At 46.0% G+C, this 57,671-nt stretch carries 55 protein-coding genes and 1 riboswitch (1 of these 56 running past the window's edge); of the genes, 41 read left to right on the top strand and 14 right to left on the bottom strand.

Going from position 1 to position 57,671, the window contains the following annotated elements; translation table 11 throughout:
* The 10 genes from G3R49_RS18475 to G3R49_RS18430 form a co-directional block, all read left to right on the top strand.
* Positions 1-2,273, top strand: partial view of a formate dehydrogenase subunit alpha gene (locus G3R49_RS18475; protein ID WP_130603393.1) — the 3' portion only. The gene continues 577 nt to the left of window position 1, outside the view; the window shows 2,273 of its 2,850 coding nt (coding positions 578-2,850); the start codon falls outside the window, past its left edge; it ends in the stop codon at positions 2,271-2,273.
* A gap of 27 nt (positions 2,274-2,300) precedes the next feature.
* Positions 2,301-2,897, top strand: coding sequence for a formate dehydrogenase FDH3 subunit beta (gene fdh3B, locus G3R49_RS18470; protein WP_167870640.1), 597 nt, complete (start codon positions 2,301-2,303; stop codon positions 2,895-2,897).
* A gap of 48 nt (positions 2,898-2,945) precedes the next feature.
* Positions 2,946-3,962 carry a formate dehydrogenase subunit gamma gene (locus tag G3R49_RS18465; protein ID WP_167870639.1) on the top strand — a complete coding sequence of 339 codons (1,017 nt, stop codon included), beginning with the start codon at positions 2,946-2,948 and terminating at the stop codon, positions 3,960-3,962.
* Positions 3,963-4,452: 490 nt separating this feature from the next.
* The gene (locus tag G3R49_RS18460) at positions 4,453-4,650 is read left to right on the top strand and encodes a twin-arginine translocation signal domain-containing protein (protein WP_130599576.1); all 198 of its coding nucleotides are present in this window, start codon (positions 4,453-4,455) and stop codon (positions 4,648-4,650) included.
* 16 nt (positions 4,651-4,666) lie between these two features.
* Positions 4,667-7,522 carry a molybdopterin-dependent oxidoreductase gene (locus G3R49_RS18455; protein WP_130599574.1) on the top strand — a complete coding sequence of 952 codons (2,856 nt, stop codon included), beginning with the start codon at positions 4,667-4,669 and terminating at the stop codon, positions 7,520-7,522.
* A 29-nt stretch (positions 7,523-7,551) separates the two neighbouring features.
* Entirely contained in the window at positions 7,552-8,121 is a 570-nt protein-coding gene (gene fdh3B, locus G3R49_RS18450) for a formate dehydrogenase FDH3 subunit beta (protein ID WP_130599572.1), read from the top strand.
* 72 nt (positions 8,122-8,193) lie between these two features.
* Positions 8,194-9,162, top strand: coding sequence for a formate dehydrogenase subunit gamma (locus G3R49_RS18445; RefSeq protein ID WP_167870638.1), 969 nt, complete (start codon positions 8,194-8,196; stop codon positions 9,160-9,162).
* A 282-nt stretch (positions 9,163-9,444) separates the two neighbouring features.
* Complete coding sequence (locus tag G3R49_RS18440; RefSeq protein ID WP_130599568.1) at positions 9,445-10,782, top strand: coproporphyrinogen III oxidase family protein; 1,338 nt, start codon at positions 9,445-9,447, stop codon at positions 10,780-10,782.
* A gap of 149 nt (positions 10,783-10,931) precedes the next feature.
* Positions 10,932-11,792, top strand: coding sequence for a PfkB family carbohydrate kinase (locus G3R49_RS18435; RefSeq protein ID WP_167870637.1), 861 nt, complete (start codon positions 10,932-10,934; stop codon positions 11,790-11,792).
* A gap of 408 nt (positions 11,793-12,200) precedes the next feature.
* Entirely contained in the window at positions 12,201-12,959 is a 759-nt protein-coding gene (locus tag G3R49_RS18430) for an MOSC domain-containing protein (protein ID WP_167870636.1), read from the top strand.
* 101 nt (positions 12,960-13,060) lie between these two features.
* On the opposite strand, the gene G3R49_RS18425 is transcribed toward G3R49_RS18430, so the two are convergent.
* Together G3R49_RS18425 and G3R49_RS18420 are read right to left on the bottom strand one after the other, a co-directional pair.
* The gene (locus G3R49_RS18425) at positions 13,061-14,974 is read right to left on the bottom strand and encodes a methyl-accepting chemotaxis protein (RefSeq protein ID WP_167870635.1); all 1,914 of its coding nucleotides are present in this window, start codon (positions 14,972-14,974) and stop codon (positions 13,061-13,063) included.
* A 237-nt stretch (positions 14,975-15,211) separates the two neighbouring features.
* Positions 15,212-16,861 carry an electron transfer flavoprotein-ubiquinone oxidoreductase gene (locus G3R49_RS18420; RefSeq protein ID WP_167870634.1) on the bottom strand — a complete coding sequence of 550 codons (1,650 nt, stop codon included), beginning with the start codon at positions 16,859-16,861 and terminating at the stop codon, positions 15,212-15,214.
* Between the two features lie 265 nt (positions 16,862-17,126).
* Positions 17,127-17,260: riboswitch (molybdenum cofactor riboswitch) on the top strand.
* Here G3R49_RS18420 and moaA point away from each other — a divergent pair.
* The 11 genes from moaA (at position 17,248) to G3R49_RS18365 (ending at position 25,723) form a co-directional block, all read left to right on the top strand.
* Positions 17,248-18,228, top strand: a complete 981-nt coding sequence (gene moaA, locus G3R49_RS18415) for a GTP 3',8-cyclase MoaA (protein WP_130599559.1) — start codon at positions 17,248-17,250, stop codon at positions 18,226-18,228. (Overlaps the previous riboswitch by 13 nt.)
* A gap of 32 nt (positions 18,229-18,260) precedes the next feature.
* Positions 18,261-18,737: a cyclic pyranopterin monophosphate synthase MoaC gene (gene moaC / locus G3R49_RS18410; RefSeq protein WP_130599557.1), complete on the top strand. Its 477-nt coding sequence runs from the start codon at positions 18,261-18,263 to the stop codon at positions 18,735-18,737.
* A gap of 84 nt (positions 18,738-18,821) precedes the next feature.
* Complete coding sequence (gene moaD / locus G3R49_RS18405) at positions 18,822-19,070, top strand: molybdopterin synthase sulfur carrier subunit (RefSeq protein WP_130599555.1); 249 nt, start codon at positions 18,822-18,824, stop codon at positions 19,068-19,070.
* Between the two features lies 1 nt (position 19,071).
* A complete protein-coding gene (gene moaE, locus G3R49_RS18400) occupies positions 19,072-19,533 on the top strand; it encodes a molybdopterin synthase catalytic subunit MoaE (RefSeq protein WP_167870633.1) in 462 nt (153 codons plus the stop codon).
* 93 nt (positions 19,534-19,626) lie between these two features.
* Entirely contained in the window at positions 19,627-20,346 is a 720-nt protein-coding gene (gene modA, locus G3R49_RS18395) for a molybdate ABC transporter substrate-binding protein (protein ID WP_167870656.1), read from the top strand.
* A complete protein-coding gene (gene modB / locus G3R49_RS18390) occupies positions 20,346-21,026 on the top strand; it encodes a molybdate ABC transporter permease subunit (protein WP_130599551.1) in 681 nt (226 codons plus the stop codon). The genes modA and modB overlap by 1 nt, the downstream gene beginning before the upstream one ends.
* On the top strand, positions 21,007-22,110 hold the full coding sequence (locus tag G3R49_RS18385; protein WP_130599549.1) for an ABC transporter ATP-binding protein: 1,104 nt from the start codon (positions 21,007-21,009) through the stop codon (positions 22,108-22,110). Before modB ends, G3R49_RS18385 begins: the two co-directional genes overlap by 20 nt.
* A 202-nt stretch (positions 22,111-22,312) precedes the next feature.
* Complete coding sequence (locus tag G3R49_RS18380; RefSeq protein ID WP_167870632.1) at positions 22,313-22,837, top strand: hypothetical protein; 525 nt, start codon at positions 22,313-22,315, stop codon at positions 22,835-22,837.
* A gap of 8 nt (positions 22,838-22,845) precedes the next feature.
* Positions 22,846-23,523, top strand: a complete 678-nt coding sequence (locus G3R49_RS18375) for a response regulator transcription factor (protein WP_167870631.1) — start codon at positions 22,846-22,848, stop codon at positions 23,521-23,523.
* A 34-nt stretch (positions 23,524-23,557) separates the two neighbouring features.
* Positions 23,558-24,829: a HAMP domain-containing sensor histidine kinase gene (locus tag G3R49_RS18370; protein ID WP_348633945.1), complete on the top strand. Its 1,272-nt coding sequence runs from the start codon at positions 23,558-23,560 to the stop codon at positions 24,827-24,829.
* Between the two features lie 150 nt (positions 24,830-24,979).
* Positions 24,980-25,723 (top strand): TIGR01621 family pseudouridine synthase, encoded by a 744-nt coding sequence (locus G3R49_RS18365; protein WP_167870630.1) that lies wholly within the window; start codon positions 24,980-24,982, stop codon positions 25,721-25,723.
* A 244-nt stretch (positions 25,724-25,967) separates the two neighbouring features.
* Here G3R49_RS18365 and G3R49_RS18360 read toward each other — a convergent pair whose 3' ends face one another.
* Both G3R49_RS18360 and G3R49_RS18355 read right to left on the bottom strand, forming a co-directional pair.
* Complete coding sequence (locus tag G3R49_RS18360; RefSeq protein WP_167870629.1) at positions 25,968-27,140, bottom strand: GGDEF domain-containing protein; 1,173 nt, start codon at positions 27,138-27,140, stop codon at positions 25,968-25,970.
* Positions 27,141-27,291: 151 nt separating this feature from the next.
* Positions 27,292-28,368, bottom strand: coding sequence for a GGDEF domain-containing protein (locus G3R49_RS18355; protein ID WP_167870628.1), 1,077 nt, complete (start codon positions 28,366-28,368; stop codon positions 27,292-27,294).
* 244 nt (positions 28,369-28,612) lie between these two features.
* On the opposite strand from G3R49_RS18355, the gene G3R49_RS18350 reads away from it, so the two are divergent.
* Complete coding sequence (locus G3R49_RS18350; RefSeq protein ID WP_130599537.1) at positions 28,613-28,780, top strand: YqaE/Pmp3 family membrane protein; 168 nt, start codon at positions 28,613-28,615, stop codon at positions 28,778-28,780.
* A gap of 222 nt (positions 28,781-29,002) precedes the next feature.
* Complete coding sequence (locus G3R49_RS18345) at positions 29,003-29,272, top strand: DUF2986 domain-containing protein (protein WP_245335408.1); 270 nt, start codon at positions 29,003-29,005, stop codon at positions 29,270-29,272.
* A 100-nt stretch (positions 29,273-29,372) separates the two neighbouring features.
* On the opposite strand, the gene moeB is transcribed toward G3R49_RS18345, so the two are convergent.
* The gene (gene moeB / locus G3R49_RS18340) at positions 29,373-30,131 is read right to left on the bottom strand and encodes a molybdopterin-synthase adenylyltransferase MoeB (RefSeq protein WP_167870627.1); all 759 of its coding nucleotides are present in this window, start codon (positions 30,129-30,131) and stop codon (positions 29,373-29,375) included.
* Between the two features lie 38 nt (positions 30,132-30,169).
* Positions 30,170-31,423 (bottom strand): molybdopterin molybdotransferase MoeA, encoded by a 1,254-nt coding sequence (gene moeA, locus G3R49_RS18335; protein WP_167870653.1) that lies wholly within the window; start codon positions 31,421-31,423, stop codon positions 30,170-30,172.
* A 166-nt stretch (positions 31,424-31,589) separates the two neighbouring features.
* Here moeA and G3R49_RS18330 point away from each other — a divergent pair, with 166 nt between their 5' ends.
* Both G3R49_RS18330 and G3R49_RS18325 read left to right on the top strand, forming a co-directional pair.
* Positions 31,590-31,883 (top strand): GIY-YIG nuclease family protein, encoded by a 294-nt coding sequence (locus G3R49_RS18330; RefSeq protein WP_130599533.1) that lies wholly within the window; start codon positions 31,590-31,592, stop codon positions 31,881-31,883.
* A 159-nt stretch (positions 31,884-32,042) separates the two neighbouring features.
* Positions 32,043-32,879 carry a hypothetical protein gene (locus G3R49_RS18325; RefSeq protein WP_242620376.1) on the top strand — a complete coding sequence of 279 codons (837 nt, stop codon included), beginning with the start codon at positions 32,043-32,045 and terminating at the stop codon, positions 32,877-32,879.
* A 107-nt stretch (positions 32,880-32,986) separates the two neighbouring features.
* Here G3R49_RS18325 and G3R49_RS18320 read toward each other — a convergent pair whose 3' ends face one another.
* The 4 genes from G3R49_RS18320 to hslR all read right to left on the bottom strand — a co-directional run bounded on the left by G3R49_RS18320 (position 32,987) and on the right by hslR (position 38,206).
* Entirely contained in the window at positions 32,987-34,858 is a 1,872-nt protein-coding gene (locus G3R49_RS18320) for a M14 family metallopeptidase (RefSeq protein ID WP_167870626.1), read from the bottom strand.
* A gap of 162 nt (positions 34,859-35,020) precedes the next feature.
* Positions 35,021-36,574, bottom strand: coding sequence for a phosphoenolpyruvate carboxykinase (locus G3R49_RS18315; protein WP_348633944.1), 1,554 nt, complete (start codon positions 36,572-36,574; stop codon positions 35,021-35,023).
* Between the two features lie 315 nt (positions 36,575-36,889).
* Complete coding sequence (hslO, locus tag G3R49_RS18310) at positions 36,890-37,753, bottom strand: Hsp33 family molecular chaperone HslO (RefSeq protein ID WP_167870652.1); 864 nt, start codon at positions 37,751-37,753, stop codon at positions 36,890-36,892.
* Between the two features lie 51 nt (positions 37,754-37,804).
* Entirely contained in the window at positions 37,805-38,206 is a 402-nt protein-coding gene (hslR, locus tag G3R49_RS18305; protein WP_130599525.1) for a ribosome-associated heat shock protein Hsp15, read from the bottom strand.
* A 266-nt stretch (positions 38,207-38,472) separates the two neighbouring features.
* Here hslR and gspC point away from each other — a divergent pair, with 266 nt between their 5' ends.
* The 12 genes from gspC (at position 38,473) to G3R49_RS18245 (ending at position 50,139) form a co-directional block, all read left to right on the top strand.
* Positions 38,473-39,390, top strand: coding sequence for a type II secretion system protein GspC (gene gspC / locus G3R49_RS18300; RefSeq protein WP_130599523.1), 918 nt, complete (start codon positions 38,473-38,475; stop codon positions 39,388-39,390).
* Positions 39,391-39,411: 21 nt separating this feature from the next.
* Positions 39,412-41,535, top strand: coding sequence for a type II secretion system secretin GspD (gene gspD / locus G3R49_RS18295; protein ID WP_130599521.1), 2,124 nt, complete (start codon positions 39,412-39,414; stop codon positions 41,533-41,535).
* Positions 41,536-41,537: 2 nt separating this feature from the next.
* Positions 41,538-43,094 (top strand): type II secretion system ATPase GspE, encoded by a 1,557-nt coding sequence (gspE, locus tag G3R49_RS18290; protein WP_130599519.1) that lies wholly within the window; start codon positions 41,538-41,540, stop codon positions 43,092-43,094.
* Positions 43,095-43,097: 3 nt separating this feature from the next.
* Entirely contained in the window at positions 43,098-44,327 is a 1,230-nt protein-coding gene (gene gspF / locus G3R49_RS18285) for a type II secretion system inner membrane protein GspF (RefSeq protein ID WP_167870624.1), read from the top strand.
* Between the two features lie 105 nt (positions 44,328-44,432).
* Positions 44,433-44,867 carry a type II secretion system major pseudopilin GspG gene (gene gspG / locus G3R49_RS18280; protein WP_130599515.1) on the top strand — a complete coding sequence of 145 codons (435 nt, stop codon included), beginning with the start codon at positions 44,433-44,435 and terminating at the stop codon, positions 44,865-44,867.
* Positions 44,868-45,449 carry a type II secretion system minor pseudopilin GspH gene (gspH, locus tag G3R49_RS18275; protein WP_130599513.1) on the top strand — a complete coding sequence of 194 codons (582 nt, stop codon included), beginning with the start codon at positions 44,868-44,870 and terminating at the stop codon, positions 45,447-45,449.
* Positions 45,439-45,834 carry a type II secretion system minor pseudopilin GspI gene (gene gspI / locus G3R49_RS18270; protein WP_167870623.1) on the top strand — a complete coding sequence of 132 codons (396 nt, stop codon included), beginning with the start codon at positions 45,439-45,441 and terminating at the stop codon, positions 45,832-45,834. Before gspH ends, gspI begins: the two co-directional genes overlap by 11 nt.
* Positions 45,818-46,576 carry a type II secretion system minor pseudopilin GspJ gene (gspJ, locus tag G3R49_RS18265; protein WP_130599509.1) on the top strand — a complete coding sequence of 253 codons (759 nt, stop codon included), beginning with the start codon at positions 45,818-45,820 and terminating at the stop codon, positions 46,574-46,576. Before gspI ends, gspJ begins: the two co-directional genes overlap by 17 nt.
* Positions 46,576-47,589, top strand: coding sequence for a type II secretion system minor pseudopilin GspK (gene gspK / locus G3R49_RS18260; protein ID WP_242620375.1), 1,014 nt, complete (start codon positions 46,576-46,578; stop codon positions 47,587-47,589). The genes gspJ and gspK overlap by 1 nt, the downstream gene beginning before the upstream one ends.
* A 52-nt stretch (positions 47,590-47,641) precedes the next feature.
* A complete protein-coding gene (gene gspL, locus G3R49_RS18255) occupies positions 47,642-48,844 on the top strand; it encodes a type II secretion system protein GspL (RefSeq protein ID WP_130599507.1) in 1,203 nt (400 codons plus the stop codon).
* Positions 48,845-49,321, top strand: coding sequence for a type II secretion system protein M (locus G3R49_RS18250; protein ID WP_130599505.1), 477 nt, complete (start codon positions 48,845-48,847; stop codon positions 49,319-49,321). It abuts the gene before it with no gap.
* 56 nt (positions 49,322-49,377) lie between these two features.
* The gene (locus G3R49_RS18245) at positions 49,378-50,139 is read left to right on the top strand and encodes a type II secretion system protein N (RefSeq protein ID WP_130599503.1); all 762 of its coding nucleotides are present in this window, start codon (positions 49,378-49,380) and stop codon (positions 50,137-50,139) included.
* A gap of 159 nt (positions 50,140-50,298) precedes the next feature.
* Here G3R49_RS18245 and yrfG read toward each other — a convergent pair whose 3' ends face one another.
* Positions 50,299-50,964, bottom strand: coding sequence for a GMP/IMP nucleotidase (gene yrfG / locus G3R49_RS18240; RefSeq protein WP_130599501.1), 666 nt, complete (start codon positions 50,962-50,964; stop codon positions 50,299-50,301).
* 79 nt (positions 50,965-51,043) lie between these two features.
* On the opposite strand from yrfG, the gene nudE reads away from it, so the two are divergent.
* Positions 51,044-51,598, top strand: a complete 555-nt coding sequence (gene nudE, locus G3R49_RS18235) for an ADP compounds hydrolase NudE (protein ID WP_130599499.1) — start codon at positions 51,044-51,046, stop codon at positions 51,596-51,598.
* 213 nt (positions 51,599-51,811) lie between these two features.
* Positions 51,812-52,621 (top strand): 3'(2'),5'-bisphosphate nucleotidase CysQ, encoded by an 810-nt coding sequence (gene cysQ, locus G3R49_RS18230; RefSeq protein ID WP_130599497.1) that lies wholly within the window; start codon positions 51,812-51,814, stop codon positions 52,619-52,621.
* Between the two features lie 74 nt (positions 52,622-52,695).
* Here cysQ and G3R49_RS18225 read toward each other — a convergent pair whose 3' ends face one another.
* The gene (locus tag G3R49_RS18225) at positions 52,696-53,802 is read right to left on the bottom strand and encodes a fatty acid desaturase (protein ID WP_130599495.1); all 1,107 of its coding nucleotides are present in this window, start codon (positions 53,800-53,802) and stop codon (positions 52,696-52,698) included.
* A 150-nt stretch (positions 53,803-53,952) separates the two neighbouring features.
* Here G3R49_RS18225 and fabR point away from each other — a divergent pair, with 150 nt between their 5' ends.
* Positions 53,953-54,576, top strand: coding sequence for an HTH-type transcriptional repressor FabR (gene fabR, locus G3R49_RS18220; protein ID WP_130599493.1), 624 nt, complete (start codon positions 53,953-53,955; stop codon positions 54,574-54,576).
* 182 nt (positions 54,577-54,758) lie between these two features.
* On the opposite strand, the gene trmA is transcribed toward fabR, so the two are convergent.
* Positions 54,759-55,856, bottom strand: coding sequence for a tRNA (uridine(54)-C5)-methyltransferase TrmA (gene trmA, locus G3R49_RS18215; RefSeq protein ID WP_130599491.1), 1,098 nt, complete (start codon positions 55,854-55,856; stop codon positions 54,759-54,761).
* Positions 55,857-55,987: 131 nt separating this feature from the next.
* Here trmA and murI point away from each other — a divergent pair, with 131 nt between their 5' ends.
* Positions 55,988-56,758, top strand: coding sequence for a glutamate racemase (gene murI / locus G3R49_RS18210; protein ID WP_130599489.1), 771 nt, complete (start codon positions 55,988-55,990; stop codon positions 56,756-56,758).
* A 141-nt stretch (positions 56,759-56,899) separates the two neighbouring features.
* Here the strand turns inward: murI and G3R49_RS18205 are convergent, their stop codons facing one another.
* Positions 56,900-57,355 (bottom strand): RNA-binding protein, encoded by a 456-nt coding sequence (locus tag G3R49_RS18205; RefSeq protein WP_167870622.1) that lies wholly within the window; start codon positions 57,353-57,355, stop codon positions 56,900-56,902.
* Positions 57,356-57,671: the final 316 nt, after the last annotated feature.

The raw sequence follows: 57,671 nt of genomic DNA, 5'->3' as shown, positions 1-57,671 counted from the left end.
GTCACTCTACCACGGTAGCCGGTGTTGCTAACACTTGGGGCTACGGTGCGCAAACTAACTCGTTTAACGATATCCGCCACTCTAAATGCATGCTGTTCATTGGTTCAAACCCATGTGAAGCTCACCCAGTTGCTATGCAGCACATTCTTGTGGGTAAAGAGCGCGGCGCGAAAATCATTGTAGTTGACCCTCGATTTACTCGCACAGCAGCAAAATCTGATGAGTTTGTGCATATTCGTCCAGGTACTGATATCCCATTCATCTACGGTCTGCTTTGGCATATCTTCGAGAATGGCTGGACTGATGAGTCGTTCATTTCTCAGCGCGTATACGGCATGGAACGTATCGAAGAAGAAGTGAAGAAGTATCACCCAGAAGAAGTTGAAAACATTGTCGGTGTGCCAAAAGCACAAATGTACCGCGTAGCGAAAATGTTAGCTGAAACTAAGCCAGGCACCATTGTTTGGTGTATGGGTGGTACTCAGCACCACGTGGGTAATGCTAACACTCGTGCCTACTGTATCTTGCAATTAGCGCTAGGTAACATGGGCGTTTCAGGTGGCGGCGCGAACATCTTCCGTGGTCACGATAACGTACAGGGCGCAACTGACTTCGGTCTATTGTTCGATACTCTGCCTGGTTACTACGGTCTTAAGACCGGCTCTTGGAAGCACTGGGCAAACGTTTGGGATCTTGATTATGAGTGGGTGAAAAGCCGCTTCGATCAAGGTAACTACCTTGGCCAAGACCCAATGACCTCGACAGGTATTCCGTGTTCTCGTTGGCACGATGGTGTACTAGAAGACAGCGCCAAAATCGCGCAGAAAGACAATATTCGTCTTGCCTTCTTCTGGGGGCAGTCGGTTAACACCGAAACCCGTGGTCGCGAGGTGCGTCAAGCACTGGATAAGATGGACACTGTTGTGGTTGTTGACCCATTCCCAACTATGGCGGGTGTTATGCACAACCGTAAAGACGGTGTGTATCTATTACCTGCAGCTACTCAGTTCGAAACTTACGGCTCTGTATCTGCATCAAACCGCTCACTGCAGTGGCGCGATCAGGTCATCACACCATTATTCGAGTCACTACCTGATCACGTGATCATGTACAAACTGGCTAAGAAGTGGGGCTTTGAGAAAGAGTTCTTCAAGAACATCGAAGTGAAAGGTGAAGAGCCTGTCATCGAAGACATTACTCGCGAATTTAACCGCGGTATGTGGACGGTTGGTTACACAGGTCAAAGCCCTGAGCGTCTGAAGATGCACCAGCAAAACTGGGGTACATTCGACGTAGATTCACTGGAAGCACCAGGTGGCCCAGCGAGAGGTGAAACTTACGGTTTACCTTGGCCTTGTTGGGGCACACCAGAAATGAAGCACCCAGGTACACAAATTCTGTACCGCACAGGCCGTGAAGTGAAAGACGGTGGTGGTAACTTCCGTGCGCGCTACGGTGTTGAGCATAACGGTAATAACATTCTTGCTGAAGGCAGCTACTCTAAAGGTGCTGAAATCCAAGACGGTTACCCAGAGTTTACTGCAGACATGCTGAAACAGCTTGGCTGGTGGGATGAACTTACCGCTGAAGAGAAGAAACACGCTGAAGGTAAAAACTGGAAGACAGATATTTCAGGTGGTATCCAGCGCGTGGCAATCAAGCATGGTTGTATCCCTTACGGTAACGCGAAAGCACGTGTGATTGTGTGGAACTTCCCAGATGATATCCCTGTGCACCGCGAGCCGCTATACACTCCTCGTCGTGATCTTGTGGCTAAGTACCCAACTTACGATGACCGTATGGTTGCACGTCTTCCAACCCTTTATAAGTCGATTCAAGACAAAGACTTTGCTAAGGACTTCCCATTAGCACTGACCTCTGGTCGTCTTGTTGAGTACGAGGGTGGTGGTGAAGAAACCCGTTCTAACCCATGGCTAGCAGAGTTACAGCAAGAAATGTTCATTGAGATGAACCCTGCTGATGCAGCCGATCGCGGCATTCGCGATGGTGATGACGTGTTTGTTCATAGTCCGGAAGGCAGCAAGATTAAAGTGAAAGCCATGGTAACCCCACGTGTTATCGCAGGTGAAAGCTTTATGCCGTACCACTTTGCTGGTGTATTTGAAGGTGAAAGCCTAGAGAAGAGCTATCCCGAAGGCACTGTGCCTTACGTGATTGGCGAATCTGCAAATACAGTACTGACTTATGGTTATGACGTTGTGACTCAGATGCAAGAAACTAAGTCCAGCTTGTGCCAAATCAGCAAAGCCTAACCGAACTTGATGAGGAGATAAGCCATTATGGCAGTCATGAAATTTCTATGTGACACCAAACGCTGCATCGAGTGTAACGGTTGCGTCACAGCATGTAAAAACGAAAACGACTCTGCTTTAGAGTGGGGTATTCAACGTCGCCGCGTGGTGACAATTAACGATGGTCAGCCAGGCGAAGCGTCTATTTCAGTGGCATGTATGCACTGTACTGACGCGCCTTGTATGGCAGTGTGTCCGGCAGATTGTTTCTACCGTACAGAAGACGGCATTGTACTGCACGACAAAGATACTTGTATCGGTTGTGGTTACTGTTTCTATGCTTGTCCGTTTGGTGCGCCGCAGTTCCCTAAAAAGACTGCATTTGGTAGCCGCGGCAAGATGGACAAATGTACCTTCTGTGCTGGTGGTCCGGAAGAAAATCACTCAAGTGCAGAACGTCACAAGTACGGTGCTAACCGTATTGCCGAGGGTAAGCTACCTATGTGTGCTGAGCTTTGTGCAACTAAAGCGCTACTTGCTGGTGATGCTGGTGTGGTTTCTGACATTTACCGTAACCGTATGGCGGCACGCGGTAATCCAAATGTCATTTGGGGCTACAACCCTAAAACCGGTGAAATGATCTAACCAAGAGCAATGGCTGCGGGTGCGCTCGCGGCCCAACAAGGAGTGACAATGTTAAACGCATCGTTAAACAAATCACTGTACAGCGTAATTGCTCTGTTAGTTCTAGTTATGGGACTTGGGTTAATCACGTCGACTGCTTTTGCTGCCGATGAACAATCAAGCCAGCAACAAGCAACAACACGAACGAGTGATGCCGATCTATGGCGCGCAGTGAAAGCTGGCGAGTCTGGATACAGTACAGACAAAGGCCTAGAGTCTAACGTGCTGATCAATGTGGTTGGTAACGAAGGCAAAATCGCCCGCGACACATACCTTAAGCCTGCAATTGCGCTAGCTGTGGTAGGTGTGTTCGCTGCATTCTTAGTGTTTTACCTGGTGAATGGCGCGTCAAAACTAGATAAAGGTTTCTCTGGCAAGATGGTTGCCCGCTGGAGTCAAGCTGATATTTGGTTACATTGGATAATGGCAGTAGCCTGCTTATTACTGATGGTGACGGGTATTCTGATTATGCTAGGGCGCCACTTCCTTGCACCGTATATTGGCGAAGGCTTATGGGCTGGCATCATCGCATTCAGTAAATTCTCACACGATTGGGCAGGTCCTGTGTTTATCGTGTCTTGGTTACTTTGTGTGATTAAGTGGATGCCATTGCAAACCTTTAAACTGTACGACCTAAAGTGGTTCTTAGTGGTTGGTGGCTACATTAACTTTGGCCCGTTCAAAGGCAAGCATCCAGATGCTGGTTTTGCGAACGCGGGTGAGAAAATGTGGTTCTGGACGCTGGTCTTCTTTGGTCTGTTTGTCAGTGTTTCGGGCTTAATGCTAGTACTGCCTAACCTAGATTTACCGCGTGAAGCTTCTATGCTAGCGCTGTTAGTTCATGGTGTAAGTGCGGCAATTTTGATTGCATTTACGATTGTACATATCTGGATGGCAACCGTACTGAGTGAAGGCGGTATGGAGTGTATGGTGTCTGGCTACTGTGATGAAAACTGGGCAATCCAGCATCACAACCTTTGGTATGACGAAATCAAAGATAACGGCACATTAAAGTACAAAGACTAAGCGTTACTCGTTAATTCGCACTAGTCGAAAATTGAAAAGCCCGTGATACATCTGGTCACGGGCTTTTTTATGGGTGTTTGCAAATTCTCAACATGGGTGCAAATTCACATGCATCATTTAGGTGCTGCTAATTTTTGTATACCTAAAGTGGTACAGCCCTTTGTTATCGCGAAAACTCGATAAATTTAACCTCAAATTAACATATTGTTTTTAATAAAAATCCTCTCTAAAACCCCACAAAAAATGCATGTTTATAAGTGTGATTTGGTAGACGTTTTTAAGTTAAAAAACCTTAAAAATTAACAAAAGCTGATGTCACGTCAAAAACTGCCCTTGTCTTTATCTTTATAGTGCGTTTGCACTTTAAATACGCAGCCTGATGAACCTGCGTAACTAGACGAATTGTAAACAAAAAACTAACAAGTCAGTCTGAAAAGTGCCTTTTATATATTTGTTTTCTATGAAAGGTCACTTTCATTTAGGAGTAAAGATGAGTAAGCAACAGCCCGATCTGAACCGCAGATCTTTGCTGAAAGCGATAACTGTTGGTGGCACTGCAAGTGCTGCATTAGCAGTTAGCGGAATCAGTATTGCACAGGCGCAAGCGCCAAGTGCAATCAATACAAAATCAAAAGGCTATCAAGAAACTGCTCACGTACGCAGTTACTACGATAGCTTACGCGGCTAGGATTAGGAGAATTTAGATGAAACTAACTCGTAAGTCTGCGACGGCCACAGAAGCTAAAACAGCAAGCTTAGGCATTAACCGTCGTCAATTTATGAAGCAAGTGGGTGTTACCACTGGTGGTATCGCTGCCGCTTCAATGTTAGGCACTGGCATGATGCGCCGTGCAGAAGCGAAAGATGTACCGCACGATGCGCCAATTGAAATCAAACGTACCGTTTGTTCTGCATGTGCTGTAGGTTGTGGTTTATACGCTGAAGTACAAAACGGTGTATGGACTGGTCAAGAGCCTGCATTCGATCACCCATTCAACGCTGGTGGTCACTGTGCAAAAGGTGCTGCGCTACGTGAGCACGGTCATGGTGAGAAACGTCTTAAATACCCAATGAAATTGGTAGACGGTAAGTGGAAGAAACTATCTTGGGAGCAAGCTTTCAACGAAGTTGGCGACAAGATGTTAGACATCCGCAAAGAATCAGGTCCAGACTCTTTATACTTCATGGGTAGTGCTAAGTTCTCGAACGAAGGCTGCTACATGTACCGTAAATTTGCGGCAATGTGGGGTACGAACAACGTCGACCACTCTGCACGTATTTGTCACTCTACCACTGTAGCCGGTGTTGCTAACACTTGGGGTTACGGTGCGCAAACTAACTCTTTCAACGACATTCAAAATGCCAATGCTATTTTCTTCATCGGTGCTAACCCGGCTGAAGCTCACCCAGTAGCAATGCAGCACATTCTGATCGCGAAAGAGAAGAACAACGCTAAGATTATCGTGGTAGATCCACGTTACTCTCGTACAGCAGCTCACGCAGACCTTCACTGTGGTCTACGTCCTGGTACTGACATTCCATTCATCTACGGTATGTTATGGCATATCTTCGAAAATGGTTGGGAAGACAAAACTTTCATCGAGCAACGTGTATTCGAAATGGATGCCATCCGCGAGGAAGTGAAAAAGTTCCCACCTAAAGAAGTTGCAGACATCACAGGTTGTAGCGAAGAAGAAGTATACCAAGCAGCTAAGTTAATGGCTGAAAACCGTCCAGGTACGGTTGTATGGTGTATGGGTGGTACTCAGCACCACGTTGGTAATGCTAACACTCGTGCTTACTGTATCCTTCAGCTTGCTCTAGGTAACATGGGTAAACAAGGTGGCGGTACTAACATCTTCCGTGGCCATGATAACGTACAGGGTGCAACTGACTTAGGTCTACTATTTGACACGCTACCAGGTTACTACGGTCTTAAGACCGGTTCTTGGAAGCACTGGTCAAACGTTTGGGATCTAGAATTTGACTGGGTTAAAGGTCGTTTCGACCAAAACGAATACCTAGGTCGTATCCCAATGAACACGCCTGGTATTCCATGTTCTCGTTGGCATGACGGTGTACTAGAAACACCTGAAAAACTAGCACAGAAAGACCGCGTTCGCATGGGCTTCTTCTGGGGTCAATCAGTTAACACTGAAACTCGTCAGTCAGATGTTCGTGATGCACTAGACAAGATGGATACAGTAGTTGTTGTGGACCCATTCCCAACTATGGCGGGTGTAATGCACCGTCGTCAAAATGGTGTTTACCTACTTCCTGCTTGTACTCAGTTCGAAACTGAAGGTTCAGTATCTAACTCAGGTCGTAGCCAACAATGGCGTGAAAAAGTGGTTGAGCCACTATTTGAATCTAAGACTGACTTAGAGATCATGTACCGTCTGTCGCAAAAGCTTGGCTTTGCTGACGAGTACACTAAGCGTATCGCTAAAGACAGCAAAGACATGCTAGTGATTGAAGATATTACTCGCGAAATCAACCGCGGTATGTGGACAATCGGTATGACAGGTCAAAGCCCTGAGCGTATCAAGCAACACACTCAAAACTGGGGTACTTTCAGCAACAAGACTCTTGAAGCTGCGGGTGGTCCTGCTAAAGGCGATACTTACGGTATGCCTTGGCCATGTTGGGGTACACCAGAGCAGAAGCACCCTGGTACTCAAATTCTGTACAACACAAACAAGCACGTACTTGAAGGCGGCGGTAACTTCCGTGCGCGTTACGGTATCGAGTATCAAGGTAAGAACCTACTTGCTGAAGGCAGCTTCTCTAAAGGTGCTGAAATCCAAGACGGTTACCCAGAATTCACTGCTGACATGCTGAAACAGCTAGGTTGGTGGGACGAGCTAACTGCAGAAGAGAAAGTACATGCAGAAGGCAAAAACTGGAAGACTGATATCTCAGGTGGTATCCAACGTGTTGCTATGAAGCACGGTTGTATCCCTTACGGTAACGCAAAAGCTCGTTGTATTGTTTGGACTTTCCCTGACCAAGTACCTGTACACCGCGAGCCGCTATACACGCCTCGTCGTGACCTTGTATCTAAGTACCCAACTTACGATGACATGCAAATTCATCGTCTGCCTACTCTGTACAAGACTATTCAAGACAATGACAACACGGATAAGTACCCACTAGGTCTTACTTCTGGTCGTCTAGTTGAGTACGAGGGTGGTGGTGAAGAATCACGTTCTAACCCATGGCTAGCTGAGCTTCAACAAGAAATGTTTGTTGAAATCAACCCTGCTGATGCTGCAGATCGCGGTATCCGTAACGGTGACACAGTATGGCTAGAGGGTGCAGAAGGTGGTCGCATTAAGATTAAAGCTATGGTTACACCTCGTGTTAAACCAGGCGTTACTTGGATGCCATACCACTTCGCAGGTGAAATGCACGGTGAAAGCTTAGCGCCTAACTACCCAGAAGGCACTGTACCTTATGTTCTAGGTGAATCTGCGAACACGGCTCTAACTTACGGTTATGACCCAATCACGCAGATGCAAGAAACCAAAGCATCGCTTTGTCAAATCACCAAAGCATAGTTGCAGATTAAGCTAGGAGAATTGCCAATATGGCTACAATGAAATTTTTATGTGATACCAAGCGCTGCATCGAATGTAATGGCTGTGTCACAGCATGTAAGAACGAAAACGACTCTGCACTAGAGTGGGGTATTCAACGTCGTCGCGTTGTGACGATTAACGACGGTAAGCCTGGTGAAGCATCTATCTCAGTTGCATGTATGCACTGTAGTGATGCGCCTTGTATGGCTGTATGTCCAGCAAACTGTTTCTATAAAACAGAAGATGGCATCGTACTTCACGACAAAGACACTTGTATCGGTTGTGGTTACTGCTTCTATGCATGTCCATTCGGTGCTCCACAGTTCCCACAAAAGTCAGTATTTGGCGGCCGTGGCAAGATGGACAAGTGTACTTTCTGTGCCGGTGGCCCAGAAGAGAACCACTCTGACAAAGAGCGTAAGCAATACGGTGCTAACCGTATCGCCGAAGGTAAGCTACCTATGTGTGCTGAGCTTTGTGCGACTAAAGCACTGCTTGCTGGTGATGCAGAAGTTGTTTCTAACATCTTCCGTGAGCGTGTTGCTTCTCGTGGCTCTAACAAGGCGATTTGGGGTTAATCCTCACATCCTGAGTTAGTCCGATTAATCTAGGCGCTGCTTGCAGCGCCTAGTGAGCCAGAAGGATGTAACATGAAAAATTTATTTATTATGTTAAGCGTTGCTATCACCTTGCTATTTAGCGGTGTAAGCATGGCTGACACAAATACAGCGACAGAGACTGAAGGACAAATTTGGGCCCAAGTTAAAGAGGGTGCCAAAGGCGTAACCACATCTCACGGTCAAGCTCATGAACAACTGATCAACACTTATGATTTACGCGTGTTCGAGCTACGTAGCGACTTACTTGCTCCGGCATTAACCGCTGCACTGTTCGGCATGATCATCGTCTTTGTGGTGTTTATCAAAATCAATGGTATCTCTAAGCTACACGGTGGTTTCACAGGCAAGTTAGTTTATCGTTGGTCTAAGTTCGACGTATCGATTCACTGGTTGGGTGCTATCCCTTGCTTGCTGTTAATCCTAACGGGTTTAACTTTGCTAGCGGGTCGCTTCTTCCTGCAGCCGTACGTTGGCGAAGGTTTATGGGCCGGTTTAATCAACTCTGCGAAATTAATCCACGACTACATGGCGATTCCGTTCATGCTAGGTTGGGCATTAATGACGATACTTTGGGCTAAAAACCAGCTACCAAAAATGTACGACCTTAAGTGGATGATGTACGTTGGTGGCTACATTAACTTTGGTCCATTTAAAGGTAAGCACCCTGATGCAGGTTTTGCTAACGCAGGTGAGAAATTATGGTTCTGGGCATTTGCCTTCTTCGGCCTAATTATCTCAGCATCAGGTATGTTGCTATTATTCCCTAACTTATTTGAGCCAAGCCGTACCCTAAGCTTAATTGCACTAGTATTGCACTCAGTGAGCGCAATCGTGATTACTGCTTTCTCTATCGTACATATCTTCATGGCAACGGTTATGTCTGAAGGTGGTATGGAGTGTATGGTGTCTGGTTACTGTGATGAGCAGTGGGCGAAGCAACACCACAACCTTTGGTTTGATGAAATCAAAGAAAATGGCACATTAAAATACAAAGAGTAATCGCGTATTAATTGCCAATTTAAAACACCCCAGCCCTAACTGGGGTGTTTTTTGTTTACTTAGTTATCAAATAGTGATCTTTTGACTAAGATCAACATTAAATAAAGTTAAACTTGTTAGGGGAGTGAATATTAGTGATAGCTTGTTCACAGTTTGTTGGGTGATGATTGTGTAAGCTAATACCTAAAAATACGTAGGTGAAGGGGATTAGACCTACGCTAAGTTAACTGCATAAATTTATCGGCGCGCCTTGAGGTTTTCAAGCGTGGGCCTGGAGTAACCATGTCATCTTCAATTGTTTTACCAGACAGCAAAATAATTACCCCTTATCAAGCTGATATTACCGTACCCAACTGGATGGTGAGCTCATTGGAGCGCGTCATGCAGTATTTTGTTGATAAGAACCTCAAGCTAGATACGATTTCTGCCGACCGCATGCCAAAGCCGGTTGAGGGCAAGAAATACATGCTGTATGCGCATATCCCGTTCTGCCATACCTTGTGCTCATTTTGTACTTTCCACCGCTTTTTATTTAACGAAGAAAAAGCACGCGCTTATTTTATTGCCCTGCGTAAAGAAATGCAGATGGCTAAAGACCTCGGCTACCGTTTCGAGTCTATGTACATTGGTGGTGGTACCACAACCGTATTGGAAGACGAGTTGGCGCGCACCATTGAGCACGCAAAGACTTTATTTCCAGAAATTAAAGAGGTGTCTTGTGAGTCTGATCCGCAGCATTTAGCTAATCCTGAGTTTAAACAGCTCAAGGGCTTAGTGGATCGCATGTCGATTGGGGTGCAAAGTTTCGATAACGGCATCCTCAAGATGACCGACCGTCTAGAGAAGTTTGGTACCGGTGAGGAAACCTTTGATCGCATTATGGCGGCGAAAGAGCTATTCCCAATTATCAACATCGACTTAATCTTTGGCTTCAAAGGCCAAACAACCGAAATCATTCAATCTGATCTGGATATAGCTTCTAAGTTAGACCCAAGACAGATCACCACTTATCCATTGATGATCACGCACCAAACCCGTAAAAGCGTTAAAGGAAAACTAGCTGCGCCACACGGTGAGATGATGGATCAATATAGACAAATCCTAAACAGCTTAATTGGTCAGTATAACCAGTTGTCTGGTTGGGCATTTGGCAAAGCTAATAACGAAGGCTTTGACGAGTACGTGATTGATTATGACGAGTATCTTGGCGTTGGCTCTGGCTCGTTTAGTTTCTTGAATGACACCTTGTATGTGAATACTTTTAGCCTGCGTAAATACCAGGAGCGTATCGCTCAAGGGCGCATGGCGGTTGAGCAGCAAAAGTTGTATCACAAGAAAGAGGTCATGCAATATCGCTTCTTGCTTGGTATGTTCTCGGGTCGTCTTTCACGCAAGTACTTCCGCGATCAGTTTGGGGTTAACCTTGATACTGCGTTGTTTAAAGAGATGACCTCGATGAAGGCAATCGGCGCAATCAAGAACGACCCAAGCGACCCTGACAACATCATCGTTACTGATAACGGTAAAATGATGGGCCTAGTGATGATGAAAGAGTTCTACTCTGGAATGGATAACGTTCGCGCCCAACTGCGTAAGCCGCTTGCTAAGCGAGATATGTAGCTTTCGGGTCATGCAAAACTCTGAATTTACGGCAACTGAAACAGTTGCCGTTTTTTTTGATTCGCGTAATCTCAGGGCTTAATGAGCGTATTGAAACAACAATGGATTGTGAGTTGAGCAGATTACCTTCTCACGTTAAAGGCTGATGTATGGCGAATATTCTTTTACTAGCGAACATCAATTGCGACCGTATTTTGCAATTAGACAAACCCTTGCAAACTGGCGGGCGTTTCCACTACGAAGATGGTGGACTGCGCTTAGGTGGCGGCGGTGCGAATACTGGTCTAGGACTAGTATGGGCGCAGCATGATGTATCGATAGTGGCGCAAGTTGGTAGCGATGACTTAGGGGACTGGGTACTGGCACAAGCTGGCACTTTAGGTCTAGATTGCCGTATGGTGCAACGTTATCAAGGCCATACCAGTGAAATGCTATTGGTAATGACGCCAGATGGTGAGCGCACTATTATCCGCTCGCGTCGCCCTGAATTTCACTTACCAAAACAGCCAAAATGGCATAAGTGGCAAGGTTTTTACATAAACTCTTGTGCTAAAGATCCGCATGTATGGTCGCAAGCGGCTATCGAGCAGAATCCTGAGTGTGTGGTAGTTGCCCAATTAAGTAGCAGTAATGAGCCGCTGCCTTGTCATGTGTTAGTGGCATCTCTTGCTGATATGCAGGAGCGTTGCAGCGATGATTTCTGGGTGTTTGGACAAAGCATAGCGGGTAAAGCGTTGCGGTATTTTGTGGTGACCGATGGTGAGAATGGCGCGACGGCTTATCATGCTGGTGAACCTATCAAGGTAAGTGCCATGCCCGCTGAGGTTGTGGATACCACAGGTGCGGGTGATGCATATGCTGCAGGGTTGATCGATAGCTTAATTAATGGCGCAGACATAAAGGTAGCTATGCAACAGGCTTCAGTTTGGGCAAGTTTTGCTGTGGCAACACAAAGCTCGGTACCGGGCGAAGATCTACTGGATTACCTAGAAACTCGACCGGCTATTTAATCCAACCGCAAGTTGCTACAGCTTTGGATACGGGCAAGATCTTGGGTATTTGCACCTAAACGCCTAATAAAACTGCCAACTTACTGTCATCTAGCTGTCATCTGAACACTTTATTATGCCCGTGCTTTAGATGCTGAGGCTAGCAGAGGCAGGCTCCCCATAACTGTTGTTGCAGTTATCCTATACTCGGGCTAGTTAACTAGGCTTCTCGCAACTCCCTTCTTTTAATAGCTCGGTATAGATTAATATGCCCAGCTGTTAAGTCGTAATAGTGATTTACAGCCCTGTGATTATTCACGGGGCTTTTTTTTAAGCGATTTTCCAGTATATTGAGCCTCACATTGTTCAGGGGGCATACCTATTGTTCGCAAGATTTCACCTCTGAAAACACAATAAAGGGAGCAAGCTGTGAGTAAGCAATTAGTGAGTCGATTATCTGGGCTGTATCTCGGTGATAAGCAAGATAATCATGATGGTGTAAGCACCACAATCAATCAAAAGCGTCCTGCAAAACAGCTAATTGTTACCCATGAACGTATTCAAGGTAATGGCGAAGCCGATCCTAAGCACCATGGTGGCTTTGACCGGGTGATCCACCATTTTCCTCGCGAGCATTATGGTCAGTATCGCCGTTGGGATTTAATTTCTGGAGTGCGAGACGCACCGACCATGGGCGAAAATATTTCAACCGTAGGCGTCAATGAAGCGCAGGTAAATATTGGTGATATTGTGCGATTTGGTGATGTGGTGTTGCAGGTGACGCAGCCGCGCTCGCCATGTTTTAAGTTAAACCTACAATTTAATCAGCCACAGTTTGCTCTAGCTATGCAAGAAACAGCCTTGTGTGGTTGGTTCTATAAGGTGATTGAAGCCGGCACCATTGATAAGTCTGACAGTATGGAGCTTATAGAGCGCCGCAGTGATATCAGCCTAGCTGAGGCAATGCGAATTTACTTTTTGCCTCAGTTTGATGCCAATCAATACCAAAGATTGCTCGATAGTGATGGACTCGCGCAAAGCTGGGTTAATAGCCTGCAAAATCGCTTGGATATGGGGAGTATTGAACCATGGGATATGCGTTTATATGGGCCTCAAGGTAAACCAAAATTAGATTCAGTATTGGTTAAAACCATTACTAATTATCAGCTTCCAGCTCACGACCATTAATGTGCTAACTCCACAAGCCGATAGCATTTAGCCGCTGTCAAATAAATAAAAACGCCGCAGTTAATATCTGCGGCGTTTTTTGTGCTGGCTTTATTTTTGACTTACACCTTAAAGCTAGCAACTAGGCTATCAAGGCGACCAGCCAGTTGATTTAATGACTCACTGGCAGCTGCGGCAGCTTGTGCTGTATCTGCGGTGCGCTGGGTTATGTCATTAATTTCAGTCACGTTGCGATTAATGTCTTCCACAACTGTAGATTGCTCTTCGGTTGCCGCTGCCACCTGAATATTCATGTCGCTAATGGTGGCGATTTGCTGACTAATACCGGTGAGCGACTGACTAGCCTCGTCAACCGCGCTAACACCTTGTTGCGAGCGGTTACGCGATTTTTCCATGGCATCTACGGCGCGGCTAGCTTCCGCTTGTAGCTTATCAATCATGGTTTGCACTTCGTTGGTTGAGTCGGCGGTGCGCGATGCCAGACTACGCACTTCATCAGCTACAACGGCAAAACCGCGTCCAGCTTCACCAGCACGCGCTGCTTCAATTGCAGCATTGAGTGCGAGTAAGTTAGTCTGTTCTGAAATGGCACGGATCACGTCTAAAATGCCACCGATAGACTTAGTATGGGTAGCCAGTGATTCAATCACTTCGCCCACTTGTTCAACATCGTTTGACAACTGATTGATGGTGTCGCGTGCAGTCATCACCACTTGTTGGCCTTCAGAAGATTCTTCGTCCGCCGCTCTTGCCGTATCTGCCGCCTGTGCAGCACTGTTGGCAATCTCGCTCACAGTTGCACCCATTTGATTAATGGCGGTAACGACCATCATGGTGCGGTCTTTTTGTTGGTAACTGTCGTCAAGGGTTTGATTAGCTTGCGCCGATACATCATTTGCCGACAAACTTAGCTGTTCGCTAGTTTGCGCCACCTCAATCACAGATTGCTGAATCTTACTGATAAAGCTGTTAAAGCCCTGGGCAAGTTGCGCGAGCTCATCGTTGCCCTCGACGGGCAGGCGCTGGCGTAAGTCACCTTCACCCTCGCCAATATCTCTAAATAACTCAGCAACCTTAGAAATCGGCCTGCTAACAGAGGTGGCAACGCCAATAGCGAGACCGGTGAATATCGCAGCGATAATCAAGGTACTGACTAAGATTTGATATGCTGCGGTATCGAGTAGGGCGAAAATTTCTGATTCTGGTACTTGAGCCACCAGATACCAGTCCATCGCAGGAATGTAGCTGCTGGCGACTAAGGTTGAGTCGCCATCGACGTCAGTACGTAGCAAATTAAAGTCATTGCGATTTAGCAAGCTGCCGGCTGAATCGTAGAGGCCATTAAGGTTAACTTTGCCAATTTTGCTGGTATCTGGGTGCAGCTTAATTTCACCTTTGGCATCCACTAGATAAACAAAACCCGTATCTTCAATTTTGATTGAGTCCAGCAATCGAACCATATCATCAAGGGATTTAGCTAAGCCAACCAGGCCGCGGCCATTAGGTTGCTGATAGTTGATGAACAGCTTTACCTCGCCATTGGTTTCGGTAAAAACATTGAGCATGCGCTCTTGGCCGCTGTCGCGATACCCAAAGAACCAGCCATCTTGGTCTGTAGTCAAAATACGTAGAAAACCGTCTTGCGTATAATAAGCTGCTGTTTCGCGGTCGGCATAAGACGCTTGCACTAAGTCATACTGATTTTTTACATCTCTTAGCTGCGCAATCACATTAGTTTCTTGAGCTTGTGGTCTGTCTTGCTCAAGCCAATTAAGCAGCATACGGCTAGTTGCAAGCTGCTCAGCAGCATTGAGCAAGCTATTGATGTCTAACTCTACTTTGTGGCGAATTTGCATCAATAGGCTGGGAAATTCAGAGTCTAACATCCGCTCTTCAACCACATTTTTAGCGCTACGCTGGCCTAGGTAACCAACCAATATGGTTGATAGCAATACGGCAACAGTCACCGACATCAGAATTTTTTGTTTAATGGTTAGCTTGGATAGTGCATTCATTTACAGCAGCCTCAATTATCAGGTATTGGTTTTATCGGCCTGATGACAAATTATTTAACCTTGTTTGCGGTTTTTTAATGCACTGTTTACCTCAAAATATACGGGAATAGACAATGCAATCTTGGGTAACTAGGTGCTTGGTTAATAGTAGTAGAATTATCGATAGATATGCTTGTAAAGGAAAGAAAAAGCGCACCAAAGGGTGCGCTTAATTCGTTCTATCATCGAGCAATGAGACTACATGTTCGGATAGTTAGGCCCACCGCCGCCCTCGGGCGTCACCCAGGTGATATTTTGACTTGGGTCTTTGATGTCACAAGTCTTACAGTGAATGCAGTTTTGACCATTAATTACCAGCTTTGACTCGCCTTCTTCCTCAACAATCTCATAAACACCAGCAGGGCAGTAACGTTGCGCGGGTTCATCATATTTTGCAAGGTTTACGCTTACCGGAATGCTTTGGTCACTTAGGCGCAGATGGCAAGGCTGATCTTCTTCATGGTAGGTATTGGATAAATACACTGAAGACAGCTTATCAAAGCTCAGCTTTCCGTCAGGTTTAGGGTAGTCGATTTTGGCATAATCACTTGCCAGTCCCATGCCTTGATGATCAGGCGTGATATCTCTAAACGTGACAGGGAACTTGCCACCAAACCAGTTCTGGTCGACAAAGTTAAACGCGCCGCCTAACAAGGTGCCAAACTTATGCAGTGCTGGGCCAAAGTTGCGTGAGCTGTGTAGCTCTTCGTGCAACCAGCTGTTTTCAAAACGACTTTGGAAGCAATCGAGATCTTTCCCGCCTTCAAGGCCGGCAATTAGCCCTTCACCTAGAGTTTCTGCTGCTAGAATACCGCTCTTAATTGCAGTGTGAGTGCCTTTGATCTTGGCAAAGTTCAAGGTGCCAGCGTCACAACCCACAAGTAGGCCACCCGGGAATGACATTTTAGGTAGTGAGTTAAGGCCGCCCTTGGCAATCGCGCGGGCACCATAAGTTAAGCGCTCACCGCCTTCTAGGTATTGCGCAATAACAGGATGAGTTTTGTAGCGCTGGAACTCATCGAATGGGCTCAAATGTGGGTTTTTGTAGTTAAGGTCAACAATCAGACCAACTGCAACCTGGTTATCTTCCATGTGATAGAGGAAACCACCGCCAGATGCGCCATCAACTAATGGCCAGCCGCCTGTGTGGATGACTTTACCTTGCTGATGTTGCTCAGCAGGGATTTTCCAAATTTCTTTAAAGCCAAGACCGTAATGCTGCGGTGTTTTGCCATTATCTAGGTGATATTTAGCGATAAGCTGCTTACCTAAATGACCACGACAACCTTCAGAGAACACTGTGTACTTAGCTAGCAGTTCCATGCCTGGCATATAGCCGTCTTTTTCGCTGCCATCGGCGCCAACACCCATATCGCCAGTTAAGATACCTTTAACCGCGTTGTTTTCATCAAATAGTAGTTCGCTCGCAGTAAAGCCTGGGAAGATCTCCACCCCAAGCTCTTCGGCTCTTTCTGCTAACCAGCGAGCAAGGTTACCTACACTCACGATATAGTTGCCGTCGTTGTGCATGGTTTTTGGCACCAGGCTATTTGGCATTAGGCGCGATTTTGTATCGCTATTGAATAGATAAATGTCATCATTAGTAACAGGAGTGGTGAGTGGAGCACAGTTAGTGCGCCAGTCTTTAAATAGTTCATCTAACACATCTGGTTGGAATACCGCACCTGAAAGAATGTGCGCACCCACTTCTGAGCCTTTTTCTACCACACAAACGCTGATTTCTTTGTCAGCGTCTTTTGATATTTGCATTAAACGACAGGCTGTTGCTAAACCAGCTGGGCCTGCGCCGACGATGACTACGTCGAACTCCATTGATTCGCGTTCCATTTCCTCACCTTTTGTAGTGGCTAAACCCTGTACATTGCAGAGTCATTTGTTGTTGTGACGATTTTTGTTTATTTAGCGGCATTCCGTGACGCTAACGTAAACGATCGTTTAGTTATTAACCTTACCGTAAAATTGCGCTGTGTCACAGCGGAAAAAACAATCTGCCACTGTTGATATGAGTCACAAATAGTTAACAGTAGTGTGATCAAAAGTGAAAATTTGAGCTAAAGGGGTATTGGTTGGGCAAAAAATCTGCCTATAATTAGACATGACGGTTCTCCGAGCTTTCATCCCTACGTCCACAGATATGGGATGCTAGCCGTGGTAATGATGCCACCGGGGTGGGTAAAGAAATGCACTCACCTCCCGCACTTGGAAAGGTTAACATGTCCCAACTACAAGATAATTTTGGTCGTAGATTTCATTATCTGCGCATGTCAGTCACTGACGTATGTAACTTCAAATGCACATACTGCCTTCCTGATGGCTATCGCCCTGATGGTAAACCTAAGTTTTTATCTCTCAATGAGATTGAAAACCTGGTTGCCGCCTTTTCTGAAGTAGGCACGCAAAAAATCCGCATTACTGGTGGTGAACCTTCATTGCGTAAGGATTTCACTGACATCATTCGTGTTGTTGCTGATACTCCTAATATTAAAACTGTTGCAACCACCACTAATGGTTACCGTTTAGCCAAGCACGCTAAAGAATGGTATGACGCTGGTTTGCGACGCATTAATGTCTCAGTTGATAGCCTTGACCCGAAAATGTTTTATCAGATCACTGGCGAGAATAAATTCGACGAAGTGATGCGTGGTATCGATGCGGCGTTAGAGGCTGGTTTTGAGCGTATTAAAGTTAACGCTGTATTGCTTAAAGGCCTTAACGATAAAGACTTACCTAAGTTTTTAGACTGGATTAAGCACACGCCAATTGATTTGCGCTTTATCGAGCTGATGGAAACGGGTCTGGGTCACGACTATTTCCAGGAACATCATTTATCGGGCATCGACATTAAGAAGCAGCTTGAGCAACAAGGCTGGTTGTTCGATTTGCCACGTGTTGATGACGGCCCAGCGCAAAACTTTAGCCATGGTGACTATCAAGGTCGCATTGGCCTTATCATGCCCTATGAAAAGAACTTCTGCGCTTCATGTAATCGCCTGCGGGTTTCGGCAAAAGGTAAGCTGCATTTATGCCTGTTTACTGAAAATGGCCTTGACCTGCGCGATTTATTGCAAGATGCAAGTCAACGACCTGAGCTTATTGAGCGTCTACATGGTCAGCTTGAGCAGAAAAAAGAAACTCATTTCTTACATCAAGGAGTGACTGGTGTGACGCAACATTTGGCGTCCATTGGTGGCTAACCTTTCTAATTAATATTAAACAAGGTTTATTCATGAGCGAGCGTTTTACCCATATTAATGCCGATGGCAACGCCCACATGGTCGATGTGACCGAAAAAGCAGTGACCGAGCGTGAAGCCCGCGCAGAAGCATTTATCGAAATGGCACCATCGACTTTAGAGATGATCATGAGTGGCAGTCATCACAAGGGGGATGTATTTGCCACCGCCCGTATTGCAGGTATTCAAGCCGCCAAAAAAACTTCAGATTTAATTCCACTGTGCCATCCGCTAATGCTGACTAAAGTTGAGGTTGAACTTGAGCCACAGGTTGAACATAACCGTGTGCGCATTGTTAGCCTGTGTAAACTATCTGGCAAAACTGGCGTAGAAATGGAAGCATTAACTGCTGCGTCAACCGCGGCGTTAACCATTTACGATATGTGTAAAGCCGTGCAAAAAGACATGATTATTTCGCAGGTGCGTTTACTTGAAAAACGCGGTGGAAAATCAGGACACTTCACTGCTTAAGTCTTTATTTAAAATTATTATTAGGTCAGATTCAGCTAGCTGAAACGTATGCTCAGTTAGCGCTGGTTTTATGAGAGAGTTGTTATGATCCAGGTATTATTTTTTGCTCAAGTACGTGAATTGCTAGGTACAGATAAAGTAGCTGTACCGGCTTCAGGGATCCACACCACGGAAGATTTACGAGCGGTATTAGCCGCTAAAAATGAAAAGTGGGGCAAAGTAATGACCTCAGACAAACTACTTGTTGCGGTAAACCAAACCATGAGTAACTGGGATACCGTGGTTGAACAAGGTGACGAAGTTGCATTCTTCCCACCAGTAACAGGTGGTTAATATGAGCCAGCAAGCAAAAGTCATCGTTCAAACCCAAGACTTTAACGTTGCCGAAGAATATGCGCTACTAGCCAATGATAATAGCGACGGTGCAGTGGTTAATTTTGTTGGTAAAGTGCGCGATTTTAATGACGGTAGTGACGTCACCGACTTAACCCTTGAGCATTACCCAGGGATGACAGAGTCAGTGCTGAATCAACTTGCTGAGCAGGCTTATGACCGCTGGCCGCTGAACAAGGTCACCATTATCCACCGTGTTGGCACTATGGGGCTAGGAGAGCAAATCGTATTTATTGGCGTGACCAGTGCACACCGTAAAGCGGCTTTTGCGGCTTGTGAGTTTTTAATCGACTTTTTAAAAACCAAAGCACCATTTTGGAAACTCGAAGCCGGTAGTGATGGCGATAAATGGGTCGAAGCACGCGACAGTGACGAACAAGCTGCCAAAATGTGGCAAGAATAATTGCACTAGGACTCAGTATTTGTGAGTGTATTTTCTAAGATATCAGCGCGCGTCATTAGCGCGCTGATTTGTATTAGCGTGTTATTGCCGAACATGGCGAGCGCCAAGGATGTCCCTGCTATCGCTGCGGCTTCCAGCATCAAGTTCGCCCTGGATGATATTGCCAAGCAATTTAGCCAAGATACCGGCAAGCGGGTGCGGATTTCTTACGGCTCGTCGGGTAACTTTGTGGCGCAAATTAAACACGGTGCCCCGTTCGAATTATTCTTATCAGCCGATAGGCGTTATACCCAGCAGCTTGAGCAAGCTGGCTTTACTCAAGGCGATGGTGATATTTATGCCCTAGGCAAACTGGTACTAGCTGCGCCTAAGAACTCACCATTGCAGCTAGATGAGCAGCTAAATGGCGTGAAAGCCCTGCTCGCCTCAGGCAAGCTATCACGCTTTACCATTGCCAACCCTGATCACGCGCCCTATGGCGAGCGTGCGCGGCAAGTGTTGCAAGAGCTATCGCTTTGGCAAGATATTCAGCCGCAGCTGATTTACGGTGAAAATGTCTCGCAAGCGGCTCAGTTTGCGTTAAGTGGTTCAACCCAAGGTGGTATTGTTGCCTTGTCGCTTGCCAGTGCGCCACGTTTTAAAGCGCGGGCTAACTATATCGAAATTCCACAGCAATATTATCAACCACTCGCCCAGAAAATGGTGTTAACCAAAAAAGCGGGCGATACCGCAAAAGCATTTTATTCATATTTACAATCAGACGCCGCGCAAGCTATTTTTGAGCAATACGGTTTCGGTAAAGGCGGGAATTGATGGATTGGGAAGCACTAACACTTTCAATTAAGTTAAGTTGTTACACTGTGCTGTTTTTGATCCCGCTATCTATTATCGCTGGCCGTGCGCTAGCTTATGGGCGCTTTAAAGGTAAGTCCTGGGTCGAAGCGTTAATCATGGTGCCGTTGGTGTTGCCACCTACTGTGATTGGTTACTATCTATTGGTTGGCTTGGGCAGTCAAAGCTTGATCGGTAGCTGGGTTGAGCAAGTTTTTGGTCAGCAGTTGGTGTTTCATTTCTCTGGCTTAGTCATTGCCTCTATGCTGGTAAATATTCCCTTTGCCATGCAGCCGATTCAGCGCGCGTTTGAATCTATTCCTGCTGATATTCGTGACGCCGCAGCCTGCTGCGGTATGAGCCGCTGGACGACGTTTATTAAGGTCGAGTTACCTATGGTGTGGCCTGGCGTATTAACAGCCTTTGTACTGTGTTTCTCCCACGTACTGGGTGAGTTTGGGGTTGTGCTCATGCTAGGTGGCAGTATCGCCGGTGAAACCAAAACTATTTCAATTGCCATATACGACAGTGTGCAGGCATTTGACTTTGATGCTGCCGGCGTGATGTCGCTTATCCTGTTGCTATTTGCCATTAGCGCGTTAGCGTTAACTACTAGTTTATCAAGACGATTAGGAGGCCAGCATGAGCGTCGTAGCCGCTGATCTCCATTGTGAATTAAAGCAACAGTCGCCTATCCCTATTGATGCTAGTTTTAGTTGTAAAGCTGGTGAAGTTTTGGCTGTGGTTGGCCCATCTGGCGGCGGTAAAACCACCTTGCTGAGAATGATTGCCGGTTTATCCCATGCCGAACAAGGCTTTATTCGCTATGGAGAGCAAGACTGGTTTAATGCCAATACTTCGACCCAACTAAGTCCACAGCAACGCCATATTGGTTATATGCCGCAGCATTTTGGGTTGTTTCCGCATTTATCTGCAGTGCAAAACGTGATGGCAGGGCTTGAGCACATTGCTAAGCCTGAGCGCTTGCCTAGAGCACAAGACTGGCTAGAGAGAGTTAACCTACATGGCATGCCAGATAGGTTACCCGCTAATTTATCAGGCGGGCAAAGGCAGCGAGTAGCGCTGGCGCGTGCACTCGCACGTGAACCAAAAGTCTTGTTGTTAGACGAGCCGTTCTCAGCCGTTGATAGAGAAACGCGTGAGCGCTTATATATCGAGCTTGCCAAGCTCAAGTCTCAGCTGGCGATCCCTGTGATTATGGTGACCCATGATATTAACGAGGCTTTACTGTTGGCAGATAAAATGCTGCTTATTAGCCAAGGCAAAATGCAACAGCAGGGCAAGCCGTTTGAGGTGTTATCTCACCCGCAAAATGAGGCGGTGGCAAGGCAAATGGGTCTGCGTAATATTTTCTCAAGTACTGTAGCTGAAGTTGATAAGCAACAAAATCTAACCCGATTTAAGCTAGGTGACCATGTTATTGCCTGCGATGGCGTGACAGATTTTGAGCCTGACCAAGCCATTCGCTGGGTCATCCCCAACCAAGGTATTCGTTTTAATTCAATCAGCCGTGGTCGTTTGTGTCGCAGTATCAATAAACTAGAAGTGACTATTGAGTCGTTACTGGTCATGGGTGAAAGTGTGCGCATAATTGCCAGTATTGATGGTGTGAATGAGCGAATCAACACTGATGTACCAAGTCATCTTGCTGACAAACTTCAACTGCGAGTTGGCTTGCAGACCACGGTTGCGCTTAAGTCAGATCAAATTCATATCTTTAGTTAGTCTCTAATGTGGTAAGTAGTTAAGGTTAATTGAGATTAATCATTGGTTCATCTGTGGCTAATCCCTTGTTAAGTGCGTAGTAATGCTGATTTTGTTTCGTAATCCTCTGACTTTATGATCAATTATTAATCTCGCAATAGTTGGGAATGCCTTCACTCTTAGGTAAAGTAGTAACCCTAAATTTTAATCGTTGAGGCTTTTAATGGTTCGCTTGTTGTTGGCAATCTGTTTTATACCTTTCAGTAGTATTGCTGCGCCTACTATTCAATCTTTGCTGGCTGAAAGCGAGGTCATTGCGCCAGCCGTTGTGATGCAGCAAATTGAACAGCAACATAAAAAAAGCACCATTTGCGGTTTCGGCGTTGAAGTTGAAGATCAGCAACTAGTGTACAAGGTGTCGATGATTGATCTGGCAACAGAGCAGCGTTCGCGCTTTTTTGTACGAGCCAGTGACGGTGAAGTGCTTGAACACACCCAAGAGCGGGTGGTGTTGGATAAGATTGATCAAGCCCATGCAGTGTCTATGCTGCAAGATAAGCACATTGCCTTTTCTAAGCTGGTGGCAATGGCGCGTAAAAACCACCAAGGCTTTTTATTACAAGCCGAACTTGACCACGACCTGTCCATTAGTTATCTCGAGCTAAAACTCCTGAATCAAAGCCGCAAAAGCATAGTGGCGTTTGATATTGAGAAGTTAAGGCCGCTACCTTTGTTGAAATGGGATTAATCAAGCTTATGCGTATTTTGATTGTTGAAGATGATGCCACCACACTGAAGTATGTTACTGAAGGCTTTACCGCCCAGCAGTATCAGGTGGACAGTGCCACTGATGGTCAGCAAGGGCTTACGCTTGCTAAGCACAATGATTATGACCTAATTATTCTTGACCGCATGTTGCCCAAGCTTGATGGTTTAACCTTGCTATCGGCGCTGCGTACCTGTGGCAATACCACGCCTGTGCTTATCTTGTCTGCATTAAGCCATGTGGATGAGCGGGTGAAAGGTCTGCGAGCAGGTGGCGATGACTATATGACTAAGCCGTTCGCTTTTGCCGAGTTACTAGTGCGTGCTGAAAAGCTTACCCAGCGCAATCAAGTTCAGCCAGCAGCAACCGATCTTGAAGTCGGCCCGCTGAGCATGGAGCTACTGACCCGCAAAGTGACCCTGGATGACCAAGAGCTAATGCTGCAGCCAAAAGAGTTCCAGTTACTTAAATACCTAATGGAAAACCCAAACAAGGTGATTAGCCGCACCTTGCTATTTGAAGCCGTATGGGATTACCACTTTGACCCACGTACCAATGTGATTGATGTGCATATTGCCAAGCTGCGCCGCAAGTTTGAAGAGCTCGGCTATGGCGAGTTAATTGAAACTGTGCGAGGGGCAGGTTATCGCCTTTGCAAAGGGCATTAAGCCTTATCAGAGTAGTGCCTGGCGCATTACCTTAATCTTCTCTACCTTAGTCACCCTACTTATTGTGCTGCTGGTGTCAGGCTTGTATCGCCAGCTTGTCATCGAGCAGCAAACTCAAGTTGATACCCACCTCGCTGCAGAGATGCAACGTTATCAGCAGTTGTCGTTAACTGTTGATAGGCGTAGCTTTGCCGCGCAAATTCGTGCTGCCGATCCTAAAACGGCGCTGATTGCCTGGCAAAGTAATGTCGATATGGTGGGCTCGTTAACCTTCTTACCTGACGATATGCCGTTGCTGCCGGAAACCAAAGAGTTTCCGATTTTTACGGGTGGCCCTGACAAGCTGCATATTCTTACGGGTGGCATAGTGATGACCCGCTACGGCCCCGTGTTAATCGCGACGCGTACTGATCAGCTTGCAGCCTTAATTGAGAAGTTTTTCAACGCTGCTTTTTGGGCTGTGGTGTTTATGCTGGTGTTGTCTTTGGCGGTGGGTTATGGGTTTTCCAAGGCCATTTTACGCCGAATCGTGCAGTACAACCGTTTGAGTGAGCAGGTACAAAAAGGTCACTATGAAACTCGGTTGCCGGTAAGTGATCAGCAAGATGAGTTTGATGTTCTCGCTAAGCAGTTTAATTCAGTGCTTGATACGCTTGAGCAGAACTTATTGGCGGTGCGCGGTGTAACCGACAATATTGCTCATGATCTACGCACGCCATTATCGCACTTGCGAATAGGCATTGAGCAATTAGCCTATAAGCCACCTGAACAGGTAGCTGATGCAACCGCTGAGCTGCTTGAAGAGTTAGACGACTGTTTGGCGACCTTTGATGCCATGCTGTCACTCACTCGTATTGAGGAAGGACAACAAACCCTCGACCTACAGAAGATCAGTCTTCAGCAATTGTGTCAGGACTTGTATGAAATGGCTGAAGTGGTTGCTGAGTCGAAAGAGCAGGTATTGTTGCTTAATCTTGAGGGGGACGCTCATATTCAGGGCGATAAACATCTGTTGTTCCAAGCCTTGTTTAACCTAATTGATAACGCAATAAAGTATTCGCCTGACGGCGCGCAAATTACCATTAGTCAACGTAATAAGCTGATTGTGATTGCTGATAATGGTCCCGGCATTAGCGATGAAGACAAAGAGCGTGTGTTTGAGCGTCTAGTGCGCCTTGACCCAAGTCGTCACTATAAGGGCACGGGCCTTGGGTTATCTATGGTGAAGGCGATTTTATCGCGCCACCAAGCGAGTATCGCATTGTCAGACAACCATCCTGGTTTGGTTGTTAGCATTCGCTTTTAGTCACTTTACCCCGTTCATATGGGAAGCTTGCTTCCCTTCATCTTCTTTCATTAATCCGCTCTCGCTATGACCTCAGTGCCATTGGTGAAACCTGTCTCAGTTGGTTACACTAAGCTGTCTGTGTTTACCTATTATGGTTCTTGCCTTCTTATGCCCAATTCAGTTTCTGATCCTGCTGCAGATATTCAACCTGCATCACCTGCTAATGCCAGTTATCAAATTGTGAGCCAGCATGATGACTTTGTGGTGATTGATAAAGCGCCTGAAGTGCACTTTCATAGTCAAGATGGTCACGCGGGCGTGGTTGCGCAAGTAGAGCAAGATTTAAACTGCAAACTCTACTCGGTGCATCGGCTTGATACGCCGACATCGGGTTTAATTATTCTAGCAAAATCTTCGGCTGTTGCCGCCAAGTTTACCGAGCTGTTTAGCCAGCATTTAGTGCAGAAATACTATTTGGCTATCGCTGAGGGAAAACCTAGGAAGAAGCAAGGTTGGGTCATCGGTGACATGGCTAAATCTCGTCGCAGCATGTACAAACTGCTGCGAAGCCAAGAAAACCCAGCAATTACTCAGTTTTTCTCGCAATCAATTGCCGAGGGGGTAAGACTGTATCTACTAAAACCACACAGTGGTAAAACTCACCAATTACGGGTGGCGCTCGCTAGTATAGGTGTGCCGATTGCGGGCGATAAGCTCTATGGCAAGGCTGATAGCCAACATCAACGCTGCTACTTACATGCTTATACTTTGGTTTTTGAGTATCTGGGGCAACAATACCAGTTTCAGTCATTGCCAAAAATTGGTAGCTTGTTTATTGATAAAGCGTGCATGCAGCAGCTTCAAACTGAGTGGGCGAGCCCTGATGCTTTAGTTTGGCCGAAACGTAAGTAACCTGAACCCTGGATAATAAATCGGTTTCTAACGGCTATTTTTGTCTATTTCTTTGTTGAAGCTACTTGCAATAGGCTAGCTATTGACGCGTAGCTTCGCCTTGAACTAAACAAAAACTATCTCGCTAGAAACATAATGGGGGGATACTTCTGGCTTAGGTAGTGGTTAGCACTTCCTTATCCAGAGTTCAGGTTAAGTAGTCTATTTGACGCTTGATGTTGTGAGCAAATGATTATTGCTCTCGCTAGGCAGCGCTGCGGATGCAATCTCTTCCAGCATGTTTGGCCTGATACATGGCTTTGTCTGCATGGGACAGTAGCTGCTCAGACGACATTCCTTGGGATATGCTAGCCACGCCAAAACTAGCGCTCACCTTAATCGCGCCTTGCGCAGTTGCCACCGAAAAGTCATTCAATATTGCCTTGCAACGCTGCGCCAATGCGTGCGCCTGATCTACACTGGTGTTGGGCATGAGCACCAGAAACTCTTCACCGCCAAAACGGAAGAAAAAATCATCACTGTACAGAGACTGACTAATTCTCTGGGCTGTTTGCTTCAACACTTCGTCACCAATACCGTGACCATAAGTGTCATTAATTTGCTTAAAGTGGTCGAGATCGAACAGTAGCACACTATATTGCGACTGATGTTGCAGCCATTGACGATGCACCTTATTAAGTTTGTGGTGCAAATAATTGCGGTTATACACGCCCGTAAGTGCATCGACGTTCGCCATAGAGAGAATTTTGGTGACTAGCTTATTGATGGAGTTGCCAACCGCTAAAATGTTCACCACCAGAATAAACACGATATAAACCCACAACACTAAAACCGGACGTTGTGGGCTAGCATCAAGGGTTGCAATCGAGCTTAAGTGGCTGGTGTCGACAATCAACAGAATGGCTCGTGATAGGAACAATAAGCTGATCAGGACCAAAGGTACAACGAGCCAATAAGTGGCAAAAGAAGTGAGGGTTTCTTTAAAACCAAAATAGTGGTCTCTGGCAAAACCATAAAACAGCACGGCGCAGCTGACAGAAAGCAAACATACATGGTAAGCGCCCGAGGCTGCGCTAGGTGGTACTAGCGACATTAATAGCGCCGTAATTGCAATAATAGATAAATCGATGTGCAGGCTAGATGGCAGGTGGTATAGCGCTTGCGCGCCAGAGCGCAGACATGAAACGCCAAGCAGTATGGTTACATCAGCGCCAATCCAGTATAGGTAACTGACATCAGCTGAGCGCTGGGTATACAGCAGCATGCCGGCTAATACACAAGCATTTGCAATGGAAAAGCGCAAACTGGCTTTTGGGGCGATACGCATTGGTCGCACCATAATTGCCCAAGACACAGCTGCAAATGCCAGTAAAAGGCACACTACCTGCATTAACGTATTGGCTGAATCATATTCCATTGATTGACTTATTTTTGTTGTTTTTAATAGGCTTAACTTACGGTTTCACTTAGCTGGTGAAAAACTCAGCAGCTAGCATAGCAACAGTTTGGCAACATGTCTTTAGTAAAAGTACTGGCTAAAGTAAACAGTGGCCAGCTTGAATTGGCTCTTATGCAGCGCAGCGGATGGTATTACGGCCATTTTGTTTAGCTTCAAACATGGCGCTGTCGGCAGCATTAAGTGTTTGATCATAGTTAAGGTCGTTGCGGCAGGTGGCGACACCAATGCTGGCGGTAAGGTAAAGGTTAGTATTGGCCGTTTTAAATGGCGCTCTATTAATGATGGTCAATAGTTTGTCTGCCACCAACATTGCTTGTTGTGTTGGTGTGGAAGGTAAGATTACTAAAAATTCTTCGCCACCGTAACGGCAAATAAAGTCAACTTTTCTGAGTGAGTTAGTGAGTAAGGTACTGAAATGTTTCAGTGCCTCATCGCCAATTAGATGGCCATATTGGTCGTTAATATGCTTAAAGTGGTCTAGATCAATTACCAACACACTATAGACATGTTGGTGGCGGCGCCAATGAGCATCAACATCTGCTAGCTTGGTTAATAGAGCATGACGATTCCATAAGCCAGTCAGTTGATCGCGATTGGCTAGCTGACGAATTTTATATACTAAACGCGCCACAGCATTGCCTAGCAGTACGATGTTGACGGTGAGTAGCATAACGATATAAGTCCACATCAACACGGGTTGATCTAGGCTGTTTTGTTCTGCCAGCAGTAACATATCGTCAGGCCAAAGCAGGTATCCTAGTCCTCGGGCAAGAAAAAGAATGCTGGCAAGGGCAAAAGGTACGCTAAGCACCACACTGTAATGCAAGTTTACCCCGCGATTCAGTGCGTGATAATTATCGCGGGTTACCATGGCAAAAATGTATGCCGCGACTAGGCTCATCAACAGTACCATGTAGGCCGCATAAGTGGTTTGTGGTGGTACCAGCAGCATGAGTAGCGCGGTGGCGAGCAGTAATAAACAATCGTTGGTAATGGTGCTAGATTGTTTGAATAGGCTTTGCCCGCCCCAGCGAACTAGCATAAAGCCTAATAGCATCACCATGTCAGCAACAAACCAGGCGAAATAGCTGATTTCGTTGCTGCGCTGAGTGTAAAGAATAAAGCCTGTCATCATGGCAATATTGGCGATAGCAAAGCGAGTACTGGCTTGAGGGGCTATTTTCATTGGTCCTGCTAGTGCGGCCCAGGCGAGGGTGCAAGCAGTTGCAATTAGACAAAGGAATTGAACGTAAATCATCAGCGCAATTTGATTGTTGTTATGGTTATAGTAATTGCAATTTTTTGAGCATACGGTTTAAAACGCTTTGATGGTAGAAATAATTACACTGGTTTACAACTTGAATCATGTGTTATTTTGGGTTGAGACAGGAATGTTTTCGTGACACCAACTTATAAAATAGGGCTCATACATGGATACTAATAAGCTACTTCTGATCATCATTGCTATCTTTATTCCGCCAGTAACAGTTTTTTTGAAAAAAGGTGCAGGTAAAGACTTGTTGATCAACATAGTGTTGACCATCTTCTTCTTTATTCCGGGCTTAATCCATGCAATTTGGGTTGTGCTGCAAGACTAGTAAACCAATATAAACTGGCCTGAATAAGGTTGCTTTAAAGAACAAATACCAGCCAGTTAATAATGTGGCTAGTCTGACAAGAAAAACACAGCTTTGGCTGTGTTTTTTGTTTGTGAGCAATCTTGTGCTAATTGGTAGTAGGTAGAGGTTTGCGGTTAGCGCGACAAATGAGTGCCTGCAGCGCTTGGCTTTGTTTTATAATTGCTGGCAAATTGCGAGGTAATGATGAACCGTAGAAAGAAGATCAACTCAACTCTAAAAGCGAAGGCGAAGAAAGCCAATGCCAAAAAGGCGGGCGGCAATGGCAAAGCTAAATATGTTAGTAAGGCTGATCGTGCTGCCCTTGAAGCAAAAGAACTTGAAGTAAAAGAACGGGAAGCCAAGCAGCGTGAGACTCAACAAACTGGGACTTCGCAAACAGATGATGAGCAAAATGATGTTGCGTCAACAGGTGTAGTGAAATTAGAAACTCAGCCGCTTTGCTCACAATAGTTGTCTAGGCAATAGCTGCCTGTTCAATAGATGCCTAGGCAGCACTTGTCCATGCAGCAAAGGTTAACAACACGGCTGAGGTTAAATAAGTTGGTCGAGCTTAGCCGCAAACAGGACAGTTTGCCTGCTTAGGTAGCTTCATTGAGCGAAACTCCATGGTCATTGCATCAATCATTAAGATACGACCCGCGAGGTTATCGCCAAATTCAGCCAGCGTTTTGATTGCTTCGGTTGCTTGAACACAACCCACTAATCCCACCACAGGCGCTAGGATACCTGACTCAACACAGGTTAGGTGTTGTTCGCCAAACATGCTGCTATAGCACTGATAACACGGACTATCTTGCTGATAGTCAAACACGGTCACAGTGCCTTCCATACGAATGGCCGCCGCTGAGATAAAGTTGACCTTGTGCTTAAAGCAGCAGCGATTGAGCTGTTCTCGCACGGTCACATTGTCGGTGCAATCTAAAACTAGCTGATGCGAGCCGACCAGTTGGTCTAATTGTTCTTCATCTAACAGTTGGTTAATTGCATCGACTTTAATGTGCGGGTTTAGTTGCTCAAGTGAGGCTTTAGCCGACTCCACTTTAGCAATACCAACATCGGCATCATGGTGCAGTACCTGACGCTGCAGGTTTGACACTTCAACATGGTCAAAATCAACCAAGGTCATGTGGCCAACACCTGATACGGCTAAATATTGGCTGGTGGCACAACCCAAGCCGCCAGCACCAATAACTAGCACCTTAGCTTGTTTTAGTTTTTCCTGGCCTTCAAAGTCCATCGCTTTGATGGAGATATGACGGCTATAACGCATAATCTCTGCGTCAGATAAGATTTCAGCTTGGTTATCCATTGGCTATCGTGTTGCCCTTGCCTTGTTTACGTCGAGGGTTAATCTAAAACGGTATTAAATGGCTCAATAATGACAGTGCTGCCAGCAGGGGTATCGCCTTGCTGTTGCTCAAGCAAAATAAAGCAATTTGCCATACTCATTGAGGTCAACATACCTGAGCCTTGGCCACCGGTGGTTGCCACAGTTAACTCACCGTTTTCATTTGCGGTAACAATACCGCGCTGATATTCAAAGCGGCCAGGTTGCTTGCGAATGTCACTAGTTAAGGTTGCTTTGCAAGTCAGTGGTTTAGCTGGGGGTAAGCCCTGCATCTTATTGATGATAGGCCATACTAGTTTGTAGAAAGTCACCATAGACGATACGGGATTGCCTGGTAGACCGCAGAACACTGCACCATCCAATTTACCAAAGGCGAAAGGCTTGCCTGGTTTAATGGCAAGGCGCCAGAAGGTAATCTCACCTTCTTCTGAGAGAATTTGCTTAGTGTAATCAGCGTCACCAACCGATACGCCCCCAGAGGTCAATACCATGTCGGCTTTATCAGCGGCTTCTTTAAACGCACCGCGGATTGCCTCTTTGTCATCAGGAATGACACCAAGATCAATCCATTCAATATTGGCTTTGGTTAATAAACCTTGAATTGAGTAGCGGTTCGAGTCGTAAATTTGCCCCGGCGCTAGCTCACTGCCAACAGGACGCAGCTCATCACCGGTTGAGAAAAAGGCAACGGTCATTTTACGCTTTACTCGCACATGGCTAACGCCAATGGTTGCTAACACGCCCATTTCAGCTGCGCGAATGATACAGCCTTGGCGCAGCACTTTTGTGCCAGCAGTGAGCTCTTCACCTTGGCGGCGAACATTCGCGCCTTGACGTGCTGGAATTTCAATGCTGATGCTATCGCCATTGGCTGAAGTTTTCTCTTGCATTTGCACTGTGTCGAAACCGGCAGGGACGGGAGCACCCGTCATAATGCGAATACAGCTGCCAGGCTTTGCTTCACCTGTAAATGGGTGACCTGCAAAAGAGCTGCCGACTAGGGTAAATTCTTGCTTGCTGGTTTCAGGTTTCACATCCGCATAAGCAAAGGCGTAACCGTCCATTGCTGAGTTATCAAATGGTGGTAAATCGATACTTGAAGCTAGATCCTCAGCTAACACTCGACCCGTAGCTTGTGACAAACTGACTAATTCGGTTTCTTCAATTGGCGTGACTTGCGCGAGCAATTGCTCAATTGCTTTAGCTGGGTGTAGCAAACCTGGTTGAGTGCATGGGTCTTGAGTTGGTAACATCATAGCTTCCTTTAGATTACTCACTACTTTGTCTTTCGAAGTTGGAATGACAACGGCAATACTCATTGGTTTTGTGAGCTTGTAGCCGGGTCAAGTCATAACATTAGTGCATTAGTATGCCACGAAGTACAATTGTATAGGATTTTCATCTGGTTTAATTCAACATATGCCGCAAAATTCACTCCAAGAATCAGCGCAATCAGCCTGGTTTGTTTATATCATCGAATGCGCCAAAGGGACTTTATATACTGGGATCACCACAGATGTTGCGCGGCGTTTTGACGAGCATCAGCATGGCATCAAAGGCGCAAAGTATTTAAAAGGGAAAGGGCCATTGCGTTTGGTGTATCAAGAAGCGCAGCAAAACCGCAGTTTAGCGACTAAACGTGAACTAGAAATTAAAAAAATGACTCGCTCTAAAAAGTTGGCGTTAATTACATCTAAAAAGTCTGGAGGCTAGCAATTTTTCGTTTAAGTCTTTGCGCTAGATGAAAAATTTAGGCTAGTATTGGGCAAAAATTTGTGTGAATGGGCACCTATGGAAAGGTTGCAGTTAGTCCTAATTTTCGCATTATCAATGCTTGTATCTTGTCTGCCAACATGCAGTTTGGCGGAGGATGTGTTGCGAATTCAAGCTGCTAAATCGGCAGAAAATTTAAGTCATCAATATTATCAAGATTTATTACAGCTAGTTGTTGAAGAAACACAAGCTGAATATGGCCCGCTCAAAATCGACAAAGTTGCTAGTCATGTCACTCAGTCCCGTGGCTTTAGTATGCTTAATCACGGTGAATTAGACGTGTTCTGGGCTGGTACAAATACACAGAGGGAGTTGGATTTCAACGCAATTCGCATTCCTGCTATTGGAGGACTATTAGGTGTGCGCATTCCAGTTATTCGCAAAGATAGCTTGGACAAGTTCAATCAAATTACTCAGCCGTATCAGCTAAAACAGTTGGTCGCGTGTCAAGGGGCGCAGTGGCCAGACTCTGATATCTTGCAAGAAAATGGCTATCGCGTGGAACGCATTATTACCTTCAACCTGATGTATACCATGCTTGATGAAGGGCGATGTGATTACTTTCCTCGAGGTTTAAATGAGGGTTATGCCGAGGTTAAGGGGCTGAACAATCCCAACTTAATGGCGTTTGATAAAATCTTACTGCGTTACCACTTGCCGATGTATTTCTTTACTAGCAAACAAAATACCGAGCTGAATGAGCGACTGACCAAAGGGCTGACTCAGTTAGTTGATTCGGGGCGCCTGCTTGGGTTTATGCAGCAACACCCTACAACCGCAGAGATCTTCCCGTTGTCGCGTTTTAAATCAAGCACAGTTTTCGAACTGTACAACAGCTCTTTACCTAGCGACACACCTGTGAGCGACCCTAAGTTATGGATGTCGTTAACCGATCAACCCAATATCAAAGTTAAGCTTGAACATAGCTTTTTGTAGTTGCCGCTATGTTACTGGCTGTATACAGGTGTCTGTTTGCAACTGATGAAATGCAATAAGCGAGCAGGCAATAAGTGAACCTTATTGCCGCCACAGATAAATGCGAGTTAATCGACAGAACGCATCACAGGGTATGCCTGATACTGCTTGTCGTAGTAGGGGCTGCGCTGATAGAACCAACTTAGTCGCGCGCGAGGATCATTAGCGAAAGCTTCATCTTGTAGAGCTTTGTCGAACTCAGCTTTTAGTTCAGGTTGCTGCTCAAGCATCTTAGCTGCCATTACCTCAACAGCGTAGCCTTCAATGTATTCAGTACGAGTGAAAATCGTGTTGAACTCACCCCAAAAGAACAAAGAGTCAGGTGCTTGCGGCTCTAGCAGTAACATTGCCAGACGCCCCAATGGCTGAGCAGTATTAACCTTAATGGTGCCAGCGGCGATGTCAGTCGTTTTAACCGTAGAGCTCACTTTAGCTTTGACTGTTTGCCTGCTCTCATAGGCATTGAGGGCAAACTGTGGCTCGCTAAAACGGTAATGCTCAAGCTCTAGCGTCATTGGCTTTTCAACAACTTCCATACGTACCCCGTGCAGGGCTAGCGTATCAATCACCTTGGTCCACTGGGCAGGGATATAGTAAGCCGCTGGGCGCGTGACACTGATATCGGCTTTGGTATTACCGTATACTGGTAGCTGCTCATACAAAGTTGGCTTGCCGCTCCAACGCACTACTTCTGCGCCGCTAATCGGGCTTTGCTCTGTGGTGTAACTAATGCCTTTGAAGTCCCAGCCTTGAGGCTGCAGCTCAGATTTCCAGGTGAGGGTTAGGGTGTCTGGATGTTGGTATTTATCTGAGTAGATAGCCGACTTAAGCTCAGTGGCATGTTTGGCAACAGTCTTAAGAGTTTGCTCTAGCATCACATATGTACCAAGCACCCTTTGTTTAAAGGGTTTAAGACTGTGGTTTTCAATCAATACCGTTGGTAGATGGCGCGCATCACCATAGCCGTTTGAGTAGCGTGCGCTGGGGTTCCAATAAGATAAGCCCTTGCTCATATCACCATTATCCATGGCAAAGACTAGTGGCCCAGGAATGTGTCCTTGTTTAGTGAGTTCAGCCTCTACTTCAACACGGTAGATATTCTCTAGCCAGTCAAAACTATTAGGGCTGTAGCCTTGTTTAACGTTATAACCAAAGGTGACATCGTACTGGTAGTCGATGCCATCGGTGACATGCACATCAAGGTAAAGGTCGGGTTGCCAAATATTGATGGTGCGTAGCAGGTGCTGCATCTCTGGCGCATCGGCTTTGGCGTAGTCGCGGTTCAGGTTAAGGTTGGTTGCTGTGGTGCGCCAGCCCATATTGACAGGCCCACGTTGATTAACTCGGTTGAACTCGCTGCTACGCTCATGACCATCAACACTCAAAATTGGAATGAACAGTAGGTTTACATCATCCAGCAGTGCAGCTTTATCACCTTGAGTGATGTCTCGTAGCAGCATCATGCCAGCATCTTTACCATCAATTTCACCTGAGTGAATACCCGCCTGTACTAACACCTTAGGTTTACGATTTTGATTTAGCTCAGCTGCATTTGTCGCGCCTTGTTTGCTGGCAACAATCATCCAGATATCGCGACCCTGAGGACTTTTACCTATGCTTTGCATATGCAGCATTGGCGAGCTATCGACTAACTTCTCTAACCAGGCAACGGTATCGTCGTAGTTTGGGCTGGTTTTAAAACCCTCTAATTCAAACGGTGTTACCCAGGGATGCTCGTGGCTTTTAAGTAGTTGCTCGCTGTTGCCGTGCCAAGGAATGTAAGCTGGCAAAATTGCATCATTAATATAGTCATTGGCAATAACAGGCTGCTTATCGCTGTGGTTACTTGCTAAGGGTAAATCGTCATTGGCGAGAAGATTCGATGAGACGGCGAGTGAAATACAGCTAATAAGGCTCAAAGCGAGAGGTTGGCGCAGCATGGTTATCCCTTCAACATGTCTGAAATTAAGCCATCATCTTAGCACTGTTGCGGTGGCAGTAAACTTGATGCTGTCTGCGATTCGGTAAAAAAATGTAATAAAAAACCCTGAGTTAGCTCAGGGTTTGGTTGTAGCATTTAAAGGAGGTTTAAAGCGTGGTAATTACGCTTTCGGGCCTGCCGCTTTAATTGCATCTGAAACATCATACTTGGCAAAGTTTTCTGCAAACTCTTTACCCAACTGAGCTGCGTACTCTTGATACTTAGCTTTGTCATCCCAAGTATTGATTGGGTTCAGTAATGCGCTATCAACATTAGTGATGGCTTTTGGTACTGACAGGTTAAGCTGCTCTAGGTACTCAGTTTCAGCATCTTTTAGCTCGCCAGATACAATCGCATCGACAATCGCGCGAGTGGTTGGAATATCAAAACGCTTACCTGTGCCGTAAGGACCGCCAGTCCAACCAGTGTTGACGAGATAAACTCGGCTACCGAATGACTCAATACGCTTCATTAACAGCTCAGCGTAAACACCTGCTGGACGTGGGAAGAATGGCGCGCCGAAACAAGTCGAGAAGGTCGACTGAATCGCTGCAGTTGAGCCCATCTCAGTCGAGCCAACTTTAGCTGTGTAACCTGATAAGAAATGATACGCCGCTTGCTCTTTAGTCAGTACAGACACAGGAGGAAGTACGCCAGACACGTCACAGGTTAGAAAGACCACTGAGTTAGGCTCTGCACCGCGGTTAGCTGCAACGCGCTTTTCAATATGCTCAAGTGGGTAAGCTGCGCGGCTGTTCTCAGTAAGCGTGGTGTCGCTGTAATCAGGTGTACGAGTGTCATCTAAGGTTACGTTTTCAAGTACGGTACCAAAGCGGATTGCATCCCAAATCACTGGCTCGTTTTTCTGGCTCAGGTCGATACATTTAGCGTAGCAACCGCCTTCGATGTTAAATACCCCGCCTGGTGCCCAGCCATGCTCATCGTCACCAATTAATAGGCGTTTTGGATCTGCTGACAGCGTGGTTTTACCTGTGCCAGATAAACCAAAGAATAATGTGGTATCGCCATCGTGACCTACGTTGGCCGAGCAGTGCATTGGCAGAACGCCTTTGGCTGGCAGTAGGAAGTTTTGTACCGAGAACATCGATTTTTTCATTTCGCCCGCATATTTAAGGCCAGCGAGTAGCACCTTGCGCTCTGCGAAGTTAATGATCACTGTGGCTTCAGAGTTTGTCCCATCGCGCTCAGGCTCACACACAAAACCTGGGGCATTGATGATTTGCCAAACTGGCTTGTCACCACGGTTAAACTCAGTTGGTGTGATAAATAAGTTGCGAGCAAAGATTTGGTGCCATGCATATTCGGTAGTGACTTGCAGCGGCAGGTAATGTTCATCGTCAGCACCCACTTCAAGCTCAGAGCGGAATAGCTCATTCTTTTGTGCTAGATAGTCAGATACTCGTGCCCAAAGCGCATCGAATTTACCTGCATCGAAAGGGCGGTTGACCTTACCCCACTCGATTTCGTTTTCAGTGCCTGGCTCCTTAACAATGAAACGATCATTCGGCGAGCGACCTGTACGCTCACCAGTTTTCGCGACTAGCGCACCATTTGCAGTCAGTTGGCCTTCGTTGCGAGCTAGGGCTAGTTCAACAAGTTGCGCAGAGGTTAGGTTGAGGTGAACGCGGTTTTGAACATCCGCCATAGTGTCAATCTCCGTATAAGTGTTAGGTCGTTTTCTAGTGAGGGGGAAGCCTCACAACTGCATCGCGCCGAGATTATTATTTTTGTTCGCCTGAGCTTAATGACTCTTAATTGGCGTGCGTTTTTGTGTTGTAGCTCTCGGTTGTACAATTGTAACTTATGTTAGGTAGATGATGGCATACAGTTTGGTAATTATTTTGAAAGTTTTTCGTAATAAAGCAGGTTAGATTGGCATGGATAGCAAAAAGGCACCGTTTTGGTGCCTTTTTTGGTAACTGTTGCTGTAAATGAGATCATTTTCGGTCGATCTATTTACGCGTAGCGTTTACTGTGCAGGAGTATCCGTTGTTGGGCTATCAGCAAAAATTGCAGCGACATCAATGGCGTCGAATTTATAGGTTGCTGAGCAGTACTCACAACCCATTACGATTTCACCGTCTTGCGCAATAATGCTGTCAACTTCTGTCTTTGCTAGTGTGCGCAGTGCCGCCGAAGTACGCTCGCGAGAACAACTACATTTGAATGTAACGCTGTCGCCATCAAATAGACGCACATCTTCTTCATGGTATAGGCGGTGCAGCACTTCAGTTGCTGGTAGCTCAAACAGTTCTTGCTGCTTAATCGTGGTGGTTAGCGTGGTTAAGTGCTCAAAGTCTTCATTATTGTCTTTGTCAGACGGTAATACCTGTAGCAACATACCCGCAGCTTGCTTACCGTCAGCAAATAGCTTGATTTGAGTTGGTAGCTGCTCAGATTGATTGAAGTATTCTTCTAGGCAGGCTGCAAGGTCGGCATGCTCAAGCGAGACGATACCTTGATAGCGTTCGCCCTCTGTTGGGGTTAGCGTGATCACCATATAACCCTTACCGAAAAGTTCGCTGAGCGAAGCCGTATCTACTAGCTCACCCTTCCAGCGCGCAACACCACGTAACTCAAGATCACTATTACCATTGATCACTGCGAGTGAAACCGGACCGTCACCTTGTAGTTGCACACTGATATCGCCAGAAAACTTAATCGTGGCAGATAATAGTGAGGTTGCAACTAATAGCTCACCTAGGATTTTCTGCAGTACCACTGGGTAGTTATTTGCTGCCAATATTTGTTGGTAGCTTTGCTCTAGCTGCGCGATTTCACCGCGCACATCTAGGTTGTCAAAAACAAAACGGTGTAATGTATCTTTGTTCATCATGTCTCTCGTACATATCTGCTGCACATCTTTCATGTACATATAGGCGCGTTAAAGGGTTTTAAAGCGCATAATTTGTCTACGTTGCTTTTTATCCGGTTTATTTTCTGGTGCCGGATTATTGAGAATGTTGAGGCGGCGAGCTTCTGCATTGAAGGCGCGCTTACTCTCGCTCTCTGCGGTTTCGCGATATAGGGTTTGAGCGATGGCAGCCTTTTGCCGCTGCTCTGATAATTTTTCGATTACGACTTCTTTGTCATCATAGCCTTGGCGTAAACGCAAGGTCGCGCCAATTTCGGCATTTTTACTCGATTTGACTCTTTGACCGTTATAGTGAACTTTTCCGCCATTGATCATGTCTTTTGCTATAGAACGAGTTTTATAAAAGCGGGCGGCCCATAACCATTTATCGAGACGGACTTGAAGTTTGTCATCTTTGCTATTACTACTCATAGAATCTCCTGAAACTGGGATGAGTTCACAAGCTGAGTCATTTCCTAGTCATACTTTTTGGGTATAATCGCAAAACTCGCCTCTGTGCATAGCGTTTTTAGGCGCGCAAAGTTAACATATTTTGCGCATATTCGCCAATCCGCAAGCGGATGTGCACTTGTTGCAAAACGCCGCGTGGGTTAGCATGAGAAGTTATTACTTAATAAAAAATGAATATAATAAAAGAGACCTTGCCCTTACTATGCGCTAATAGGGTGAAATAACTTATGGATTTACTCGATAAACTAGTCGCTAAAGCCGCAACTGTGCCGCAAAAGCCCCTTAGTAACCTACTATTTATGTTGGGTTTGGTGCTGGCATTAATGCTAGCCGCGCAAATCACATGGAAGTTGGTTCCTGTGCCAAAAGACAATACTCGTTGGAGCCCAACGCCAGTCACTAGCAATCAAGCCGGTGGCAGTATTGACCTGAGTGCCGTTCACAAATTGTCCTTGTTTGGCGATGCCGATGCAGAAGCTGCCCAACCTAAAGTCGAGCAGGTAGAGCAGATTACCGACGCGCCTAAAACTAACCTTTCGATTCAGCTTACCGGTGTTGTTGCCTCAACTGCGCAAACTAAAGGTTTAGCTGTGATTGAGTCTAGCGGCAGCCAAGAAACCTATAGCCTAGGTGATAAAATCAAAGGCACCTCAGCCTCATTAAAAGAAGTCTATGCTGACCGCATTATTATCTCTAACGCTGGTCGCTACGAGACCTTGATGCTTGATGGTCTTAAGTACACTACCAACAGTGCAGCAAATGATTCTTTGCAACAAGCTAAGACCAAGCAAAAGGTTCAGAAGTTAGATAAGCGCAATAGCGCAATTTCAGAAACCATTGCTGAGTCTCGCGCTGAGTTACTTGCTGATCCAAGCAAAATTACCGAATACATTGCAATTTCACCGGTTAGAAAAGGCGAAGAAATTGCAGGATATCGTTTAAACCCTGGTAAAGATCGTGACCTATTTAAACAGGCCGGTTTTAAAGCCAACGACTTAGCGAAATCGATAAATGGATACGACCTGACCGATATGAGTCAGGGATTAGAAGTGATGGCGCAATTGCCGGAGTTAACCGAAATGTCAGTCATGGTTGAACGTGAAGGGCAATTGGTCGAAATCATGTTTAGTTTGCCAGAGCAATAACTGGCAGTAGGGGAAGAATAAATGAATAACGCAGGTATTCGACGCAAAGTCATCGCAGGCCTCATTGCAGGCGCTGCCCTATTTGCTTCGCAACCAACTTGGTCAGATCAATATGCGGCCAACTTTAAGGGCACTGACATCCAAGAATTTATCAACATCGTTGGTAAAAACCTTAACAAAACCATCATTGTTGACCCTACTGTACGTGGCAAAATTAATGTCCGTAGTTATGACCTTTTAGATGATGAGCAATATTACCAGTTCTTCTTAAACGTGCTGCAAGTCTACGGCTACGCAGTGGTTGAGATGGACAACCAAGTCATCAAGGTGATCAAAGACAAAGACGCTAAAACTGCTGCTATCCGTGTAGCCGATGATGACCGTCCAGGTCTAGGTGATGAAATGGTCACCCGCATTGTTGCGCTATATAACACTGAGGCAAAACAGCTTGCGCCATTACTACGTCAGCTCAACGATAACGCTGGCGGCGGTAACGTTGTTAACTACGACCCATCAAATGTATTAATGATCACAGGCCGCGCTGAAGTCGTAAATAAGCTGGTTGAGATTGTTCGCCGCGTCGACAAGCAAGGTGACACTGAAGTAGAAGTGGTTTCACTGCAATATGCCTCAGCTGGTGAAATTGTGCGTATTGTTGATACCTTGTACCGCGCTAATGCCAAGCAAGCTCAGTTGCCAGGACAAGCACCTAAAGTGGTTGCAGATGAACGCATTAACGCCGTGGTTGTTAGTGGTGATGAAAAAAGCCGCTCACGTGTAGTTGAATTGATTAAGCGTTTAGACTCAGAGCAAGCCAATACCGGCAATACTAAGGTACGTTACCTACGTTATGCTAACGCCGAAGACTTAGTTGAAGTGCTAACCGGTTTTGCCAAAAAGCTTGAAAACGACCAAGACAGCGGTCAGCAATCTGGCGGCAGCAAGCGCCGCAATGAGATTAATATTATGGCGCACACCGACACCAATGCCTTGGTAATAAGTGCTGAGCCAGATCAATTACGTACTATTGAAAGTGTTATTAACCAGCTAGATATTCGCCGTGCTCAGGTATTGGTTGAAGCGATTATTGTAGAAGTAGCTGAAGGGGATGACGTTGGCTTTGGTATTCAGTGGGCAACAGAAGCCGGTGGTGGTACGCAGTTTAACAACTTAGGTCCAACCATTGGTGAGATTGGCGCGGGTATTTGGCAAGCTCAGCCAACGGACGGTTCGACTGTTTGTAATGACGGTACTTGTACTGAAAACCCAGAGCAACGCGGTGATATCACTTTGCTTGCCTCTGCGTTAGGTAAAGTGAACGGTATGGCATGGGGTGTGGCAATGGGCGACTTTGGTGCGCTTATTCAAGCTGTGTCGAGCGATACGACTTCAAACGTACTAGCAACACCTTCGATTACTACGTTAGATAACCAAGAAGCATCGTTCATCGTGGGTGATGAAGTACCAATTCTTACCGGGGCGCAAAACTCAAGCAACGGCAACTCTAACCCGTTCCAAACCGTTGAACGTAAAGAAGTGGGTGTGAAGCTAAAAGTTGTACCACAAATTAACGAAGGCACTTCAGTTAAACTCACTATTGAGCAAGAAGTATCAGGCATTAATGGTAAAACCGGCGTCGACGTTACCTTTGCTACTCGTCGTTTAACAACAACCGTTATGGCCGACTCAGGTCAAATTGTTGTGCTAGGCGGTCTGATTAATGAAGAAGTGCAAGAAAGTGTGCAAAAGGTACCTTTCTTAGGCGACCTACCAATCATTGGCCACTTATTTAAGTCATCGTCTAGCGGTAAGAAAAAGCGCAACCTAATGGTATTTATCAAGCCGACGATTGTTCGTGACGGTATTACCATGGAAGGTGTAGCAGGTCGCAAGTACAACTATTTCCGTGCATTGCAACTTGAACAACAAGAGCGTGGCGTTAACCTAATGCCGCAAACTACTGTGCCTGTGTTAGAAGAGTGGGACCAAGAAGCTTACCTACCTGATGACGTAAACAGGGTATTAGAAGGTTATAAGTCTGGTGAAGGACTAAAAACCGAGATGCGCGAAACAGACGCGACATTAAAAGCACTTGAAGAGAGTAAGCAAAAGTCCAACTCTCAAGATACAGAAAGTGGTAACTAATTATGAGTGAAGCGACAGAAGCAGAAGCGCTTGCTCAGGTTTCTAGTGAGCTAGCGATGGAAGTGGAAGGCGATGAAGTCTTTCACTCTGACAGCAAAGAGCAACTGCCGTTTGCGTTTTCTCATCGCTTTCACTTAGTGCTAGCAAAAGAAGAAGACCAACTGCATCTGTACTACACAGATGAAACGCCGCTATCGGCCATGTTAGAAGTGCGCCGTTATACTGGCGCTGATCTGCAAGTGACCAAGCTTGATAGCAGTGTGTTCGAGTCAAAGCTAACTAAGACATTCCAGGCCAATTCGTCTGAAGCGCAGCAATTGATGGAAGACCTCGGCAACGAGATGGACTTGTTCACCCTTGCTGAAGAGCTACCTCAAACCGAAGATCTACTTGAAGGCGATGACGACGCGCCAATTATTAAGCTGATCAATGCGCTGCTGTCTGAGGCAATTAAAGAAGAAGCCTCGGATATTCACGTTGAAACCTACGAGAAACAACTGGTCGTGCGTTTCCGTGTTGATGGCGTACTAAAAGAAGTATTGAAACCTAACCGTAAGCTGTCATCGCTGCTGGTATCGCGTATTAAGGTTATGGCGCGTCTTGATATCGCCGAAAAACGTGTACCGCAAGATGGCCGTATCTCACTGCGTATTGCCGGTCGCGCGGTAGACGTACGTGTATCGACCATGCCATCAAGCCACGGTGAGCGCGTGGTGATGCGTCTTCTGGATAAAAACACCGGCAACCTAGACTTACAACAGCTAGGTATGACACCGACAATCCGCGATCAATTCGACCAGCTTATTCGTAAGCCACACGGCATTATTTTGGTGACCGGTCCAACCGGTTCGGGTAAGAGTACCACCTTGTATGCAGGTCTTACCGAGATTAACTCTAAAGACACCAACATTCTGACCGTTGAAGACCCAATCGAGTACGAGCTTGAAGGTATTGGTCAAACTCAGGTGAATACCAAGGTTGATATGACCTTTGCTCGCGGTCTACGCGCTATTCTACGTCAAGACCCTGACGTGGTGATGATTGGTGAGATCCGTGACCTTGAAACCGCGCAAATTGCGGTGCAAGCATCATTAACTGGTCACTTGGTGATCTCTACTTTACATACCAACACCGCATCAGGCGCAATCACTCGTTTGCAAGATATGGGTGTTGAGCCATTCCTAGTTTCATCAAGCTTACTTGGGGTACTGGCCCAGCGTCTTATTCGTACCCTATGTGAAGACTGTAAAGAAGCCCACGAGCCTGATGAGCGTGAACGCGAGCTATTAGGCATTACAGCCAATGATACTCGTCAAATCTACCGCGCTACCGGTTGTAAGAAGTGTGGCTATAACGGCTATCGCGGCCGTACCGGTATTCATGAGCTGCTGACCGTTGATGACAATGTGCGTGAGCTTATTCACGGCGGCAAAGGTGAATTAGCGATTGAGAAATACATTCGCACAATGGTGCCGAGTATTCGTCATGATGGTATGAGCAAGGTACTTGATGGCATCACTACACTTGAAGAAGTGCTACGCGTAACCCGCGAGGAATAATCAATGGCAGCGTTTGAGTACAAAGCCCTTGATAAAAAAGGCAAGCAAACTAAAGGTGTGGTTGAAGCTGACACTGCACGCCATGCTCGCAGTCAGTTGCGCGATCAAGGCTTAATGCCGTTAGAGATCCAGCAGGTTAACGACAAAGAATCGCAAGCGGCAAAAGGTGGTTTTAGTTTAGGTTCGCTGTTTAAACAGCGCATTTCGGTTGCTGAGCTCGCATTGATCACGCGCCAAATCTCAACCCTTGTTGCTGCTGGCTTACCTATTGAGGAAGCGCTAAAAGCTGTGGGGCAACAGTCTGAAAAGGCTCGCCTTGGCAGTATGGTGATGGCAGTGCGCTCACGGGTAGTCGAAGGTTATAGCCTTGCCGATTCCATGGCCGAGTTCCCCCACGTTTTTGACGACTTATACCGAGCTATGGTGGCATCGGGTGAAAAATCGGGACATTTAGATGTGGTACTTAATCGCCTTGCTGATTACACCGAGCGCCGTCAACAGCTTAAATCTAAGCTGACTCAAGCGATGATTTACCCAATTGTACTGACGATAGTGGCGATCAGCGTGATTGCCGTGTTGCTTGCTGCAGTAGTGCCTAAGGTTGTTGGTCAGTTTGAGCATATGGGGCAAGACTTGCCGGGCACCACACAGTTTTTGATCTTGGCGTCAGATTTTGTCAAAGATTACGGTCTGATTATTTTAGGCGTGATTATGGCTGTAGTGGTGGTGACTCAGCGTTTGCTTAAAAAGCCAAATCTGCGGATGAAGTACGATACAGCACTGCTAAAAATGCCGGTTATTGGCAAGGTCAGTCGAAGCATTAATACCGCGCGTTTTGCCCGTACACTTAGCATTTTGTCGGCAAGCTCTGTGCCCCTGCTTGACGGTATGCGTATTGCCAGTGAAGTACTGCAAAACGTAAAAGTGCGCGCAGCGGTGGATGTAGCAACTTCTAGGGTGCGCGAAGGTACCAGTTTAGGTGCGGCGCTAACGCAAACGAAACTTTTCCCTGCCATGATGCTCTATATGATTGCATCCGGTGAAAAAAGTGGTCAGCTAGAGAGCATGCTTGAGCGGGCGGCGGATAACCAGGACCGCGAGTTTGAGTCCAACGTTAATATCGCCCTTGGCGTGTTTGAGCCAGCGCTGGTTGTCAGTATGGCGTCAGTGGTGCTGTTTATCGTGATGGCGATTTTGCAGCCAATTTTAGAGCTCAACAATTTAATTAGTTAAGCGACTGTGGTGATAGAGTGCTGTAATTCTTGTGGCATCAACAACGGCAGTTAAACCGAATCGTAATGGCGATAGCGCCAACGAGTGTAAAGAGGAAAGTAGTCAATGCAAATGAACAATAAGCAACGTGGTTTTACCCTGTTAGAGGTAATGGTTGTTATCGTAATCCTAGGTATTTTGGCATCTATGGTGGTACCAAACCTAATGGGTAACAAAGATAAAGCTGACCAACAAAAAGCCGTTTCAGACATCGTTGCGCTGGAAAATGCACTAGATATGTATCGCCTAGATAATGGTGTATACCCAACTACAGAGCAAGGCTTAGATGCACTAGTGCAAAAGCCAACGTCGTCGCCTGAGCCACGTAATTACCGCGACGGTGGTTATGTTAAGCGTCTGCCGCAAGACCCATGGCGCAATGACTACTTGCTAATGAGCCCAGGTGAAAACGGTCGTATCGACATTTTCTCAGCTGGTCCTGACATGCAAGCAGGCACTGAAGATGATATCGGTAACTGGAATCTACAGAACTTTCAGTAAATGACCCATCAACGTCAATCTGGTTTCACCCTACTTGAAGTCCTATTAGTTGCACTGCTAATGGGACTTGCTGCGACTGCAGTCACTTTAACAATGAACAATGCTGGCCCTAAGCAAGCATTGGATAAAGAGGCGCAGCAGTTTTTGGTGGCAACTGAGATGATCATTGATGAAGCTGTACTTAGTGGCAGCTTTGTAGGCATCGTGATTGACGATCATGAATATCAGTTTGTGTATTTTCATGAGCAAAAGTGGCAGCCGATTGTGCTTGATAGGCTGAACACGTCAAAACAGTTAGACGAAAACATCGAGCTAAGCTTGGTCCTTGATGGTATGCCGTTAGTGCAAGGCGATGAAGAAGAGGACGAGTCTTGGTTTGATGAGCCATTTATTGATGGCAAAAGCGAAGAAGAAAAAAAGAAGAACCCTGAGCCACAAATATTGTTGTTCCCAAGCGGTGAGTTAACCCCGTTTGAGTTAACGTTTTCGCTGGTGGGTAATACCAGTCGCGACAACTTTGATGCCTTGGTTAGCGGCGATGCACTTGGCAGGCTAACCCTAGGACGCTTTGATGATTTCTAATCCATTGCTGTCACACCAAAAGCAACAAGGCATGACATTACTTGAAGTGATTGTTGCCCTTGCGGTGTTTTCTATTGCTGCGGTTGCCATTGTAAAAAGCCTCGGCGAGCAAATGGCCAATATGCCCATTCTAGAGCAGCGCACTTTGGCGCAATGGGTAGCTAGTAACCAAATGGTCGATGCCAGACTCACCAAGGATTTTCCTGATATCGGCCAGAAAACAGGTCAAGAAGAATTAGCTGGAAAAGAGTGGTACTGGCGCAGAGATGTAATTAAAACCACTGACGCCAAATTTAGAATGATCCGCATTACCGTTAGTGATGATGAGCGCTTCAAAAGGGTTGCGGCTCAGGTAAGTAGTTATGTGCATGACCCTAGTTCATAAACGTAAAAAGCGCGCAGCAGGCTTTACCTTGCTGGAAATGCTGGTGGCAATTGCCATTTTTGCCATGTTGGGTTTGGCAGCAAACTCTGTGCTGCAGACGGTTATGAGCAATGACGAAACCACAGCGGCATTTTCCAAGCGACTAAAAGCGCTACAACAAGGTTTTGGTGTGCTCGAGCGTGACCTTGGACAAATGGTAGCGCGCACCTTAAGACCGGTGTCAGGCGATAGAACAACGTCGTTTTTCCAGCATGGCGATAACATGCTCGAATCGGAAACCGAAGCCTTGGCATTTTATCGCCTCGGTTGGCTTAATCCAGATGGTTTGTTGCCACGCGGTAGCTTACAAAGCGTGGCTTACGTGGTGCAAGAAGGGCGCTTAGAGCGTTGGTATTATCCTTACCCTGAGCCTGTTGCAGGTGCTGAGCCACTTAAAAGCATCATTATTGAGAATGTGTTGGAAGTGAAATATTCCTTCTATCTCAATGATAAGTGGGAAACCACCGTCAGTGGTAGTGAGATGCCTAAAGCGATTGCTATGCAGCTTGAGGTCGAAGGGCTTGGCATTATTGAGCGGCGCTTTTTGTTATCTGCTGGCGCGCCAGCAGATGGTAGCAACAATAACAACAATAATGGCGGTAACTCGGGCAACAATGGTGGTAACTCGGGTGGCAATTCTGGTAGTGGCGGCAATTCGGGAAATAACTCGGGTGGTGGCAACAACAATACTGGTGGTGGCTGATGAATAGAATGCACCTCAAACCACCAATGCAGTTAGGCAAACAACGTGGCGTAGCCTTGATCTTTGTGATTTTGATTGTTGCCATGGTATCGATTATTGCCACCAATATTTCTGGTCGTAATCAACTGTCTATGCGCCGTACGCTAAATTTAGCGCAGTATGATCAAGCATATTGGTATGCCATCTCTGCTGAGCAGTTAGCGATGAAAGTGCTAAAGCAAGACATGGAAGACGCTAATGGCACAGTGCACAGACAGCAGTATTGGGCATTAACAGACGTGGTGTTCCCAGCTGAGCAAGGTGAAATAGCAGGTAGCATTAGTGATATGCGCGCCTGTTTTAATCTAAATGCCGTGTCGCAGCCATCGCCTGGCAACCAAAATGGTCAACCGCAGTTGTCTGTGGCAGCTACACAATATAAGGGTTTGCTAGTTGCATTAGGTATGGATGAGTTTGCCGCAGAGCGCTTAACTCATACTTTAAAAGATTATCTTGATGAAGATACGGTAGCCAGCCCGTATGGCGCTGAAGACTCTGAATACGAGTCGCGTGATGTGCCATATCGCGCTGCGAATACCTTAATGCAGCATCGCAGCGAATTGCGTGCTGTGATTGGTTACGCACAGAAAACCTATCAGGTACTCATGCCTTATGTGTGCGCCGTACCCGGTGATAATCGCCAGCTACTTAATGTTAACACCCTTGAGGTTGAGCAAGCCGCACTGATGGTAGGCATGATGGACGGCAAAATCAGCCTAAGTGATGCTGAAAGTGTGATCAACCAGCGCCCAGGTGATGGTTTTGAGTCGATTCAAGACTTTTGGAGCAATTCGGTACTTGCCAATGTGCAAATCGATGCAGCACTTAAGTCGAGTTTTGTGGTCGATAGCAATTATTTTTTATTAAACGCAGGCGCTAAGGTAGACAACGCCATCTTTAAGTTGGACAGTGTCCTTAAGCGTAGCGGTAACAATTTTGAAGTGATCACCAGACAATACGGTGGTCAGCAGTAATGAAAGCTCAAGCAACAAAGAATAAATACCAGTAATTGGTGGAGAATAAAGCGTGTCAGAAAGGTTATTTATCCGCTTAGGAAATACATCCGAACAAGCATGCTCGTGGTTGGTGTGGTCAGAGCAAGAACAAGAAATTATAGCATCGGGTGAATTACCTGATGCCCAAAGCTTGACCAGCTTAACTGAGCGCGCCGGCAACCGCCCGGTGGATGTCCTTGTACCTGCGGCTAGTATGATGCTGACTCAGGTAGCGCTACCCGAAAAAGGGCAGCGTCAGGCGATGAAAGCAATTCCATTTATGCTTGAGGATTCGCTGGCGAGTAATATCGACGATATGCATGTGGTTGTTGGCCCTCGCGATGGCGAAAACGTTAACGTGATTGCCGTTGCCCATGAGCAAATGCAGTCGTGGCTATCTTGGTTAATGGATGCTGGGCTAAAGGTCAAAAATATTGTACCGGATTGTTTGGCATTGCCACTTGCACAGTGCAAATGGGCAATGCTCGACTTTGGCAACGAATACCTAATTCGCACCGGTGAAGGTAGCGGCGTTAGCGTGCCAAAAGCTTGGTCGTCAATTGCGATGCCGCAGCTTGTTAGTGAACATACTGAAGATGATGAAGCTATCCGAGTGGCGAGCTATAGTGCTGATTTGGCTGTCGATGATGTCGCGCTTGAACCTCAGCCGCTGGATATGCCGATGTTGGTGCTAGCTAAAGGTATCTTATCTGCGCCGGTAAACCTGTTAACCGACATGTACAAGCCAAAGCGCGAGTACAGCAAGCATTTGGTGTTATGGCGCAACTGCGCAATCGTATTTGCGGTTGTGGTGATACTGGCGCTGGTCAATAAAGGGCTCAGCATCAGTCAGTTAAATACACAAACTGAGCAGGTGCGTCAGCAAACTCAGCAAGTGTTTAAGCAAGCCGTTCCGGGTGTGAAACGCATTGTTAATGTGCGCTCGCAAATCGACACTCATTTACGTTCACTAAGTGGTCAAGGTGGCGGCGCTGAGTTCTTTGAAATGCTCAACAAGTTAAAGCCTGCGTTCAATGCTGTGCCAGATCTTAAACCTGACTCAATTCGCTTTGATGCCAATCGCGGTGAGTTACGGATGCAAATTACTGCTAAGAGTTATGGGCAAATTGATAAGTTCAAAGAGCAAGTAAGCCAGAACTTCCAAATGGAAGGCGGTGCAATGAACAACAATGAAGACAATGTGACCAGTACGATTACGCTGAGGAGCAAGTAGATGGAAAATTTACAAAACTGGTGGCGTGGTCTTGCTCAGCGCGAACAACAGTTAGTGGGAACTTGTGCGGTTTTCGCTATCATTGGCATCTTGTACTGGGGCATTTGGACACCCATTGCCAATGCGCAAGAGGAAGCTGAGCGTAATTTTGCTTCAGCAAATGCCACCCTTAATCATGTGAAGCAAACCGCCAGTAAAATTGCTGGTTTGCAGCAAACTGGTGGCAAGCCGAAAGCTAATGGCAGCTTAAGCTCAATCGTTAACAGCACTGCTGGCAAGTACAAGTTAGTGATCACTCGCATGCAGCCTCAGGGCGATAAAATCCAATTGTGGATGGATGATGTGCCGTTTGAAGCACTGCTGAATTACTTGTTTGACTTGGTTGAAAGTAAGGGATTAACCCTAGATAGCGTTGATTTAGCAGAATCAGATCAAGCTGGATTTGTTAAAGTTCGCCGTGTTCAGCTGTCGCGTTAGTACTTGGTTATTCAAGGCTAATGACAGTAAAGGTTATTGTTCGTTAAGGTCTTTTTGTGAAACTATTTTTTAAAATCTTATTAGCGCTGCTAATTTACGTCTTCTTTTTGGTGGCGTATGTACCTGCCAACTGGTTAGTGAGTATTGCGCCAGTACCACACAATATTAAGCTATCTGGTGTATCGGGCACCTTGTGGCAGGGTCAGGCAGATATGCTCAAGATTGACCGTCGCCAAATTGATCAAGTTAGCTGGCAGCTTAATCCTTGGAGTTTATTACTGGCTCAAGCCGATCTTGACGTGACCATAGGTACACGCGCCACACCCGTGAGCGGTAAAGCGAATGTGACTTTATCTATGTCTGGCATCAAGGCTGAGAATCTCCGTTTTGAAGCGCCAAGTAGCTTTTTGTTAGCAGGCGCTCGCTTACCATTTAGAACTAAGGTTCTGGGTGACTTATCTGTCATTGTGGAAAAGTTCGAGCAAGGCCAGCCTTGGTGTGAGCAATTAACCGGTAAGTTGTTTGTTAACGGCGTGGATGTGACCAATCAGTTTGGTGCATACCCGTTGGGCAATATGGCGTTTAATCTTGCTTGCGTTGATGGTCAGGTGCAGCTAAGCGCAGAGGACAAAGGTAATGATATCGGCCTTGCTGGCACTGTTACCTTGGTTGATCAAAAGCGCGTGCAGGTCGCCGCGAAAATCAAGCCAACACCGAATCAGCCTGAAGATTTAACTAAGGCGTTAGCCTTCTTAGGTAAACAAGATAGTCAGGGCTATTACCCAATTAATTATCAAGGCCGAATTCCTGGCATGTAATTCCTGACATGCAAGTGGCGAAATCGCTGCGAGAGTAATTTAAAAGCCCTTTGTGATAAGCGATCACAAAGGGCTTTTGTTTGACTTGTTCATGGTTAGTAACTGCTTACTCGTTTCTATTTCTTAACCTTATAACGTCTCAACCCATCAACTCGCTTTCTATGCATTTGCCAATGAGTTAACCAGTTGTTGGTAATCATCAATTTGTTTAAAGTACTCAAATGAGTGCGGTGCTTTGGTGCTATCTGGATTGGTCACACCTAGCTGATAACCGACACCAGCAAGCTTAGATGCCTTTAAAATGGTTTCGCTATCATCAATAAACAAACAGCGACTCGGGTCTAGGTCAAACTTGTTAAATCCATAGCGCCAAAACTCTGGGTGCTCTTTGGCAAATCCGCTTTCGTGACTTGAGAGCATGGCATCTAGTCCACCTGCTAAATCAGTGTATTCCAGTTTTAGAGCCAGGCTTTTAGGGTGAGCATTAGTAAATAAAATCCGCTTTTTACCCGCATTAGCCAGCGCGTTAAGTAGCGGCATTGTGTCATCACGCATGGCGATTTTATCTTTAGCCTGATGGTGCAGGGCAATAATGTCTAACTCGAGCTGTTGCTGCCAATAATCTAAACAATACCAGTTGAGCGTACCGGCAACCTGATTGTATGCATGTTTGACCAGTTGATGGCTCTGTTCGAGGTTAATATTACGCTGCAGGCTCAATTGCTCTGGCACCAAATGGAGCCAAAAATAATTGTCGAAGTGGAGGTCTAAAAGAGTACCGTCCATATCGAGTAATACTGCATCAATTTTTTGCCATGGAAACATACAAATACCGGTTGTAGATTGTGGTTAGCGTAGTAAGATTGTATCTATTAATTTGATACGCGTCACATAAGAGGCTTGAATGACACAGCGGCACCCTAAACCAGAAATCTTAGCTACTAAACTGGTTGCTCAAAGTCGCTTGTTTAAAGTCGAGCAGGTGGATCTTAAGTTCTCTAATGGCGAATTGCGCCAGTACGAGAGAATGAAAGGCAACAATAGTGGCGCGGTAATGGTTGTGCCAGTGCGCAATGGTCAGCTATTGCTTGCTCGTGAATATGCAGCCGGTACCGAGAATTATGAAATTGGTTTTCCTAAAGGTTTGATAGACCCTGGTGAAGACGCAGCCGAGGCGGCAAATCGCGAGCTACAAGAAGAGATTGGTTTTGCCAGTCGTAAACTGACGCACCTTAAGCAGTTATCACTAGCGCCGAGTTACTTTGCCAGCAAGATGCAGATATTTTTAGCTGAAGACTTATATGCCAGTGAGCTTGAGGGTGATGAGCCAGAGCCTATTGAAGTCGTAGAGTGGCCGCTTGCAGACTGGCAAGCATTGATTGCTAGCCCTGATTTTAGTGAGTCTCGCAGCGTGAGCGCTTTGTTTTTAGCGCAGCAGTTTTTAGCTCAACAGGGCTAAGCTTTACCAGATTTGGCTCTGCAAGATTTAGTCGGGCAGTCTCAAGACTCACTTACCTATACGTAAGAATATATGCCGCTTGGCACTGGCTGAACTAGACCTTAGCCATAATCAAGCGGTTTACCCAGTACTAGCCTAGAATTAGTAATATTAGATATTTAGAGTTAACCCATAGTCGTATTTTTCGCTGAGTTTCCAGTATATGGAGAAGTAATGAAGCCAGAAGACATCATTGAACAGGTCATCGATATTGCCACAAGCGCGGGTAAGGAAATCCGCGGGATCTATCAACAAGGTGATTTTGAGCGCGAAATTAAATCCGACAACACTCCAGTCACCTCAGCAGATCTCGCTGCCAACGACATTATATGTAGCAAACTAGCTGCGCTTACCCCAGATATCCCAATCTTAAGTGAAGAATCTGTCGATATTCCATTGAGTGAGCGTGAGCAATGGCAACGCTATTGGCTCGTCGACCCATTAGATGGCACAGGTGAATTTATTGCAGGCAGTGGTGACTTTTCGGTGATCATTGCACTCGTTGAGCACAATCGCCCAATCGTTGGTGTGGTTTATGCGCCAATGACAGAAGTTTGTTACTACGCTATTGCGGGTCTTGGTGCTTACAAGCGCGATACTAAAGGCGAAACCCGTATTCAGACTAACCAAGTAGATCAAGATAAACACGACCACTTGCGTATTGCAGTCAGTCGTCGTCAAGATCCACAGTCAGTACTAAAGCTATTCAATAATGCCAAGCATTGCCAGTTAGTGGTACTCGGCGGCGCCGCGCTTAAAAGCTGCCTAGTGGCAGAAGGCCGTGCAGACTGTTACGTACGTTTAGGGCCAACGGGTGAGTGGGATACAGGCGCTGCTCAAATTATTGTTGAGGAAGCTGGCGGCGCTATTATGGATCTCAACCTTCAGCCTTTGTCATACAATGAGCGTGACAGTCTAGAAAACCCTAATTTCATCGTAGTAGGCATGCCAAGTCTGCCCTGGGATGAATTACTTGTAGGCTAACTTGAACAGTTGCAAATAACAAAGCCGCTCAATGAGCGGCTTTGTTATTTCCGGAGCTTATTAAGCACTATTGCTTAGGCGTAACTGGCGACCAATAGCTTCCAGCTGCGCTGTTGCTCTGCGAGTCTAAGCTTAAGTGAGTCAACTTGCTGAGTAAGGTTTTGCACTGACAACTCATCGCGCTTGGCTTCCAGTAAGGTTTTCTTGGCGCGGTAGTACTCACTAATGTGTTGTTTCATTAGCTCATACTCAGCTTGTAGCTTATCGACAATCTCATCATAGTTTGCCAGATGCGCAACCTTGTTTTTGGTACGCAGCAACTGCATTTGTAATTTGGCTGCTTCAATGCGCTCTTGCGGTACTTTGCGTAAATCTTTTGCAAGGCCCACCCAGCTCATTGATTTAATTAACCACTTAGTTGGGTCGTAATCCCACCACTTAATCCCGTTGCGATAGTCATTCTCGAAGATGTGGTGGAAGTTGTGATAACCCTCACCATATGTCAACAAGGCAAGAAAAGCGTTATCGCGGGCTGTATTCTTGTCGGTGTACGGCTGTGAGCCCCAGATGTGTGCTAATGAGTTAATAAAGAAGGTGCAGTGATGCACGATAACCAAACGCAATAAGCCTGCCATGAGTAACATAGATAGAATGTCGCCGTTGAGCCAACCTAAGAATGCGGGGAGGCCAACGTTCATTAGAATGGCGAGCAGTAAGTAGTGCTTGTGTTGCCACATGACAATCTTATCGTTTTGTAGATCGCGCACGTTTTTGTAGTCGTGGTAACGGCTAGCCTGATATTCACGTAGCATCCAACCGATATGGCTATACCAAAAACCTTTCTTAGCTGAGTATGGGTCTTTATCGTTGTTATCAACGTGTTTGTGGTGAACCCTGTGATCGCTACTCCAGTGCAATGCGCTGTTTTGCAGGGCCAGCGCGCCGCCTAGTGCGAACATGAATCGCATTACAGGGTGTGCTTTATAAGCTTTGTGCGACCAAAGGCGGTGGTAGCCAGCTGTGATTGACAAGCCACTTGCGTAGGCTAAGGCAATCAGCGCAAATATCTCGATACCATCAAAACCGTGAGTGATTGCTCGCCAAGGGATCAGGGTAACAGTGGCAAGCAGGGTACTGGCAAACAAGATAACGTTAAGCCAGATAATGGGTGGTTTTTTCATTGTAATTATCCAAAACAACTAAGAAAATTAAGCGTACATGTGTAAGCTAATTTAGCTTGGAAGCAGTTAAGGGTCAAGTTGCTAAGGGCTGTGTTTTTGCTTTAAAAACGGTATCATCTGTGAATTAATCTTGACTAAATGGATCATCTAATGGGTGTTAGAGCTCAACAAAAAGAAAAAACCCGTCGTGCATTAGTCGATGCTGCGTTTAATCAATTGAGCGCCGAAAGAAGTTTTTCTAGCCTAAGCTTGCGTGAAGTTGCCCGTGAAGCGGGGATTGCGCCAACCTCTTTTTATCGCCACTTTAAAGACATGAATGAGCTTGGCTTAACCATGGTTGACGAAGGTGGATTGACCCTAAGACAGATGATGCGTAAAGGTCGCCAGCGAGCTGAAGCAGGCGGTAGTGTTATCCGTATTTCTGTCGATACCTTTATGGAAGTGCTTGAGTCTAACCCTAACGTATTTCGTATTTTATTGCATGAGCGCTCTGGCACATCGGCGGCGTTTCGCGCAGCGGTTGAACGTGAGATTGAACATTTTATTTCAGAGCTAACCCACTATACCGTTGCTACTGCTAATCGCACGGAGGAGTTAGCTCGCGCGCAGGCAGAGGCCTTGGTGACTTTGGTATTTAATGCCGGAGCGAGTGCGTTAGATTTAAAGCGTGCTGAACGTAAGCGTTTGGCTGACCAATTAGTGATGCAGCTAAGAATTGTGGCAACTGGCGCAGATGCACTGCAAAGCAAGCTGGAAAGTCGCGCTGATAGTTAATCTCTATTGCAGCACGGTATTGCTATGTGTGGGATAGACCATATAAATGATAAAGGCACCTCATGGTGCCTTTATTGATCTTGTGGTGTTAGCACTGGTTGCTAGTAGAACCAAGCCAATGCGCTATTTATTTGCCAGCACTAACTCTTCCCTCTAACACTATTCCTTACGCGCTAGCGCTATTATTTTCGCTCTAGCAGTACGCCCGATTCCATGTGGTGGGTATATGGGAATTGGTCGAACAGCGCAAAGCGGCTGATTTTATGGGTAGTGCTCAATACCTTGAGGTTGTCTTTTAACGTCTCTGGATTACAAGAGATATAAAGAATACGGTCGTAGTTTTGCATTAATGCCAGAGTATCGTCATCAATACCTGCGCGTGGCGGGTCAACAAAGATAGTATTGCAGTTATAGCTGTCTAAATCGATACCTTCTAAGCGTCTGAATTTGCGTTTTTTAGCCATGGCATCGCTAAAATCTTCTGCAGACATACGAATGATTTGCAGATTGTCGACATTATTCTCGGCAATGTTGTACTGGGCAGCATCAACCGACGGTTTGGCTAGTTCAGTTGCCAGTACGCGATCGAAATTCTTAGCTAAAGCAATAGAGAAGTTACCGTTACCGCAATACAGTTCAAGCAAATCGCCTGTGCTGTTATTAGTGACATCAATAGCCCACTCCAGCATTTTCACTGAAACTTTAGCATTTGGCTGAGTAAAGCTGTTCTCAATTTGCTTGTACTTTAATGTTTGACCGTCAACTTCAAGTGACTCAACCACGTAGTCTTTATCTAAATCGATTTTTTGCTTTCGCGCGCGGCCGATAAAGTTAACATTAAAGCGCTCAGACAAACGCTGCTTCATTTGCTCAGCTTGTTCACGCCAAGCATCATCTAGTTGTCGGTGATACAGCAGGCTCACTAAAATCTCACCGCTCAGTGTCGATAAAAAGTCTACCTGGAACAGTTTCCATCGTAAGTCACGATTTGGACGAAGTTCTTCCATTAATGCGGTCATCATGTCATTAATAAGCTTGCCCGCTGGTAGGTATTGCTCAGTACGCACTTTCTCGTTAAGTGCTTTGTCGAACATATAGTAGTAAAGATCTTCACCATCGTGCCAAACACGAAACTCGGCGCGCATACGGTAGTTAGCAGGTTCAGATGCAAATACTTCTAGCGCTGGTGGCGTGAATTCAGCAAAAGATTCGCTAAGCTCGCTTTGCTTTTGTTCAAGCTGAGCTTGGTAGTTTTGGGGATCCATGGCTGCTAAATTCATTTTGTGTCACCTAAGGCTGTAAAATAAGGGCGCAAATATTATACTACACACCGCTGATGTCCAGTGGCATTAAGCTATCTTAGTAAATTCATATAAAAAGGTGTGGTAAGCACCTATTCTTGGAGTAACGCTTGTCTGGTCCCATTCTCGTATTTGATTCAGGTATTGGTGGTCTGTCAGTGCTAGAGCATATACATAAGCAGTTGCCCAATCACAGCATTCATTACCTGTTTGACAATGCTCGTCTGCCTTATGGCGATCTTGCTGAACAAGCACTTATTACTGGCTGCGTGAAACTGGTTACTGAGCAGGTTACAAAGATGGGGGCGCAGGTGGTGGTTATCGCCTGTAATACAGCAAGCACACTCGTATTGCCTGCTTTAAGGGCTGTGTTGTCTATTCCTGTGGTTGGAGTAGTGCCTGCAATTAAACCGGCAGCCTTGCAGTCAAAGACTAAGCACATCGCGCTACTTGCGACACCGGGAACAGTATCGCGACCTTATACTCAGGCGCTTATCAATGATTTTGCCGCCAATTGTCAGGTAAGCTTGCTCGGTACGTCAGAGTTAGTGCTGATGGCAGAAGACAAGCTCAGTGGCAAGAGTGTTGATTTAGCGAGGTTGCAGCAAATTATCAGCCCGCTTGATAACCCGAATATTGATACCTTGGTATTAGGTTGTACGCACTTTCCGCTATTAAAAACTGAAATTACCCAAGCATTCAGTCACTCAATTAGTCTTCTAGACTCAGGTGCAGCAATTGCAGCTCGGGTTGATTCTTTAGTTGCGGATGCAGGGGTAAACGATGCCACTATATCTTGCGCTTATACCCAGCAAATTTCTAAGTCGTTGTATCAGGCAATGGTTAATAGAGGCTTTGACCACTTTAGTTTGTTGAACTAAGAGATTATCGCAGCTGGTAGTGAAGGTGCGCTAATAAGATAGGGATAAGGCTGAAGGATAAAATTTTAGGGAAAGATTTAATAGAAAGAATAAATAATAAAAGTCGGCAATGATAAATAACCACTGCCGACTCAAAATCGATTACTCAGCTTCGCGGGTCTTAGCTTCGTTTTCTTGAGATTTAGCCTCACGTACCTTCAATGTACGTTCCTGGAAGTTGTAGTCGTTTAGTTTAGTCATCGCTTTCTTAGCACCAGCTTCTGACATTTCCACAAAACCAAATCCTTTACGACGTCCGGTCTTGCGATCGCGTACCAGGCGCACTGAATTAACAGGACCATACTCGCCAAATAAGGTTTTGACTTCACCTTCGTGTACACGGTAAGGAAGGTTGCCAACATAAAGTGTCATGGTTGGGCCATTATATGGCTCGTCTGCACGGTTGACTGTTGGGGTGGCAAAGATAGTAAAGATAAGAGTCGCTACAATAACGCCAACTAAGTAGCTAACGAACGGGGCAAGGTCAGTTGCAAATTGAGAAAACACAAATGCACCAGCGAGTGCTGCAACCAAAACCATAATCAATGATTTCTGCATAAAATTGTCTCGAATGAATATGAATTGATAAAATACTGTTAAAAACGCTTACATATTAATGAATAATGACTAGCTTAACCACCAATTTCATCTTAAGTCGATGAAAAAATAAGCGTAACTCAATACTGCAAGCAGTGCTTTCAATGAAATTCTCACTAAAACTGCCCTAAAAGCGGCGAAATCAATTAAAAATGCAGCGATCTGAACAAAAGATCGACGCTTGAATAAAAAGATCCAAATCCCCCCTTGCGCGCCAATCAAAACCCCCTATAATGCGCACCCACTGACACGGCGCAGCAGCAAACATTAAGCGATA

Source organism: Shewanella sp. WXL01 (assembly GCF_012263345.1).
GTDB lineage: Bacteria > Pseudomonadota > Gammaproteobacteria > Enterobacterales > Shewanellaceae > Shewanella > Shewanella maritima.
The sequence above is the reverse complement of the archived record's forward strand: the minus strand, read 5'-3'. Positions and strand labels throughout refer to the sequence as shown.

Bases quoted from the DNA above. Each gene is read 5' to 3' on its own strand.
- fdh3B (WP_167870640.1), top strand. From the start codon at position 2,301: ATGGCAGTCATGAAATTTCTATGTGACACCAAACGCTGCATCGAGTGT.
- G3R49_RS18465 (WP_167870639.1), top strand. From the start codon at position 2,946: ATGTTAAACGCATCGTTAAACAAATCACTGTACAGCGTAATTGCTCTG.
- G3R49_RS18460 (WP_130599576.1), top strand. From the start codon at position 4,453: ATGAGTAAGCAACAGCCCGATCTGAACCGCAGATCTTTGCTGAAAGCG.
- G3R49_RS18455 (WP_130599574.1), top strand. From the start codon at position 4,667: ATGAAACTAACTCGTAAGTCTGCGACGGCCACAGAAGCTAAAACAGCA.
- fdh3B (WP_130599572.1), top strand. From the start codon at position 7,552: ATGGCTACAATGAAATTTTTATGTGATACCAAGCGCTGCATCGAATGT.
- G3R49_RS18445 (WP_167870638.1), top strand. From the start codon at position 8,194: ATGAAAAATTTATTTATTATGTTAAGCGTTGCTATCACCTTGCTATTT.
- G3R49_RS18440 (WP_130599568.1), top strand. From the start codon at position 9,445: ATGTCATCTTCAATTGTTTTACCAGACAGCAAAATAATTACCCCTTAT.
- G3R49_RS18435 (WP_167870637.1), top strand. From the start codon at position 10,932: ATGGCGAATATTCTTTTACTAGCGAACATCAATTGCGACCGTATTTTG.
- G3R49_RS18425 (WP_167870635.1), bottom strand. From the start codon at position 14,974: ATGAATGCACTATCCAAGCTAACCATTAAACAAAAAATTCTGATGTCG.
- G3R49_RS18420 (WP_167870634.1), bottom strand. From the start codon at position 16,861: ATGGAACGCGAATCAATGGAGTTCGACGTAGTCATCGTCGGCGCAGGC.
- moaA (WP_130599559.1), top strand. From the start codon at position 17,248: ATGTCCCAACTACAAGATAATTTTGGTCGTAGATTTCATTATCTGCGC.
- moaC (WP_130599557.1), top strand. From the start codon at position 18,261: ATGAGCGAGCGTTTTACCCATATTAATGCCGATGGCAACGCCCACATG.
- moaD (WP_130599555.1), top strand. From the start codon at position 18,822: ATGATCCAGGTATTATTTTTTGCTCAAGTACGTGAATTGCTAGGTACA.
- moaE (WP_167870633.1), top strand. From the start codon at position 19,072: ATGAGCCAGCAAGCAAAAGTCATCGTTCAAACCCAAGACTTTAACGTT.
- modA (WP_167870656.1), top strand. From the start codon at position 19,627: ATGGCGAGCGCCAAGGATGTCCCTGCTATCGCTGCGGCTTCCAGCATC.
- modB (WP_130599551.1), top strand. From the start codon at position 20,346: ATGGATTGGGAAGCACTAACACTTTCAATTAAGTTAAGTTGTTACACT.
- G3R49_RS18385 (WP_130599549.1), top strand. From the start codon at position 21,007: ATGAGCGTCGTAGCCGCTGATCTCCATTGTGAATTAAAGCAACAGTCG.
- G3R49_RS18380 (WP_167870632.1), top strand. From the start codon at position 22,313: ATGGTTCGCTTGTTGTTGGCAATCTGTTTTATACCTTTCAGTAGTATT.
- G3R49_RS18375 (WP_167870631.1), top strand. From the start codon at position 22,846: ATGCGTATTTTGATTGTTGAAGATGATGCCACCACACTGAAGTATGTT.
- G3R49_RS18365 (WP_167870630.1), top strand. From the start codon at position 24,980: ATGCCCAATTCAGTTTCTGATCCTGCTGCAGATATTCAACCTGCATCA.
- G3R49_RS18360 (WP_167870629.1), bottom strand. From the start codon at position 27,140: ATGGAATATGATTCAGCCAATACGTTAATGCAGGTAGTGTGCCTTTTA.
- G3R49_RS18355 (WP_167870628.1), bottom strand. From the start codon at position 28,368: ATGAAAATAGCCCCTCAAGCCAGTACTCGCTTTGCTATCGCCAATATT.
- G3R49_RS18350 (WP_130599537.1), top strand. From the start codon at position 28,613: ATGGATACTAATAAGCTACTTCTGATCATCATTGCTATCTTTATTCCG.
- G3R49_RS18345 (WP_245335408.1), top strand. From the start codon at position 29,003: ATGATGAACCGTAGAAAGAAGATCAACTCAACTCTAAAAGCGAAGGCG.
- moeB (WP_167870627.1), bottom strand. From the start codon at position 30,131: ATGGATAACCAAGCTGAAATCTTATCTGACGCAGAGATTATGCGTTAT.
- moeA (WP_167870653.1), bottom strand. From the start codon at position 31,423: ATGTTACCAACTCAAGACCCATGCACTCAACCAGGTTTGCTACACCCA.
- G3R49_RS18330 (WP_130599533.1), top strand. From the start codon at position 31,590: ATGCCGCAAAATTCACTCCAAGAATCAGCGCAATCAGCCTGGTTTGTT.
- G3R49_RS18320 (WP_167870626.1), bottom strand. From the start codon at position 34,858: ATGCTGCGCCAACCTCTCGCTTTGAGCCTTATTAGCTGTATTTCACTC.
- hslO (WP_167870652.1), bottom strand. From the start codon at position 37,753: ATGAACAAAGATACATTACACCGTTTTGTTTTTGACAACCTAGATGTG.
- hslR (WP_130599525.1), bottom strand. From the start codon at position 38,206: ATGAGTAGTAATAGCAAAGATGACAAACTTCAAGTCCGTCTCGATAAA.
- gspC (WP_130599523.1), top strand. From the start codon at position 38,473: ATGGATTTACTCGATAAACTAGTCGCTAAAGCCGCAACTGTGCCGCAA.
- gspD (WP_130599521.1), top strand. From the start codon at position 39,412: ATGAATAACGCAGGTATTCGACGCAAAGTCATCGCAGGCCTCATTGCA.
- gspE (WP_130599519.1), top strand. From the start codon at position 41,538: ATGAGTGAAGCGACAGAAGCAGAAGCGCTTGCTCAGGTTTCTAGTGAG.
- gspF (WP_167870624.1), top strand. From the start codon at position 43,098: ATGGCAGCGTTTGAGTACAAAGCCCTTGATAAAAAAGGCAAGCAAACT.
- gspG (WP_130599515.1), top strand. From the start codon at position 44,433: ATGCAAATGAACAATAAGCAACGTGGTTTTACCCTGTTAGAGGTAATG.
- gspH (WP_130599513.1), top strand. From the start codon at position 44,868: ATGACCCATCAACGTCAATCTGGTTTCACCCTACTTGAAGTCCTATTA.
- gspI (WP_167870623.1), top strand. From the start codon at position 45,439: ATGATTTCTAATCCATTGCTGTCACACCAAAAGCAACAAGGCATGACA.
- gspJ (WP_130599509.1), top strand. From the start codon at position 45,818: ATGACCCTAGTTCATAAACGTAAAAAGCGCGCAGCAGGCTTTACCTTG.
- gspK (WP_242620375.1), top strand. From the start codon at position 46,576: ATGAATAGAATGCACCTCAAACCACCAATGCAGTTAGGCAAACAACGT.
- G3R49_RS18250 (WP_130599505.1), top strand. From the start codon at position 48,845: ATGGAAAATTTACAAAACTGGTGGCGTGGTCTTGCTCAGCGCGAACAA.
- yrfG (WP_130599501.1), bottom strand. From the start codon at position 50,964: ATGTTTCCATGGCAAAAAATTGATGCAGTATTACTCGATATGGACGGT.
- nudE (WP_130599499.1), top strand. From the start codon at position 51,044: ATGACACAGCGGCACCCTAAACCAGAAATCTTAGCTACTAAACTGGTT.
- cysQ (WP_130599497.1), top strand. From the start codon at position 51,812: ATGAAGCCAGAAGACATCATTGAACAGGTCATCGATATTGCCACAAGC.
- G3R49_RS18225 (WP_130599495.1), bottom strand. From the start codon at position 53,802: ATGAAAAAACCACCCATTATCTGGCTTAACGTTATCTTGTTTGCCAGT.
- fabR (WP_130599493.1), top strand. From the start codon at position 53,953: ATGGGTGTTAGAGCTCAACAAAAAGAAAAAACCCGTCGTGCATTAGTC.
- trmA (WP_130599491.1), bottom strand. From the start codon at position 55,856: ATGAATTTAGCAGCCATGGATCCCCAAAACTACCAAGCTCAGCTTGAA.
- G3R49_RS18205 (WP_167870622.1), bottom strand. From the start codon at position 57,355: ATGCAGAAATCATTGATTATGGTTTTGGTTGCAGCACTCGCTGGTGCA.